A 40,644-nucleotide genomic window follows, 5' to 3' on the forward strand; every position below is an offset into this window, starting at 1 on the left:
GTTATCAAAAACCTATGAATATGTATCTTGAATTTATTAAAAATGTAGGGTAAGGTAACAATACAAGGTGGAAATTAATTAAGCTGAAAACTTGTCTTGATTTTTCAGGCCATTATACTCAAACTATGTACTAATTATATAACTGATTTCAAAAAATTCAATAGGTAGGGGTATTTTTAATCCTTGGGGTATACTCTTTTCGTATAACGACTCTTAGCAACGATTTCATGTTATGTAATATTAAAAAAAGAAATAGCTAATAGTTGGAATATTAATGGGTTATTGTAATAAATAAGTAGAAAAAGTTAATAATTTTTTAGTTGTATTTCTTTCCTATTATGGATTGCTTCTTTAAAAATTCCTTCTATCTCACTCCATGAATAACCTTTGTATATAAAATCAGTTATGCGGATAGCTGAAGAGCTAAATATTTCAATATATTTTACCCATTCATCTGTAACATCATTAGCAGTAGAAGTTTTAGTTATTTATTCCATAGAATGACTACGTCAATTAAAACTATACTAGGTCAAGGGAGTAATATGTAATGCTACAGAAACTATTAAACAATTTGAATTTAGAGAATAAATCGTATTTTACTACATACAATATATCGGATAATTTTCTAACAATGGAAGCTTCAAGTTACTTTTCTGATAGTGAGATAGCAGGTAAGATTTCTTATATACAAGATGGAATTAAAAAATATGAAAGTTATATTTAAAAAAACTACAGAAGATATTTGAATTTACGATGTTTTCAAAACTTTTGAATAGGTAACAGTTGAAAAATAAATAGATTGCATTGGTATGGCTAATATCTTTTATGTTAGAATTTTCTATAATAAAAATAAATATCAAAAGGTTTAATAAAAATATGCTGCATAATGAAGTAACAAAAGAAAATTTAAATAATTTAGTCATTAAGTTTTATACAAAAGTTATAAAAGATGATTTAATAGGGCCAATCTTTATAGATATATTAGGTAAAGATTTAAAAAGTGTTACATGGAAAGCACATATTCAATTATTAACTGATTTTTGGGCTTCTATCGCTTTGGGAGATTTTACATATAAAGGTAATCCCTTTGCTCCTCATGTTAAGTTACAAGACAAGTTAAGTATAAAAGCGTTTGAGCAATGGTTAAAGCTTTTTTTTGAAACTCTTAACACAATTTATGAACCGGAGATAGCACAACAATTTCTTGCAAGAAGTAAAAATATTGCAGGTAACTTTATACGAAACCTAAACATTACTTAGTGAATATCTTAACACACCCCTAAAAGGGGTATAGAACTTACTACTTAAAAAATAGATGAAATAAAATTAATTTTTCTCTAAAAAAAGTCTATATCCATTTGTCTCAGTTGAAGCAACAGCTTGAACTAGTCTCCAACCATCTTTATATAAAGCCGATAACGTGGTTTTTGAGTTTTGAATTTTAGATATAACATCTGTTACACCATGTTCAGTTGCTTCTCTTTTAATATCAGACACCTGAATTATCTCAGAGTCCTCGTTGTATAGTACAGCACAAAAATATATTCGAATTTCCATTGTATAAATCCTCACTTTAATTTATGTAAACAGTCAAGACTGTTTGATATAACCATTGTATCTAAGTTTATAAGATAGTGTCTTTAAGAGATTATGTATACAAGGCTAAGCTAAGTCATAATTAATGATAACATAGCCCTTTATACTATTGATTTATTTCAATAAATTGGGCCTTTGAGAAGTTTGGCACATCATCATACGAAAACACTGCATAGTATTTATGTATATTTTTATCTCCATAGTTGTCGTATGTATAGTTATCCATACCACCATACAGCTTTTGACCATCATATGGTGAACAAGGCACTCTAAAAGGATTTTTAATGACAATAGCACCTTGGTATCCATCATCATTTGGTATATCCCATTCAAGCTTTATAATACCATCTGAGATACTATGTCTAAGATTCTCAACACACTCGGGCGCCACTCTTCTTTTTTTAATATAATTTATAACTAAAGATGGTCTTTTCACTCTTTTAGTATCACACCAACTTACATCTTGAGACTTACAAAATGATTTTTGAGATGAAGCAGAAATGACAAAAACAGCTTTTGATGTTTGATCTGCATTTTTTAACATTTCCCCGATTGCATGTTTATCAAAAACAAACCGGTGTTTAGAACTATCTTTAATATCGGATACACTCACGTCATAACCTATACGTTCAATGATTTCTCTATCTTTAATCTTTTCATAAGATTTTTCACCTTCACAAGGAATTATCATCTCTATATGAAAACGAAGTTCATTTAAAGCATTTACTTTATTTGCTTCTATATCAATATATGCATCTGAGATTACTGTATTATCCATCTCGGGAAGGTTTGATAAATCAAACTCCATATATCCATATTCCTGATTACCATTATTATCGTAACCCACTTTTAACTTTGATTCATCAATGGCCTCTTTAGATACAGTAATTTCAGAAGAAGATTTCAAATCAATTTTAGCTTCATTAATAGTATATGATATATCTAACTTGGGTCTGTATGAAAGACCGCCGCTAAATTTTCCATATCCAATGTCCCATTGCATCATTTGTGAAGCTCGGCTCAGTGGTAAAGATGTAGGTCCTTCCATCCTAAAGCATGCTTCTCTTCTTTTTAAAGATTTTTGGAGTACTTCAATTTCTTGATTTGCAAACTTATACTTCCTCCATACACCTTGCGCTAATTGAGGTGAACTTGTTGGTCTATCTATATAACTTAAGATTTTAGCATTTTTAATTTCATCAAAACTATCGATTTTATCTATGCCACGTTCATCTATCTGACCAACTCTCCATTCACCAAAACTCTCAATTTGAACAGCAACTCTATTCATAGGGTAAAATGATATACAAGCACTTGTGATAACAGCATTCTCAGGTATTGTTGATAAGGAAAATCCACATACACCATAGCATTCACCTTTTTTCTCAGATATACCTACAAAAACAGAATTATTTCCAAAATGTTCAGTATTTTTCTTTGTTTTTTCACCAACATAACCTATTTTATCAGCTGCTGGGTACAAGATTTTAGAAAACATATTATCAGCTGGATTTGTTCTTACAGCACACATCTGTGCAAATGCTGATTTAATGTATCTTCTTTTACAAACAGCTCGTAAATAATAATAATAATTTGTAGACGCTGGTAAATTTTTATCTGTAAAAGTCTTTAGCTTTGTCATACCTATTCTATTTGAAGTCTGTGCATAACCCTTTTTTTTATCTGAACGATAAATTTCATAATATAAACTTTCATCATCTATATATTCCCAAGAGAGTTCAACTTCTCTTGAAGTTACACTTGTAGCTATAAAATTTCCAACTCTTGGAATTGAGTCGTCTTTTTCATAATTGTTTGCTTCACCCAAAGCAAACATAAGTGCCGGAATGTTTTCATCTATATTTTCACTCATGTGTTCTTTGTAGTCACTAATGTTTCTCGTTCCAACTTCTGCAACTAAGGAAAGTGCTCCTAGTGAGTAGTAAAATTCCCTACCGCTTCCTGAAATAAGGTGAACTGGTGGTTTACCCATATGAACACCATACTCACGACCAGATTCCTTTCTTACCTCTTCAGCCATATTTCCAGCTAGAAGGTTTAAGTCAATGGCATCTTCGGCATCTTCGTGAATGAAGTTATGTGCAGGGAAGAAAACATTACCCTGAGAATGATAATCCAATGCTATAGTAATATTCTTATGTTCTATAACGAAATCTCTTAGTGCTGCAGTCTCTGGTTCACTAAATGCAAATGGACCTGAGTATACATTTGATGTAGTATCTTTATTTGGAGTAAAACCAATTTCAAAATTTCTGTTTAAATCAACGCCAAAACTTCCATCAGCATTTTTTCTTCTATTTTTTCTCCAAAAAGAAAAATGCTTTCTAGAGTATTCAAATCCATCTGGATTTGCACATGGAACCATATATAAAGTTGTTCTATCTAAAATTGCATTTAGTTGAGGATCATAATCTATATGCTCAAGAATATACTTAGCAAAACTAAGTGAAAGTTCTATCCCAATCCACTCTCTTGCATGAATAGTTCCTGTATAAAAAAGTGCTGGTTTATCCTTATTTGTATCTACATCTTTTGTGATACTAACTGCTACAATATCTCTATCTTCCCATGTTTTACCAATGGTTTGTACTTTAAAAAGATTTGGTCTACTTTTTTGTGCTTCATTAAAAAATTCTACACATTCATTATATGAACTATACTGTTCTCTCAATATCTACCCTTACACTATTTTATTTTTTAAATGATTTTGCCCATAGTTCTATATGTTCTATCGAACTACTTATATGCTCTTTTAATTGCTCAAATGTAGTTATGCCTTTTTCTTCTATTAACTCTTTTATAGTAACTGCTACATCTTCTTCCATACCTTCTAAAGTCATTAACTCAGTTAAAGAAACTTCTTTTGTAGAATATAATTTTACTTCTGGTATTGGAGATGACATTACTTGATCTTCTCCTTTTAGCATCTCTGGAAGTTTATCTTCTGCAACTGGAGGTTCTATGGATGGAGGAACATCCGAAGGCTTTGACTCATCTGTTAATTCCATATCAATGTTACCTTTGTCTTCTAACCAGTATGTACCATCTACAGACGGTTCATATTTTGCGAAGTAAAGATGTCTAAGAGTTCTTAAAACTGATGGGTCCATTTTTCCTAGTTCTTCCCAAGAAAATAAAGGAACATGAGGAAGTCTAAATTTACCACCGCTTAAGTCCCACATAACATACTGACCAATCCAATCTCTAATGTATGGAAATGCTGCAAAAGCTGTTGCACATTCAATTATGTATGCTTTTTGTGTGTTTTCATCAATTCCTATATCACATGCCCAATATTCTGCCTTAGCTGCTTTAGAAGCTTGTACTGCAAGTTCTAGAGCAGCCATTGGTACATTCTCATAAGACATGTCTCCACCTTGAGAAGTATTTGTTATCCACTCTCCAGCACCTGAATATCTCCAAAATGCACACACGGGTTTATGACCAATGAGCATAACACGAATATCTCCACTATCTTTAAGAGGAATAGCATCTTGTGTATAAACTGGTTTATATTTTTTCTCTGCGAATAGCTGTGTTGCTTCTTTGTAGTTATCTACCTTATGAACAAAGTAGCCTCCATAGTTGGATGCACCATAGCTTCTTTTTACTATTTGAGGATAATGACAGTTCTTAAAATGCTCATCTGCCTCTTTATCATCATATGTAATAAGTGTTTTTGGAGCAGCAACATTATATTTTTCACAAAAAAGTGTTACATTTTCTTTAGACTTGTTACAAAATTGACTTTCTATAGAGGGAACAAACCTTACATGTGGAAGTTCTGCCGCAATTTCTTTAAAAGTTTCATATGCAGTTGCTGGAATATTTCCAACTAAAACATCAATATTTTTCTTCTTCACTTCATTTATAAATCTAGTTTTATCATTTTTCCAATGGTATGTAACTGCCTCTATTTTGTCTGGCCAGCCTTTGAAGTTACTGTAATCGAAAAATCTCATTACATAATCTAAGTATAAAAATCCTAATTTTGGAAGCTTCTGTTTTTTTGGCATACCTTATCCTTTTTTCTTTGTTTTTTTGTCTATTAAGTCAACAATTAAATCTATCTTTTTCTCATTAAAATTTAATCCCATCTTTTCTTGTTCCGGTGTTGCAAATGCTGGAATTCCATTTACTTCTAAAACCACATACTCTTCTTTTTCCAAATCATAAATAATATCTACACCGCCAATATCTACACCGGTTGCCTTACACGCTTTTTTTGCAATTTTAATAATTTCATCATTTGCTTCACGCATAAATACACTACCGCCTGCAGTAATATTTGTTCTCCAATCACTTCCATTGGCTTTTCTTCCATAACATGAAACAAATTTACCATCGACAATATCAATTCTAAAATCTGTATTATCATACTTAAGAAATTTTTCAACATAAAAATATCGTAAGTCCATTTGATTTAAAAATGGCATCAACATATCTAAAGTCGCTTCATTTTCTATCTTAGTTAGCCCAAGACCACCCCAACCATCAGTTGGTTTATAGACCATTTTATCCCATTTTTTGATTATTTTTTTAAGTTCATCAGCATCATCTCTATGACAAAGTTTGTAGTCAGGTGTTTGTATACCATGGTTTCTTAAAACAAATGATGTATGGAATTTATCTTCCGTTAATGCAAAAGAATCATACGAATTAATCATTGGAATAACGCGGTTTAATGCTTGGTATAAATAGGTTTGGTACTGTGTTTGTTCACCTGCATTATATGAAAAGAAAAGGTCAAGTTTATCAAGCTTTATATCATGGTATAAAATATGGCCATTTTTTGCTATTGCTTGTCTTAGACTTATGTTATCTAAAGTTTCGATATCTCTGTCTTGGAGTTTTTTAATTATCTTTTTAGCAATTTTATCTCCGCCACCATTTGAATAAAGCCACATTCCAATTTTTCTATTTGACATATTAAATTTTCCTTTTTAAAAATTTTTATTTTGAATAAAATGTTGAAATAACTGTTTACTCAAATCTATTCTATCTATAAAACTTTGCTTATTTGCTCTTTCATGAATAGTATGATCCCCGTCTCCAAATGGTCCAAAACCATCAAGGGTAATAACACCTTCTGAACTTACTACATTTGCATCACTAACACCACCACGTTCTTCTGATTTTAGCTCCTTAGATGTAATACCTTCTATTCTTTTGATGAGTTTAAGTGAAGATGATGAGGTTTGCATTACATCTCTTTGTATCCCGCCACTAAGTGTTGATACTGTTTCATTTACATAGGAAGTATTTACTATTTTTTTGATTGCGAGTAAAACTCTCTCTCTTTCTTCTTGGAATTTATATCGAAGTTCAAAAGTTAGTTTTGCATGTGGGCTTATTGTGTTGGCGCCAATTCCACCTTCGATTTTTCCCACATTGACAGTGGTGCCTTTTTTTAGATCTGTTAACTTCACCAATTCTTGGAGTTTATAAGAAGCTTCTAGATTTGCATCATTCCCATCTACATAATGATTCCCAGCATGTGCGGCTTTACCTTGGATATCTACAAAAAAAGTACCAACACCTTTTCTACCAGTTACAACTTCCATCTCTACGCCAGCAGCTTCGTATACAAAACAGTAATCATACATTGAAGCTAACTTTGCAGTTAAATACTTCGAATCATCACTTCCTGATTCTTCATCACTTACAAGTAAAAGATCTATATTTTGAATCTCGACTCCATCTGCTCTTATTTGGCGAAGTGCTTCTAGAGCAACAATATTTCCACCCTTCATATCACAAACACCAGGTCCATATATCCATTCTTCATCTTCGGAGTAGTTTTCAAATTTGCCCTCAGGAAACACAGTGTCAAGATGACCAAGTAATAATAGTCTCTTATTAGTGCTAACATAGGTAGATACATAGTGACGATGATGACCTATAGATGCTCGCTCATGGACTTCAGTGGTAAATCCAATTTCTTCCATCCAGCCATCAAAAATTTTACCTACTTTATCCACACCAGATTTATTTTTCGTATATGAATTGATATTTATGATTGATTGCAAGTCTTTTAAGTACTTCATGCCATAATTATACAACTATTTATTAAGAGTTTATATACTTCCTGCTGTAAATATCTAGATTTTAAACACATAACACTTTCTCGTGATTTTTTGATTACGTCAAAAATGCACATTTAAAGTAAACAAAGTATACTTTCTGTATTTAGTTTGATTAATGGAAATTTTAGAATATCTTGTAATAATTACATATTAAATAAAGAGAGGAATAATGCATACATTTCAAATTGCAAAGTCAGTACTAGATGGTTATAAAAATGAGAAACTCAATGAAGTAAGAATCAACTTTTTAATAACACAAGCCAATGAGCAGCTAGATGAAATATCTCAAAATAAAGAGATATACAATAGTTTTTTAAAGAAAGTTAATGCACCTCAAAAGATAGACAACATTATTCTTTGGATACTCCTTATGTCAAATGAAAGAATATGTGATGAATATATAGATGAATTTAATAAAGATTTTAGGGACATAATCCCAGTTAGTGATTTAGCTGATTTATTACTCTACGCTGTTCACTTAAAAAAAGTTAAAAACATTGAATTAGACGGATTTGACTTTTTATTGGAATATGAAGAAGCAGGTATAGAAGAGGTGGATCAATTTAGTTTTACTAATACCTTACTCTATATTCAAAAATCAAAAGAAGTAGTAATGGAGTTTTAACTGTTTAGTAAATACATTTAGTGTCTGCTAAATCTAGAAAAGTTCTAAGGTAACGTACATAAAGGGGTTTAATGTGAAGATAAGAGTCTGTTACGAATTAAGGGCTTCTTGATTTTCAACTTTCTTCAAAAATAGGAAAGAATGAAGCTGATCGTCAACAGTTTAATATTATGATGGACTTTGTTCGAGGAGGAGATGTCCTTTTGATTACAAAGAAGGTGTTCAGTTTGGAAGAAAAGCTATTCTGACTTCTAAAGAGAAAAATGTCATATATAAGCAGCACGAAAAAGGAAAGTCTGTCGCATGGCTGTCAAAATTCTTTCATCTCTCATGAATGAATATAATTGGAAAACTTAATTTGATGGAGATTAGTGTCAACAGGAGAATTGAAAATAGCATTCTTCTTTATTAAATAAGAACTTTATCTAACATTTCACTTAACATATTTTTATCAATAGGTTTAGTTAAATACTCATCCATACCAGCTTCTAAAAACTTCTCCCTATCTCCTTTAAGTGCATTAGCAGTCAATGCTATAATTGGGGTATGTTTTAGTCCTTGTTCTTTCTCTATACCAAGTATATTCTTTGTAGCTTCTACCCCATTCATATTTGGCATATTTTCATCCATTAGTATCACGTCATATTTATTATTTTTAAATGCTTCAATTGCTTCTAATCCATCATTAGCTATATTAAAGTTTATACTCATTTTTTTTAATATTACTTTCATAAAAAGTTGGTTTGGTTTATTATCTTCAACTAAAAGTAATTTACGATGTGTAAAGTCAATATCTTTTTTTGTACTTATTCTATTTTCAATTACTTTTCCAGTTTTTAGAGGCAAGCTAAAATAAAATTCACTACCACTATCCAGATTACTCCTAACTTTGAGTTCTCCACCCATTAGTTGTATAAGATTATATGAGATGCTCAATCCAAGACCAGTACCACCGTACTTTCTGGTTGTAGAATTGTCTGCTTGTGAAAATGATTCAAATATTTTTTCTTGATATTCTTCACTAATACCTATGCCTTCATCTTTTACGCTTACGAAAAGGTGATTATTATCATAAGATACATCCAATGTTATTTTTTTATTTGATTGAGTAAACTTAATTGCATTACTCAAAAGGTTATTTAGAACTTGTTTTAGTCTTAATATATCTCCATTGAGAAATATTGGTAGTTCTCTGAGCTTGATTGACAAATTGATACTCTTCTCTTCACATTTAACTTTAAAAAGGTCTTCTATAGATTTTAATTCAACTTGTGGGTTAAAATCTATATATTCAATAGCAAGTCTTCCACTTTCTATTTTAGTGAAATCTAAAATATCATTAATAATATTTGTTAAGCTTTTACTAGAGCTATCAATTGTTTCAAGATATTGCAGTTTTTTAGTATCTGTTTCTTCTTTTTTTAATATTCCAATAAATCCCATTATTGCATTCATTGGGGTTCTTATTTCATGAGACATATTTGCTAAAAACTCTGATTTAGCATTTGTTGAGAATTCTGCTTTTTCTTTTGCTTGTATAAGCTCAGATTCATATTTTTTTCTTTGTGTTATATCAGATCGTATCGCTATATAATTTTTTATATTTGAATTCTTATCAAGAATTGGAACAATAGTTGTATCTACCCAGTAAATAGAACCATCTTTTGCTTTGTTACAAACTTCACTATGCCATGTTTCTTTGTTCTTAATATTCTGAAACATATTTTTCCAAAAACTTTTATCATGAACCTTAGATTTCAATATCCTAGGATTTTCTCCAAGTAATTCTTCTCTAGAATAGCCACTAATACTAAGCATATTGTTATTTACATATATTATTTCTCCGTTGACATCTGTTATTAATACTATGGCATGTTCATCTAATGCTTTTTTATGCTCTTGGAGTTGTGTAAATATCTCTTCATGACCTGTTAATAACCTAGATGTATTTTGAATATTATCATTAACTATTTTTGAGATAGTATCAATTTCATCATTTCCAATATCATTAAGAACTGTAGTAGTGCTTTTTTCTTTGTTGAGATAAGAGAAAAAATCTAATAGACCATTTCTAAAATTAGTAAGTTTTCTATCTATCTTTCTTATCATGAATATTGAGATAAGTACTGTGATTATCGTTATTAGTATAAGTCCATTCCATAAAAATATTTTCAATGAACTCATAATATCATTTAAATTTATAATATCATTATTCATAAGTTGTTTTTGATTATCAATCATTAATGATAATATCTCTTTTATTTTACTCGCAGTTGGTGCTGCTTTAGTTTTTAAAAGTATATTGGCCATCTCTTTTTGATGTAAATTTTTTTCTACCTGTTCTTGGTATATACTAAAAGTTTCAAGGAGTAAAGTAATTTCTTGAAGTCTTTTTATATTTTCTGGGTTAGTCCAGTTTTTTGATAATTGCTTCATGTTTAAAAGTGTTGGGGCAATCTCCTCATCCCAAGATCTAACTCTATCTTTTTTAAATTTTTCATCATCTAAAATAATCCAAGCTCTTAATGCAGCAAGTGAACCATTTATTCCGTTCATCATAGCTGTACTGTGTAAAACTGTTGGTATTCGTAAGTTTTGCAATTTTATATCTATGCTCTCGACTTGTTTTACTTTTGAAATTGTAATGAATACTAACATAATGCTTAGTGTTAACACTAAAGATAAAGTAAGTAAGATTTGCGTTATGATTTTTAAGTTTTGGAACATAAGTACCTATTTAGATTTATAAGAATTTTAGATAATTGTATCTAAAATTATCTTCTACTACGATATTACTAAAGTATTTCTCTTTCTTTTATATAAGTCATTAAACCAGGCACTTGCTTTGTTATATTCTTGCATTTAGTTCTACTTTTTTACAAGATAAGGCTTCATAGCCGCAGATGTATATTTTATAACGTTTTGAACAGATACAGTATTTAACTCTTGCCCTATAGTGTGTAAAAATGAACTATAATACTGCCATGATAGAGAGATAGAATCGACAAGAAAGTCTATATCTTCTTCATCAGTAATAGCAAGCTCTTCATTGAGTATAAGGTTATGCATAACTTGTCGTATTCGTCTACGATGTGCTATGTTATCTTTTATGTAGGTGTCTTCTAGCTCAGAATCTCGTGCAAAAAGTGAAAGCATCTCTTTAAAGAAGAAGCGGTACTTCCACTGTATTTGTATAAGTAACTTTTCATGTTCATGTAAAGTAGCGATGCATTCTGGGAGTCCATCTACAGAGAGAGTCATTTCTTTACGCATCTTTATATAGAGTAATCGTACAATCTCTTCACGGTTTTTGTAATGATAGTGTAAATTACCTGGACTAATATCCATAGCTTTTGCAATATGGTTTGTAGTGGAAGGTTGTGTACCTACTTGGTTGAAAAGTTCACGAGCAGCCTCTAAAATATCTTCTTTTCTTGACATATTAATTCCTTATATTGAAATTATAGTGCAATTACTCTAGTTAGTCAATAAATTTTACAATTCCTTACATGCACCTATTTATCAATATTTCACAGTACTTTTAGTGTCATATATTTCTACTACTAGAGTAATTACTCTTGACATTATTTTCTAAGTAGCATATAATTTTAGAGTAATTACACTAAAATATAAGGAAAGAAAAATGAAATTAGTTCAAAGTTTAGCACTTAGTGCAGTATTAGGTATAAGTTTTTTAAATGCAGCAAGTTATAATGTTGATGCAAGCCATTCAGATGTAGCTTTTAAAGTAAAGCATATGATGATTAGTAACGTTAAAGGAAGCTTTGAGAAATTTAGTGGTACCTTTAGCATAGACGAAAAAACAAAACAGTTTTCTGCCATAAATGGAATAGTTGAAGCTGCTAGCTTAACTACAATGGAAGCTAAAAGAGATGGACATCTAAAGAGTGTGGATTTTTTCGATGTTGCAAAATATCCACAAATACACTTAAAGTTTCTTAAGCAGAATGATGACAAGGCAGAGTTTGAGCTTACTATAAAAGATATTACTAAAATAGTAACACTTGATGTTGAAGAGATTAGTGGCACGGTAAAAGATCCATGGGGATATACAAGATTGGCATTTGAGCTTCGTGGGAAGATAAATCGTAAAGATTTCAACATTAATTTTAATGAACTCCTGGAAACTGGTGGTCTGCTTGTTGGGGATACCGTTAAGTTCGATATAGTTATTGAAGGAATTCAAGCTAAGTAAAGTATAAATAGGAGAAAGAATCATGTTTAAGAAATTACCAAAAGAAAATATGGGTAGTTCAAACTTAGGTTGGCTAGAGAGTCGCTTTCACTTCTCTTTTGCAGAGTATAGAAACTATGAGAATATGAATTTTGGTGTTATGAGAGTTCTCAATGATGACATAATTCATCCTAGTAGTGGCTTTGATATGCACCCTCATAACGATATGGAGATTATATCCTACATTGTTGATGGAGAGATAACACATAAGGATTCTATGGGAAACAGTGAAGTACTCAAACGCGGAGAAGTTCAGTATATGAGTGCCGGGAGTGGTATAGTTCACGCGGAACATAATGAAAGTACAAGCAAAGATTTACGACTACTACAAATCTGGATAGTGCCACCGGAGAAAAATCTTCAAGTACTGTATGGCTCGCATATGTACACAAAAGATCAAAGAGATAACAAGCTATTAAATATTGTCTCTTCACAAGAGGGTAATGCTGAAGTAAAACTCTATCAAGACGTAAATATTTATGTAAGTGAACTTGAAAAAGGAAAAGATTTAGAGTTTCCTATCGAAGTAAGAAGACAAGTTTATTTTATTCAGGTTGAGGGAAGTTCAAGTGTTAATGGTGTTACTCTAGATGATGGTGATGCTATGGAAATTATACAGGAGCGAAGTTTAGATATTAAAGCTTTACAAAATAGTCATTTTCTTTTTATAGAGATGTTAGAGAGTTAAAAGAAAAACTTCTTTTATTTAGAAGAAGTCATTGAAGTGTAAAGTTTTATTATTTATTATTATTTTTGTTAAGCTAATATTTAAATTATAAAACTACTAAGGAATTTTGAAATGAAAAATACAATACAAGAAGTAGAAAATGGCCCACTAATTTTAGAAACTGATACTCCTGTTTTAGAAAAAAATGGAGAAATAATCAGCTCAGAGTCTCCTGCATACCTTTGTAGGTGTGGAACATCTAATAATAAGCCATTTTGTGATGGAGAACATGAAAAAAGTGGTTTCATAAGTAAGAGAGAAATAGATAAAGAGCTTGTTTATGAGTATGAAGGTAAAGAAATCACTATCAACTTCAACCGTTCTATCTGTGCCGGTACAGGTAGCTGTGTTAGAAGATTACCTTCAGTTTTTTTAGATGGAGAATCTAAAGACTGGATACATCCAGATAAAGATAGTGTAGATGAAATTATAAATACAATCAACACTTGTCCCTCCGGAGCACTATCTTATACATTCAAAAATAAAACATATCTAGATAATAGAGAAGTGTCTAAGGTAAGCATAGTAAAGGATGGTCCATATAGTGTTGAGGGAATCTCTTGTTCTAGTGGATGCAAACCTACAAGATTTTCAGAGACCAAATATACATTATGCCGTTGTGGGCATTCTAAAAACAAACCCTACTGTGATTATTCACATGCCAAGCAAAAATGGACTGACGAGTAATTTATAGTGTTTAGTACAGATATATTCTTTCAAAAGGCTAGCTTTTTTGTGTGCATGAAAGCATACTGGTAATGCACCTTATTGTGATGGCACACATGAACAATTTACTATAGGTAGTATTGGTAAGGAAGGACCAGGTGTCGCGGAGAAGACTTCTGAGTTACCCAAAGCTAAAGCAACTGTAGAGTTTATACATCTACTAGCACAAGAAGGACTCCCTCAACTCGGTTACCATGGACAAATGACATCTATGGGTGTCCCATGTAACGAGTTACCTCACTGGGATGATTTATAAATTATGACAGCACAAATGGCCACAAAAGCATTACTTGAAGATGTATCGGTCATCTTCCAGGAGCTAAAATATAGGTGAGATATCAGAAGTTAGAGGTATAGATGAAGGTCGGCCTGCTATATCACCACCTACCTTTAAGGATCTTGCTACATCTGAAATTTTAAACACTTTGCTAATCGTGTTAGAGAAATCACTGGTGGTATTCCTATTGGTTTTAAACTCAGCGCAAATCATATCGAAGAAGATATACAGTTTGCCCTCGATGCTAGTGCTGATTACATTATATTGGATGGTCGAGGTGGTGGAACAGGTGCTGCACATGAGATGTTTAGAAATCATATAAGTGTACCAACTATACCAGCCCTTGCAAGAGCTCGTAAATATCTAGATAAATAAGGTACTAGTGGTAGAGTTACACTTATTATTACAAGTGGCTTACGTGTTCCTATAGATTTTGTTAAAGCTATGGCACTTGGTACTGATAGTATTGCCATATCTAACAGTGCTATGCAAGTAATGGCTCGTACTTGTGGTTATAATGATTTAAGTAAATTTAATAACAAGGATTTAGCAACATAGCATCGGGAGATGGTATTACTTTCTGGTGTATCTTCTTCAGGTATTATGGATATAAAGTAAGGAATTTCTTATGAAAAATTCTATTAATATACAAAATACTTTTCTGGTTTGTTACTCAATATAATAATTGTAAAGCAAACTTTTTATATGTACTCTTAGAGAAGAATTATTCTCATGCTATCACAGATACCAGATTCTGTCTTTTTAACTACTTGTATAATATTTTTAGTACAATACGAAAAAATATAATCAAAATAGCTTTCAGTTTTAAACATTTTAGTAGCCGTTTAAGTGTCCGCTAAATTATAAAAAGCTGGTAAGTGACATATACAAAGGGGTTTAGCATGCAGATAAGGGTCTATTATGAAGATACAGACACAGGAGGCATAGTTTATCACTCAAATTATCTTAATTTTTGTGAACGGGCGAGAAGTGAATGTTTTTTTAAAATTGGCTTGACCCCTGAGCTTGAAAGTGGTCATTTTGTGGCTAGAAAGGTAGTGGCGAATTATTTTTCTGGAGCAAAACTTGGAGATGAGTTGGAAATTAAAACTGAGCTAGTACAAATGAAAGCAGCTTCATTTATTTTGAATCAAAGTATATTTAGAAATGAAAAGAGAATATTTGAATTAGATATAACGCTTGCCTATATAAACTTTCAAGGGAAGCCTCAAAAGTTAGATTCTCAAACGAAAGATCTAATCCTCAGTCTCTTCTAGTGCTACTTCTTCCGGAGTAGGAATATATTTAATAAATCTCGAAAGAGAAGGTTTGAGTAGCTCGATTGGATAACTCATTTGCTGATTAATGAGCTCTATATTGTACTCTCTTTGAGCATTTGTAATTAAGTGAAAAAAGTAATCCATTGCAACAGTTGTAGTATAGTTAATCCAATCATACTCTATATCATTACTCAATATTGCATTTGTTTCTATGAGAACATTATTATGTTCTGTAATTGAATTAGCTATAAGCATTTTTTCTCTATCAACATACTGGGTCATTGAAAGGATGAGAGGATCATAGTTTATCTGGGTTGAGAGAATATTTGTAGTATTGGCATCGTATAAAGTTAATTGAGACATAACCATACTTGTTTTAACAATTGGTGTATTAATAATACAAGTGGAACCATTGATATCTTCATTCTCTTTGAGGTAATGCTCTAGGTTTGTTGTTTTCCTTGATATAGAAAATTTTATGGCTTCTTTGTCCTCTTGCCTTATTTTACTAGCCGGAACAATATAGGGACCAAATTCATTTGTAGCGTTTGTCTCTGGAGTAATCTCATAGCAGAATGTATTTTCTTCATACCGTGCCAGTTTTTTACCAATAGATGAATTATCGTGAAAAATTATAAGTGGTGAAGCAGCTTCTTTTAGGAGTAAATCACTTTGTGCTCTATAGTCTATTCCTCCAAAATATAAGTATGGTGAAGTACTAGAAGAGTCTTTTTTATTTATAGTTGGAAAGAAGATGTTAATTTGAGGATTAAGCTCTGTAAGAACTTCTGCACCTTTCGTTGTTAATGGAGCAATAACATAAGAAAATCCATCTTCAATAATATTTGTTAAAGCCATATGAATATCTTCTTGACTCTCACTCTCAATTTTATAACTCTTCAACTCAAATGGTTGGTTTTTTGTAATTAAGTATGCAAATGAAGCATTTGTAGTTGAAGAAGAGTATTTACCTATTTTTTTATAAGGTAAAAGAATAGCAATTTTTAATTTAGTATTTATAATTGTCGAACCAAGGTTAAGTATACCTATATTTATATTTCTTACTTCATTTTGGATTTCATTTTCTAGCTTCGTATCAGCATATGCAAGAAATGAAAAAAACATTTCCCTATCTATAAATTCTTGTAAACATTCTTCACCACAGTCATATGGGTCAAGGTTTTGAATATACGTTTTTGGTAGAGGTATATTGGAGATTAAGAAGCTCTGTGCAAGAATCACAACAGGAAGGAAGATGGTAAATAGTATTTTTTTCATAAGTAGTTCTTTATTAGTTTAATTATATTCATTAGAATTACTTAAATTAAGTGATTGTATGGACTAATGTATGTAGGGATATTATAGCGGATTGAATTTAATACAGTCTTATTCTGATTGTTTCTTGATTCTAATTATTGTTATTTTTAGCTATAATACTTTAAAAATCAAGATGAAAAGGTATAGATAATGGAGTGCGAATTTCCGAGTGTAAATTCAACTAGTAAAGAAATGTTAGATATACTAGACAGCGTAAAAACAATAGCAATTTTAGGACTTTCTCCAGATGAGAGTAAAGCTAGTAATATGGTAGCAAAATATTTACAAAACCATGGTTATAAGATAGTCCCTGTATATCCTAAGGAAGATACTATTCTTGGTGAAAAAGTATATAGAAGTTTAACTGAGATACCTTTCGCAATTGATATGGTAGATATTTTTAGAAAACCTAAGGCTTTTGATGCTATCGCAGATGCTTGTATAGCTCGTGGTGATGTGAAAGTGTTTTGGGGTCAACTAGGACTAGTAAATAATGAAGCAGCAGAAAAAGCAAAAGCTGCCGGAATGAAAGTTGTTCAAAATCACTGTACAAAGATAGAACTACAAAATAGATAAGGACTCTTTTGCTTAATTTAGAAAAAGTTTATAAAGCGCAAGAACGCATCAAAAATATTGTTGTAAATACACCATTCGCGTATGCACCATATCTTAGTGAAATAAGTGAATGTGAGGTTTATCTCAAAAAAGAAAATCTTCAAGTTACTGGTGCTTTTAAAATTCGTGGTGCATATAATAAGATAGCTACACTGAGTGAAAGTCAAAGAGCATGCGGTGTAGTTGCGGCAAGTGCTGGAAACCATGCTCAGGGTGTAGCCCTTTCTGCTTCAAAGTTTGGAATTAAAGCTGTTATTATTATGCCGGATTCAACGCCTCTTACTAAAGTGAATGGTGTTAAAAATTTTGGTGCAGAAGTTATTCTTGCTGGAACAAATTATGATGAAGCGTATGCGTATGCAACAAAATATGGAAAAGAAAACTCTTTAACTTTTGTTCACCCATTTGAAGATGAAGAAGTGATTGCTGGTCAAGGTACTGTAGCTTTAGAGATTTTAGAGAGCGCTCAAGATCTAGATGCTGTTGTTATCCCTATCGGTGGTGGTGGACTTATCTCTGGTATGGCACTTACACTTAAATCACTTAACCAAAATATAGAAGTGATTGGAGTAGGGGCAAGTGGTGCACCTGCATTGAAAAACTCTTTTGATAAAAAACAGCCTATTGATTCACTCAGTGTTCGAACAATTGCCGATGGTATTGCTGTTCGTGATACATCTGCAATTACCTTGGGATATATGCTTAAGAATGTAGATAGATGTATTAGTGTAGATGATGAAGAGATTGCGAGTGCAATTTTATTTTTACTTGAGCGTCAAAAACTTGTAGTTGAGGGTGCTGGTGCTGTTGGAGTAGCTGCATTAATGCATAATAAGCTAGACTCTCTAAAGGGCAAAAAAGTAGCAGTAGTTTTAAGTGGTGGAAACATGGATGTTACATTACTTTCTGTCATCATTGAAAAAGGTCTTTTAAAGTCTGGAAGAAAAATGATGCTAACAGTTACGCTTATAGATAAGCCAGGATCACTTAAAAGATTTACTGAATTACTAGAAGAATTAAATGCAAACATAGTCCATATTGCTTACGATAGAACATCTATATCCCTTGAATATGGTGATGCTAATGTAACCGTTCATATGGAAACAAAAGGGGAAGAACATCAAGATAAAATACGAAAAGTATTAAAATCAGAGGGATATTTAAGAGGCTAATACGATGGAAGTGATAAGAAGTAAAAACTTTAAAGAGCCAATTATACAAACGCAAATTCTTGACGATGGTAGACTTTTAGTTATTAATTCTAAAACGACTATTCGATATTTGGATATCGATAGCTTAGAATTACTTGATGGTTTTAAAGCAAAGATTAGCCATCTTAGATATAAAAATAAAGTTGTTAGATTTTCAAGTGATGGTAAATATTTGGCAACTTTAAGTTCGGATTGTAAAGAATCTAGACTTTATAATGCTACAACAAAAAAACTAATTACCAAACTGGACAGACACCATGGTCCAGTTTCTTGTGTAGATATTGATCCAAGTAATAAATATATGTTTTCTTGCGGTGATGATGGTAAAACTTTTGTGTTAGATGTTTTTAGTGGTAAACTTGCTTTTACTCTTCCTCTTCACATAGATACTGTTAATGATATCGCATTTTCTCCAGATGGAAGATGGGTGGCAACTGCATCGTACGATAGAACAATATCACTTTTTAATATTACTATGATGACCTCAAAACATAAGTTAAAAGCACACTCAGACCCAGTGATGAAAATAGCTTTTTTAGGTAATAATAGACTTTTTAGTATTGATAAAAATTCTCAAGCAATTATTTGGAATATCAGTACTGGAAAAGTCTTGGCAAGACTTGATGGAATTCACGATGATGTGACACAAGTTACAAGTGCTCAAAATAATAGTTTCCTTTTTCTTGGAACTATCTTAGGTTATATTTTAGTCTATGATTTAAAAACGTATAAACAAATATCTCAAAAATATATAAAGCTTAGGGATCCAATTACTGCTCTAGTATTTAATGAAGTGAATAAAGAACTTATCGTATCTTGTGATAATGGAGATCTACTTTTTTATAATATTTATGAAGGTGAAGCACATATAACGACATTATTAAAAGAAAAAAAGTATGAGCAAATTCAAGCGCATATTGAAACGAATCCTATCTTGGAATATACAGAAATATATGCTCTTGTACAAAATCTTTGGGAAAATACTGTATCTAAAGCAAAGAAGTACTTGCAAAAGGGGGATAGAAAAACGGCAATAGCACTTTTTTCTTACTTTAAAAATATTCCTCTCAAAAACAAAATCATGCAAGAAATATTACTAGAATATGTAGATTACGCTAGGTTTGTTAGTATGGCAAAGCAAGGTAAATTAGTTCTTGCTTATAGCATTGTAAATCAACATCCAATGTATAAAGAAACACCTATTTATAAGGCTCTAGAAGAAAGGTGGCAAAAAACATTTGTATTGGCTCAAAAACATGCACTCGATCCAAAAGGAAGTGAAAAAGCACGTGAAATACTTGCTCCTTACCGTGGGATAAGTGATAAAACAAAATTAATGCAGGAACTTTTTACACAAGGGGAAGTATATAAAAGATTTAAAATAGCTATGGGGCAAAAAGATTTTAAAATTACTTTTGAACTTATTAAACTTCACCCATTCTTAATGGAGTTTCCTGAATATACTACTCTAATGAATTATGCGGACACTCTGTATATAAAGTCTCAAGAACTTATGAATGATGGAAATACACATGCAGCAATAAAAATGCTTTGGATTCTCATTGATTTTCCTGATTTTACAGTTGAGGTTAAAGAACTCATGACGGATATTGAATCTCAACAGAAATTCTTTAAAGCAGTTAAAGATGAAGATATTGTTTTAGCATACAACATGCTTGACAAATCAGATGTTTTACAAGCGACAGATGATGGAAAACGATTACAAGAGCAATGGAACAAAGATCTTACAAAGGCAAATGGATTTGCAGTAGAAGGAAATGTAGCTGGTATTGAAGATGCTCTAAAAGCATATATGAGCATACATTCAAAATATAGAGCTCTTGGTACTATCTTAGGTTGGTGCTATATGATTCAATTAGAACTTGCTATTGATAGAAAAAAAGATAAGTTCACCATAGAAGAAGGGATAAAGAATTATATTTTAAATTTTGGTTTACAAGATCAAATTTTAAGTTTTTACGGAATATTTATAAGTAAATTTCCGAATTCGAAATTAAATTTGGAATTACTAACTAATGGCTCTCTTAGTATGTGGAGACCTTCAATGATTGTACAATCAATCTTAGATTAGCATTCTTTATACACAATATCCTCTCTTTTAACCTAAAATATAGATTATTTTAGTATAATCAGAAAATTTTCAAATAATAATTTTTAAGAGGAGACTTTTCATGCAAATTAGTGGCGCGCAAATGGTCATTGAGGCTTTAATCGCAGAGGGTGTAAACACAGTTTTTGGTTACCCTGGTGGAGCAATTATGAATGTCTATGATGAGATATACAAACAAGATGGATTTAAACATATCCTAAATCGTCACGAGCAAGCATCTATTCATGCAGCCGAAGGGTATGCAAAGGCAAGTGGTAAAGTTGGTGTAGCTATGATTACATCAGGTCCAGGTTTTACGAATGCAGTAACAGGTTTAGCTGATGCCTATATGGATTCAGTTCCGTTGGTAGTCATTTCAGGTCAGGTACCTATGAGTCTTATCGGTACGGATGGATTTCAAGAAATCGATGCAATAGGCATTTCACGTCCTTGTACAAAACATAACTACCTTGTGACTGATGCGGCAGATTTACCTAGAGTACTTAAAGAAGCTTTTTATATTGCAGCCTCTGGTCGTCCAGGTCCTGTTCATATTGATATTCCAAAAGATGTTACAGCACAAATTGCAGAATATAACTATGATATTGAACTGGAATTAGAGACATATAAACCTCATACAAAAGGGAATCCTCGTCAAATTAAGAAAGCTATGGAGGCTATAGCAAAAGCTAAGCGTCCTCTTTTTTACCTTGGTGGTGGTATTATCAATTCAGGTGCAACAGCAGAGGTAAGAGAGTTTGTTCATACAACTGGAATTCCGGCAGTTGAAACATTAATGGCACGAGGTGTCTTATCATATGATGATGAGCTCCTTGCTGGAATGTTGGGTATGCATGGCTCATATGCTGCAAATATGGCTATGAGTGAAACGGATTTAGTTATTGGACTTGGCGTTAGATTTGATGACCGGGTAACTGGTAAGCTTTCAGAATTTGCTAAAAATGCAGGTGTTATTCATGTAGATATTGATCCTGCATCAATTTCAAAACTAGTACATGCTGATTATCCAATAGTTGGTGATGTAAAAAATGTTGTAAAGGATATGTTAGAACACGTATCTAAAATAAAACATGAAAAGTTCGAGAGTTGGAGACAAACGATTAGTGACTTTGCTGAACTTCACCCTTTAATATTTCACGAAGACTCTGAGAGAATTAAACCTCAGTGGGTTGTACAAAGAGTTGGTGAACTTCTAGGAGACTCTGCAAATATATCTACAGATGTTGGTCAGCATCAAATGTGGGCTGCACAATTTTATCCATTTTCACGTCCAAATCAGTGGATAACATCTGGTGGTCTTGGCACAATGGGCTTTGGTTTTCCCGCTGCTATTGGTGTGAAAGCTGCTTGTCCAGATAAAACGTCTATTAACTTTACCGGTGATGGCTCAATTCTCATGAATGTTCAAGAACTTATGACTGCAGTTGAAAAAAAGATACCGGTTATTAACGTAATTCTTAACAATAACTTTCTCGGTATGGTACGTCAATGGCAGACACTATTTTATGACAAGCGTCATAGTGAAACAGATCTTTCTGTGCAACCAGACTTTGTAAAACTATCAGAAGCATTTGGTGGAATAGGGTATAGAGTTACTACAAAAGAAGAATTTGATGCAGCACTTAAAGATGCTGTAGAAAAAAATGTTGTTGCTTTTATAGAAGTAATTGTAGAAAGATTTGAAAATGTTATGCCAATGGTTCCATCAGGTGGAAGCTTGTTTAACATGATGTTATTAGAGAAAAAGGAGACAAAATAATGACGACTGAAAGTAGCGAAAGAAGAGTAATCTCAGTTATTGTTGTGAATGAGTCAAGTGTTTTATCTCGCATCACAAACCTTTTCTCTGGTCGTGGATACAACATTACATCTTTAACAGTTGCGCCTATTCCTGATTCTAAGTACTCGAGATTAACTATTGTAACTTCAGGTTCTGTTCGTGTGATTGAGCAAATCACAAAACAACTTCATAAGCTGATTCCAGTTTTACGTGTGTATGAGCATGCAGATTTAGTGGAAAAAGAAATGGCTATGGTAAAGTTTCCTATTACTGAAAATCTTAGCGACATAAGTGCTTTATGTGAAGCATATAATGGAAAGATTGTAAATGTAGGTGAAAACGTCATCATAGCCATGGTAGCAGATGAGCCAAAACGTGTAAATCATTTTTTAACTGCAATCAAGAGATACAATCCAAAAGAGATTGTTCGAAGTGGTGCAGTAGCCTTAGAAAGATAATCTTATGAAACTTACAGAAATTGCAAAAATAATTGGTGCAAATTTTGATGGTGTAGATTTTGAAATAGATAGTATGAATACTTTAAAAGATGCACAAGGCAACGAGTTGTCTTTTGTAGCAAGCTCTAAATATGTAAAAGATATAGCTAGTTCTAATGCTGGCGCTATGATAGTGGATGTGAAGACACTAGAAGAAGTTCCCGAGGGTTGTGTTGCATTAGTTGTTCAAAACCCATATTGGGAGATGGCAGAACTCTCAAAATATTTTGCCCCTCCTATTGAAAATAATACACTTCCTTCACCTATTATTGGTTCGAATACTACTATTTCAGATAAAGCAGAAATTGCGAATGGTGCGATCATTGGCGAGAACTGTACTGTGATGGCTCATGTATATATTGGTACTGATGCAGTCGTTGGCAATAATACAGTGCTTCACCCGAGTGTTACAGTATATAGAGATTGTAAAATTGGTAATGATTGTATGATTCATGCAGGAACTGTTATAGGTAGTGATGGTTTTGGTTTTGCTACAAATAAGTTGGGTGAGCATAAAAAGATTTATCAAAATGGGAATGTAATTGTTGAAGATGATGTTGAAATAGGCTCTAATTGTACCTTTGATAGAGCAGTATTTGGCAGTACTCTTATTAAAAAAGGTGTTCGTATAGATAATCTTGTTCATATTGGACATAATTGTGAGATAGGTGAATACTCTGTTTTAGTTGGACAAAGTGGCTTTGCCGGATCGACGACAATGGGTAGAAATACTGTATTTGGTGCACAATCAGGTGCTGCTGGACATTTAGAGATAGCTCCCTTTAATACTTTTGCTGCACGAACAGGTGTAACGAAAAGCATTAAAGAAAGTGGCTTAACTTTTGCTGGTTTTCCTGTAATGGGACATCGTTCGTGGCTTAAACTTCAGGGAAAATTAGCTAGACTTATCAAATAAATTTAACTTATACTAAAAGGAATTAAACATGTCGAAAACAATTGCACTAAGTGGAACAAAGAAAGGCGTTATATCTGTAAGTAAGATAGATGAACCATACGGAAAAGATAGTCATTCTATTGCAAGTATTGGTATCTCTTTAGTTGGAAATGCAGAAGAACCTGAGTGGAAAGTTCACCTTCCAATGGATAATTTAGATGCAGTAATTGAAGCTTTACAGGCTCTAAAATCATAAAGTAGGTTTATACCTACTTTATACTTGCAACATAATCTGCAATTCTTTTAATACCTTCTCTAATAGTATTTATATCTGTCGCGAATGAAAGTCTAAAGTAACCTTCACTACCAAATGCAATACCAGGCACTACAGCTACTTGTTTCTTATCTAACAAATCCTTTGCAAATGCAAGTGAATCAGAACTTACTTCTTTGATATTTACAAAAAGATAAAATGCACCATCTGGTTTTATAACACTTAATCCATCTATCTCATTCATAAGTTTTACAGCTTCATTACGACGTTCAATGAACGCTTCTTTCATCATAGCTATATCTTCATCTGCACTTCCATCAAGTCCTGCAATTGCTGCCATCTGTGTAATAGAATTAATGTTAGATGTACTTTGAGACTGAAGCTTTTTAGTGGCTTTAATAAGCTCAGTGTTTGCTGCAGCCATATAACCAAATCTCCATCCGGTCATTGCAACTGATTTTGAAAGACCATTGATCGTTACAGTTCTTTGATACATATCTTTACTTACAGCTGCACATGAAGTAAAGGTACCTTCGTATGTAAGTTTTTCATACATTTCATCACTTGCTACAATAATATCTGTACCCTCTAAAACTTTTCCAATTGCTACAAGTTCTTCTTTTGTATAAATACAACCAGTTGGATTAGATGGAGTAGTTAATACAAGCATCTTTGTCTTACTTGTAATAGCATTTTGTAATTGTTGGGGAGTGATTTTAAAACCATCTGTATCGTGTGTTTCAATTTCAACAACTTTACCACCACAGTATTTTACTAATTCGGGATATGTTACCCAATACGGTGCAGGGATAATAACTTCAGCACCATCTTCGATAGTAGCAGCAAAAAGATTAAAAAGTGAGTGTTTCGCACCATTATTCGCAATAATTTGGTTTGGAGCATATGTTAAATTATTGTCTCTTTTTAGTTTAGTTGCAATAGCTTCTCTTAAAATTGGGTATCCATCAACTGGAGTATATTTAGTACATTCTGCATTGATGGCAGCAATTGCAGCATCTTTAATAACTTGAGGTGTTCCAAAATCTGGTTCCCCCGCTGAAAAACTAAGTATATCTTTACCTTGGGCTTTTAACTCTTGAGCAAGTGTTGTAATAGCAATAGTAATTGATTCTGAAAGTATGTTAACTCTTTTAGTTAGCATTGAAATCTCCTGTATAAAGTATATATTATTATACTAAAATAATAATATATACAAGTTTATAGAAGGTATTTTTGTAGATTTAGATTTTCTCTAAGTCTACATTACCTTCTGTTTCTTTAACAAGTTGATCCATAAGAGCAAAAAGGTCTTGAGAAGATGTTTCCGCTGTATCGAAGTTTTTGATAATTATTGATTTATTTTTTTGTAAAGAGTCTATACCTTCCTTTACAAAGCTTATATTTTGCGAGATTGATTTATGAAATAGTTCGTGGGAGTGAGACATTTTTTCTAAGGTTTTACTCCCTTTAAATAGTATAGAAGCTACATTGTCATACCATTGGCCAAATTTACATCCGTGATGATCTACCGAGAGAGTATCATCTTTATTTGTCCCATTTGTAACTGATGTATATGCTTCTGACTTGAAAATTATATGTTGTATTTTATAGATAGTCATCATCAAGTCTATTGTATTTATATTTGCACTAGCTGAGTTAATCTCTAGTTGCTGATTAAATCCATTAATAGTATGCAAAAATTCATCCATAGTTTCGTTAGATGAAACAGCAATATTATTCATTTTCTCAGAGTTTTCAGAAATATTACTAGACTCTTGTTGTAGAGTCGCAATTGTAATCGAAATTTCAGAAGTTGCCTTTTGAGTTCTCTCTGCTAGTTTCCTTACTTCATCTGCGACAACGGCAAATCCACGTCCATGTTCACCTGCGCGAGCAGCTTCTATAGCTGCATTTAAAGCTAGAAGATTTGTTTGGTCTGCAATATCTTTAATAAGCTCCACTACTGAACTAATATCATTTACATTAGAATTAAGAGATGTAATTGCATCAGAAGTATTCGTTATGAGTTCGTAAAGTTTATTCATTTCAGTACTTGTATTATCCACGGACTTATTTGTCTCATGTGAAAGCTCCGCTGTATGTTTTGTTGATATCGCTACATCTTTAATTTCATCTCCAATATGCACAATATTATTCATAATAAGATCTAGATTTCCTTTAACCCCACCATTACTTGAAGATAATTCTTTTGAAAACATACCTGAGAGTTGATATGTTGCATTTTCTTTCATGGCCTCTATTGTACTTGCAACCGCTTCTGCTGTTAGTTTAAATTCACCATGAAGGCCAGCGGAAAACATTGTTCTTGTTCTATCTCCATTTGTAACTGCTTCAATACTATTTCTTGACTCACGAAGAATCACTTCTACTTGATCTAGCATATCGTTAATAGAACCTGCAAGTATTCCGGCCTGTGAAGTTGAATTCTCATAGCTAATACGATTTGTTAATTTACCTTCTGAAACTTGATGTGTTATATCTAAAATTTTTTGAAATACTGCATCATCTTCATTAGAAGCTGTTACGGTATTTGGAATAAAAATAAATACTACACTCAAAACTAGTAAAATTACAGGTACTATAAGTATTTCATGCCCTACAAATAAATAAATAGCGATAGTAATATTGAGTCCCAAGTAAGCTAGGGTTTTATAGTTTTTTAGATTTTGCATTGTATCTCCTCTAGCCTTTTTGTAGATTTATAACGAGATCATTATATGTTGTTTTGTGTTGTGCTAAAAAATCTCCAAGTAATTTACCAGATGCTTCGATGCCACCTTTTTTCTCTGCATCAACTAAAAGGCCATACACTGGAATGATTGTATCAATCGCAGTTTGAGGTGGCTTACGTCTGAAAGATGAATATCCAATAATTTTTCCTTCTTGATCATAATCAGCTGTAATATATGCAAATACCCAATAGTAACCACCATCACGTTTAAGGTTTTTAACAAAACCAAAGAACTCTTTCCCAGATTTAATTAAATCCCATGCAAGCTTAAATGCCACTGCAGGCATATCTGGATGGCGAATAAGATTGTGGTTTGCACCTATAAGTTCTTTTTTTGTATAGCCGGACATATCGATAAAGATTTGATTACAGTAAGTTATATACCCTTTAGTATCGGTTTTTGATACAATAAAGTCATCTTGGTTCATTGTCTTTTCGTTTTGTGTAGTATGAGGGGCATCGCTTTTACTAAGTTTTTGCATAAGTGATAATCCTATAATTAATTTACTATTAGTTTTATTAATAACATGTATTTAGTATAGCATAATGCAACTTTTTCATTAGTAAGCTTTTAACTTATGTAGGAAAAACCTAAAAGCAGGTTGGATTTATTTATTTAATTTTAGAGTAAACTACTCGATGCATCAATAGCATTTAAACGTAATTCATCAGGTCCAGTTACACTATTATCAGGAATCCACTTCCCAATACAAGAACGATCTTTTAAGCATGCATCTGTTAATGTTTTAAGGAATGCTACTAGTTCATTGATTTGTACAGCACTTAAACTTACATTTTGATGTGGAGAAATACCTAATAACTTATTATTATTTAGTTGATTGAGCGCCTTGCTTGTATTTACTAAATAGTTAGTTGTTTTAACAGTAGTATCTAATAAGGTTGTATCATATTCAGCTATCGCAGTGTCAACATCTAGCATATGAGAGACTATTCCTTCTAGTGTAGTATATGCTCCATCATGTCCCCAAGGACCGGTTAGCTCAGTATTTAAAAGGGTAGGTGTTCTAAATGCATACCTATGTGATGTATTTAGGTCAATAACCTCTCGACCAAAATCATCATCTCCAGCTACTTTACCTTTTCCAACTTGTGGTATTGCCATTACATGATAGTTTTCATCTGTAAAAAAATCCCCACTATGACAAGCTACACAATTAACCCCACCATCTTGATAAGAACTGTAAAATAGTATAGCTCCACGTTGGGCTTGATTTGATATTGCACTTGCATTACCTTCAACAAATGACTTCCAAGGTGTATCTATAAAAAGTTGTGAGTTCTCATATTCACCAATAGCATCGAGTATATTGTTCATTGTAACTGAGTTAGCTCCATAAACAGAGTCGAATTCAGCTTGCCATGAGTTCGCTATATAATCTAGTTGAAGGTTGTCATTTAGTCGGAATTCTAAATGTGTACGTACTTGTGCATTTGTACTTCCAGCTTCAAAAGTAAATCCTCTCATTTCTTCGTGCGAAGTAATGGGGAAGAGAGCTTGTGCAGCAGCTAAATTTGCTCCTGCATTAGCATCAACTATTCCAAGCCCAGAATCTGGAGTACTAATACCACCAGGCACATTAGCAACTCGCCCATCCCAAAAAATTGCTTTATCCCATAAAGCTACATTGTAGGTTGAAGGTGCATTTCTAGGTACAGGAGCGTAGCCAGTATCATAGTTTACAGCAGCAGAGTTATGTGTTCTCCCATTACCTAGTAATTCTGGAATATCTGCAGCTACACCAATAGATAATGAAAGGTTATCTCCACCTCCAAGGCTTGGGTGATGACAGGTAACACAAGCTGCATCTTTATCTCCACCTAAGGCTTTGGAGAAAAAAAGTTTCATTCCTAACTGTGCTTTTGCACTACTGATTAAAGGTATTATTTTCCCAGTTGCTGGGTTTCCTGTAGAATTATGTTCTTCTATGAGAGTATAGACTCTATTACTTGTATTTGTCGTAGCAGAAGTACCATTGCCACCACTACATCCTAAAAATAATAATGTACTTAATGGAATGATGAATAGTTGAGTTTTTTGCTTTTTTAGAACCAAAAAAAGTCCTTTTATTAAATTAGTATGATTACAGTAGTTTAATTATATGATACTTTTTTAGTTTTTCATTGCTTTAATAAAAGATTCGTAGATATTTTCTAGTTCGAGATCTTCTTCTAAAACTGATTTGTTGTCCTCAACCAGAATATGTTCTAGTACTGCTACACGCTTAAGTAGGTACTCAAACATTTCTTTGTTAATATCTGGAAGCATATTATGCATAAATGGATCAGTACATCGTCCTTTTTCTATAACGTGTGCTGGAATACCAATGGCTGTAGAACAATCAGGTACTTCTTTAACAACAACAGAATTCGCACCGATTTTAGCATATTCACCAATAATAATATTTCCAAGTATTTTAGATCCAGCACCAAGAACAGCACCTTTACGAATAGTTGGATGACGTTTACCTTGTTGAAGTGAAACTCCACCAAGTGTGACACCTTGATAAATAACAACATCTTCTTCAATTATTGAAGTCTCGCCGATGACAACTCCAGTACCGTGATCTATAAAAACCCTTTGACCAATGCGCGCAGCTGGGTGAATATCTATATGTGTAAAGATTTGAGTAAGACCCATAATCATTCTAGCCAAACGCTTAAAACCTGCGTTATGAAGTCTACTTCCTACACGATACCAAGCAATAGCCCAAACACCAGGATAGTTAAAGAGAAAATCTAGTTTTGAGTTAAGTGCAGGATCATTTTTGTAAGCATTTGAAAAATCTTCTTTGATATCACTATAAATTCCCAAGTTGTACCTTTAGTTTGTAGTTCGCAGATAACCATTTTGTTCTAACAATGATTGTAATTGTAGAAGTGTATCTGTTTTTTCTTTTTCTGTGATAAAGTCACTGTTTAATAAACCAACTTCAAGCTTATTTAAAATTTCATCTTCTTTATAGCCAATAGAATTTAAAATTTCTAAAATACTTTTAGATTCAATATTATGTGAAATGCTGTAACTTTCATCGTTTATATCGATAGTATATTCGCTAGGTTTTGTAAATAAATTGTGATTCATACCTAAGGTTTCTTGATATGCTCCAATATTAAAAAAACCAAGAAAATATTCTTCATGATCTAAATCAACATCATGCAGATAGAGTGGTTTAAGAGGGTTGAAACCAATTTCACCATCACTATCACAAGTAATGTCCCATAATGCTGCTGCACGATGAGGAGCTGTATTTAAATGGTGAAGAGGCATTACTGGAAAATGTTGGTTAAGCCCCCAATAATCAGGAAGACTTTGGAAAATTGAAGCATTGATAAGATAGCGTTCTTGAGTTTTCATTTGGAGTTGTTCTAATTCTTCTGTTGGACTAGATGATTTTAAAAAGAGTGCTTTTTTGATAATATTATGTACAAGAATTTCACCATTGGATCTGTCTTGTAAGTCAATATATCCTAAATCAAAAAGTGTTAAAATTGATTCCATATGATCAAGTGCATCGTGAAGGTACTCTATTGCATTTGACTCCGTCAGTTGTTTATTAAGATATTGAAGTTCATCAATAAGGGGTGGATTTTTTTCTTTAAAGTTAAGGAGATTCTCTTTATAATCTTGAGAAAAAAGTTCTAAAACAGGGGTAATTAAAACTGCATGAGAAGCTACTATATATCTCCCAGATTCAGTAAAAATATTTGGATGTTTTACATTTTTAGCATCCATAATTTCACTTATTACAAATACAACACTATTTGAAAATTCCTCTATAGAATAGTTACGTGATTTGGCTGTTGAGTGTTGGTCGTATTCAACGGCCAAACCACCCCCAATATTTATATTTTCTAAATACTTAGCTCCCATACGTCTAAGTTCTGCATAAATATTTCCAGCCTCACGAAGTGCTTTTTTCATAGGGGATATATCATCCATTTGAGAACCAATATGAAAATGGATCATACTTAAACGATTAAGAAGTTTTGCATCTCGTAAAAGATTAACTGCTTCTATAATCTCTGTTGAAGTGAGACCAAATTTTGCATCCATTCCACCACTTTTTGCCCAAGTCCCGCTGCCACTACTATGAAGTCTAACTCTTATCCCAATATTTGGAACTTTTAGTGAACTTTCAGAGGCTACCTCTATAATTGTCTCAAGTTCATTTAAACCTTCAACTGTTAATGTAATGTCATGTCCACTTTGTGCTGCAATAAAACCTAGAGTAATCATCTCTTTGTCTTTAAAACCATTTACTGTGATATTTGTATTTTTTGTTACTTTAGCCATTGCTAGTACTAATTCAGCTTTACTTCCAGCTTCGAGTCCATAACCATACTCTTTTCCCTCCTTAACAATAGCATCAATTGCATTTGGAAACTGATTTACTTTAAGAGGAAAGACAGCATTAAATTTACCTTGGTAATTTATTGCTTCAATAGCGTTACCAAAGTTAGTATAAAGACTATGTATTTGTTTTTTTATAAGATGTGGAAATCTTAGTAAAATAGGACCACGTGTATTATTGTCTCTAATACTTTCTATAATATCCAATAGGGCAGGTTTACTCTTATAATTAACTTTTAAATTTCCATTATCAATTAAAAAATTATCATTTGCCCATATATCTAAACCAAATTCTTTCATTTTATTGCCTATAGGTGGAGTTTTTGACGAAAGTGTAAGTCTACATCAAAATATATTTCACCATTATTATTTTTATATGTAAGTAAGTTCTTATTTAAACTTTTAATATTTTTTATACCCATAACACATAAAACAACTTTCATACTTTTAATAAGGTTTTTATGATAATTTCCAATCTCTACACCCTTTTTAACGACGAGGTAGGAAGCTCTTTTTTTCGGGTCTTGTGTAGCCATTCCGATAGGACAAACATGAGAGCCAAAGCCTGAACACATTTTTGCACGTATACATCCCCCACTCATCATAAATCCACGAGCAATTCCTATTGCATCTGCTCCCATACACATTGTTATAATGGCATCATCTGGTGTTAACACTTTACCACTTGCTACAATCTTAACATCTTCACGAATATCATATGCTTTTAAAATCGTATCTAATACATATAGAGCATTATTTGTTGTAAGACCAACTGACTCCATGAGCTCAAGTGGAGCTGTAGCACTCCCACCTTCACCACTGTCAACTGTAATGAAGTCAGGTAAACTTCTACCTGCCTCTTTTCTTTTTGCCATCTCTTCAACCATCTCATCAATCGCTCCGGCATCTGAGATAACTATTTTAAATCCAACTGGTTTCTGAGAAAGCTTTTGAAGTCTTTCAACAAAATCAAGTAAGTGAGTTGTAGAGTCTGCAAAAGGGAACCTATTTGGTGAAAATACATTTTCTCCTTCTGGAACACCTCTATAATAAGCAATGTCAGCAGTAACTTTAGCACCAGCTAATTTACCACCAGTTTGTTTTGCACCTTGTGCAATTTTAATCTCTGTCATACAACAAAATTTCATAACTTTTTGGTATTTCACTTCATCAAACTTTCCATCTTCATCACGAACGCCATAAAGGCCAGAACTCATTTGAAAAATCATGTTGGGAAGACTCTGTGGAACTTGTTGTGGAAAGTCTTTGATATCAGCTTTCCAATTCACACGAAAAAGGACATGAGAAGCGGCATCGTAAAGATAGGTGTTTTGCGTTTTTTTATTAAGTAAAATAGTTCTATACCATTTGAGCGCAATTGCGCGATTAAAGAGTTTATCTCCAATTTTAAATGCAAACTCCGCTAATGGAGTACTTTTAATTATTTCAAGGTATTTAGAGTTCTCCAAATCAGGTTTTAATGTAAAGAGGTGGTTAGATGTAAGAGAACCTTCTCCCGTATTAATCGTTAAATTAGAATTTACTCCAGCTAGGGAGAAAGCTCGTACAGATTCGGGGGAAAGTGCACCATCACTCATAGCTGAACGAATAATTGGAGTATGAGACGTAAAAGGATTTTCTCTATCTTTACCAAAGACTACACTTGTATCTTCATCTACTTCATCTTCATTAAGAACATTTGTCGCATGTTTCATGATAAACCTAGAACCACCAAAAGGTTGTGTTACTGAAAATGATTGGTAGTTTTGCACATCTTTAGCAGCTTTGTAGACCCAATCAACTTTATCTTTAGAATCATAAAAACTTTCTTCTGCAAAGTACTGACGCATTGGTTCACGAAGAGCTTCAAGTAAGTATCTTCCCCTACCGATAACAGGATAGTTAATTAAAAGAGCATGCTTACGTTGGACATACTTATCGTGAATAAAAAGCATAAAGAGACCTATAACCCCTGCGACTATGAAAAATTCAAAAAAGTCTAAAAATAGACCCCATAGTTGGTGAAGTGTTTCCATATTAGAAATCCTTTATATTAATAGTGTTCTCTGATTTATCTTCTACATTTTTCACGACTATTTTACCACTTTCTATTTCATTTGAACCAATAAGTACAAAATATTTTGCATTTACTTTATCCGCACCTTTTATATGGTTCTTAAAGTTTTTAGCTTTATAATCAATGGTAACTTTATCTGTATGTCTTTTCTTATGTGCGAGTTGTACAACTAAGTCTACAGTCTCTTCATCCATCGCACCAATGTAGTAACCGCTCTTTATATCTTGTGGCATCTGTATGAGTTCCATAAGTCTCTCAATCCCCATAGCAAAACCAACAGCAGGAGTAGGGCGACCATCAAGAAATTCTACAAGTCTATCGTAGCGTCCACCACCAGCGATAGCACTTTGGCTTCCTATGTCATCACTGACAAATTCAAAGGCAGTTTTTGAGTAGTAATCAAGTCCGCGAACTAGATTTGTATCTATCTCATAGTTGATTTCATTGTCATCAAGGATTTTTTTGAGTTTAGTAAAATCAGTTTCACATGCCTCACAAAGATTGTTTATAAGTTTAGGAGCGTTTGTATAAAGAGTTTGACATTTTTCATTTTTACAATCAAGTACACGAATAGGGTTTATGTCTAGTCTGCGTATACAGTCTTCACATACTTCGTCTTTACACTCAGTTACAAACTTTACCAAGTTATCTCTGTATTCTGGCATACAGTTATTATCACCAAGAGAATTGATCTGAAGTCTGTACCCAATGCCACATTCACGTAGAATATCTGCAACCATCATAATCATGTTTGCATCTTCATACACGCTATCTATTCCAAAACTTTCAACTCCAAATTGGTGAAATTGTCTTAGACGACCTTTTTGTGGTCTTTCATAACGAAACATAGAACCATGGTAAAAGAAACGGTGAATTCCGCCTGCTTTATCAAGTTTCTTTTGAATAAAAGCACGAACAACACCTGCCGTTCCTTCGGGACGAAGACAAACATCATTTTTACCCTTGTCTATAAACTGATACATCTCTTTACCAACGATATCACTAGACTCGCCAACAGAACGTTTAAAAAGGGCAGTTTCTTCTAAAAGAGGAGTCTCTATAAAGTGAAAACCATATCTTTGTGCCACATCTGTAGCAGTATTTATGAAGTATGTAAATCTTTCATAATCCTCACTTAAAATATCATTCATTCCTCTTAGTGACTTAACCATCTTTATCCTTTGTGTATAGTGATGAAAGGATACCATTTTTAATCTTTATTTGATTTATAAATATAAGGATTTTTGGCGTATAATAGTTCTTAATAAACCCTAAGGAGTAAAAAATGAAATATATACAATTTTTTAATGAAATAGGTATCCAAGATATAGATAAAGTTGGCGGTAAAAATGCGAGTCTTGGTGAAATGTACAGTAATCTAAGTTCTCAAGGAATAAGTATCCCTAATGGTTTTGCAACAACAAGTGATGCTTATTGGTTACTTTTAGAAGAAAACAATATAAAAGATTCTATAAAAAATATACTTCAAGATCTTGATATATCGGATACTAAAAACCTTCAAAAGCGTGGTAAATATATTCGTGAACTTATTTTGGATTCGCAGTTACCAAAAATATTAGAAAAAGAAGTTCTAGAAGCATATACGATACTCTCACGTGGATATAACTCTAAAGGGGTTGATGTTGCGGTACGCTCATCAGGAACAGCAGAGGACTTACCAGATGCTTCATTCGCAGGACAGCAAGAAACTTTTTTAAATATTAATACTCCCCAGAAGCTACTACACAGTGTAAAAAAATGTTTTGCCTCACTGTTTACAGATAGGGCGATTAGTTATAGAGAAAGTCGTGGATTTGAGCATTTTAAAGTTGCTTTATCTGTTGGTATACAAAAGATGGTTCGAAGTGATAAATCTTCGAGTGGAATTATGTTTAGTATTGATACAGAGAGTGGCTCAGAGAATTTAATATTAATCAATTCGATTTATGGTTTAGGTGAAAATGTTGTGAGTGGAAGGGTAAATGCAGATGAATTTTTTGTATTTAAACCTACACTTAAAAAAGGTATAAACACTATTTTAAAGCGTGCTTTAGGAAGTAAAAAAGAGAAGATGTTATATAGTGATGATGGACAGAGCACTATAAATGTACAAACAAGTGATGCCCAACAAAATAGTTTTTCTATAAATGATGCAGATGTTATAGAGTTGGCAAAACAAGCTTTAATTATTGAACAACATTATAAAAAGCCCATGGATATAGAGTGGGCAAAAGATGTATATGATGATAAACTTTATATTGTTCAAGCAAGACCTGAAACAGTTCAAAGTAAACAAAATGAGCTCTTAAGTGTAGAGAAGTATTCTATAAAAGTTGCAGAAGATGCGAAAATATTAACATCTGGTAGAGCAGTTGGAGAAAAGATAGGTTTTGGAAAAGTTAACATTATAAACGACACATCAGAATTTTCTAACTTTAATGAAGGTGATGTTTTAGTAGCAGATACAACAAACCCTGACTGGGAGCCTATTATGAAAAAGGCATCTGCTGTTGTAACTAATCGTGGTAGCAGAACATGCCACGCAGCTATTGTGGCTCGAGAGATAGGTGTATGTGCAGTTGTTGGTTGTACTAATGCAACAAAGGTATTAAAAAGTGGGGCACTTATTACTGTTAGCTGCGCACAGGGAGATGAAGGCTTTATCTATGATGGTGAACTTGCCTTTGAGAAAAAAACAATAGATCTAAGCCAATTAAAATCTACAAAAACAAAATTGCTTGTGAATGTTGGAAACCCAGCACAAGCTTTTAACTTGGCTAAGATGCCAAATGATGGGGTAGGTCTTGCTCGAATGGAGTTTATAATAAACAATGCGATAAATGCGCATCCAATGGCATTAGTCAATATGAAAAAATCAAATCATGTAAGAGATGAAGATGAAATTCTCTCATTCATGCTTCCATACACAGATACTAAAGAGTTTTTTATAGAAAAACTAAGCGAGGGTATAGCTACTATTGCTGCAGCATTTTATCCAAGAAATGTCATTATCCGAACAAGTGATTTTAAGAGTAATGAATATAGAAACATGCTTGGTGGTTTAGAGTATGAAGCAAATGAAGAGAATCCTATGATAGGCTTTAGAGGAGCTTCAAGATATTATGATGAGAGCTATCGTGAAGCTTTTGAGTGGGAGTGTCAGGCACTTAAACGTGTAAGAGATGAGATGGGTTTAAAGAATGTCAAAATAATGCTCCCTTTTGTTAGAACCGTACTTGAGGGTAAAAAAGTTATAGAGATAATGAACACTCAAGGTTTAGTTCAAGGGAAAAATAATCTTGAAATATACGCTATGTGTGAGATTCCAGCAAATGTTATTTTAGCAGATGAGTTTTTGAAAGTATTTGATGGGTATTCTATCGGTTCAAATGACCTGACACAATTAACTCTTGGTGTTGATCGAGAGAGTGAAAAAATAGCGCATATTTTTGATGAGAGAGATGAATCTGTTAAAAGAATGATTAAAATGGCTATAGATGCATGCAAAAAAGCTGATAAATATATAGGTATTTGTGGGCAAGCACCTTCTGACTACCCTGAAATAACGCAGTTCTTAGTTGAAAATGGGATAGATTCTATCTCACTAAACCCAGATTCATTATATACAATGAACAAGGTAGTAAGTGAATTGGAAAATAAAAAGGGATAGAAGGAAAGGCGTTTTAACTATTGATATTGTTTAATATGTTTTGAGTAATTGTTTTTCTATTTTGTGTAGCATCTATCTCTACAAGCTCTAATCCAAGGAGCTTTGTAGCCTCAACTATTGCATCTTGAATGTTTAGAAGGTACTCGCTTCCTCGAAGTTCAATTCCATCTAGTTCTTTTTGGGAAAGTCGGTATTCAAGTTCTTTTTTTGTAAGACGAAGGAGAAATACTTTTTCAGGGTAGGTGTTATTAGTAGCAAAGTTGTTTAATGACACTAAATCTTCACAAGAAATTTCACCTTGTACTAAGGCATAAGCAACACCACTTACAGCACTTCTATCTGAGATAATCATTTTATCAAGATTTGGTTCCACAACTTCTTGCATATGTTCAGCACGATCCGCTAAAAAAAGTAAGAATTCTGCTTTTTTACTTTTAGTACGAGCCGATAAAACTATATCTCGTATCTCTTTACCAATTTCTGTAGCCCCTGGCTCTTTCGTGATAATAGCATCTTTAAAATGTTGGGCTAATTTTGAGATTTGTGTACTTTTTCCTGCCGTATCAATCCCTTCTATAGCAATATACATTAACGAATATTTCCTATGATTTCTTCTACTGATTTTGGGAGCAAGTGATCTATCTTCCCGTTGAATTTTAAAAGATTACGTATGAATGATGAACTAACAAAAGCATGTTGTAATTTTGGCATTAGGTATACAGTCTCTATACTATTATCTAAAGAGTTATTAAGATAGGCTAGTTGTAGCTCGTATTCAAAGTCACTTGCAGTACGAAGACCACGAATGAGTATGTTCGCATCATGAGCACGGGCTAGTTCAACGGTAAGGTTATCAAATCCGACTACACTCACATGATCTAAATTATGTGTAGCTTCTTTGATCATATGGATTCTTTCTTCAAGTGTAAACATTGGTTGTTTATCTTCAGAACTTGCAACAGCTATGATAATTTCATCAAAAAGTCCTAACGAACGTTCAATAATATCGAAATGACCATTAGTTATAGGGTCGAATGTTCCAGGGTAAAGTGCTGTTTTCTTTCTAGTCAAATTTTATTCCCATCTTTTATATAAATTATTTTCGATTCCAAGTAAATCAAACCATTTTCCAATGATAAAGTCTTCCATCTCATCAAGCGTTTGTTGCTCAGAATAGTATGCCATAACTGGTGGAGCTATTATGACTCCTAAAGTTGCGAGCTTGTGCATATTTTCCAATGCTATTGCAGAAAATGGCATTTCTCTAGGAGCTAAGATAAGCTTCTTCTGCTCTTTAATCATAACTGCAGCGCAACGCGTAACTAGGTTGTCACTTATCCCACAAGCTATCTTTGCCAATGTATTCATACTACACGGTGCAATAATCATAGCATCAACGCCAAAAGATCCAGATGCTATACTTGCAGATATATCTTCACCCTTGTGAACAACAGCACCTATCTCTTTAGCTAAGACTATTTTAGAACTCTTGGACATTATAAAGTGTTTTTCTATCGTTTTTGGCAACAGTTCGAGTGTTTTTAAACCCAAGTTAACACCACTCGCACCGCTTGTAGCAACAACAATTTTCTGCACTATTTTACCTCCACTCTATTTTTACCAATGACTCGTACTTTAAGTCTTTTTTTATTACGTTTTTCTATTGTAATTATATCGTTTAGTTTTCCATTTTGTAAGGCTTTTGCCGAAAAAGATATATTTATACTGTTGTCTTTAAAATTCACTGTTACGTGAGCCCCTCTTTTAACAAGGTTTAAAGTTTCTATATCTCTAGATGTGATGATAGAATCGACCTTTAGGTTTCTTTTACTTTGTGTAACATTGAGTTGATGCACATTGATTGGTATAGCTCTAAATTTGTCAAATTGAATACTTTTTTTGGTACTATTTAAAGCTGAAATTCTCTCATTTCTCTTTATGGACTTTTTAGATACATAAATATAAATTTTTGCATCAATTGTATAATTAAAAAACAATTTCTTCTTATCTAAGGTTTTAATACTTAGTGTTCCACTTCTAGAGAGATAAGACCTTTTTTGCATAATGATTTCAAATTGTTTTGGAAGGGACTTAATATACCCACGTGGCATAATAAAAATGGAATTTATTTTTATATCTGGATATTTTTCTTTATACAAGGTAGCAATGCTTGACTTGATTTTAGATGTGTCAATTGGGCTATTTTTTGTGAAGAGAATATAACTGCTAGATGCGAGAATATTTTTAAACCCATGTTCTTTGAGCAATTTTAGAACTTCTTTTGATTTAACTCTTTTTGTATATCTTTTTTGCTCAATTTTAAATAAAGTTACATCATACGAAGCACTTGGAAGAATATCTTGAAGTTTTATATTCCTAGAATCGATGTAATAAGTACTGTTGAGAGTTATGGCAAATGCTTTAAAAGAGAAAAGAAAAATTAGAAATATTTTTACTAGCATTCCATTGTTCCATCACTTTTGTAGGTATTAGTACCATTCTAGCATTATTTTATTTACACTTAGAATTGGTTATAATTGTTAAAATACTTTAAGAGAGAATAATGCTAAAAATAGATGAAGAAATTAGCTTAGAAATTGAGCATGAAACAAACAAATGTAGAATGGAATTAGTCAGCCTGCAGTCCCACTATTATATGTTGATAATTCAAAACTTATTTATAGAAAACTTAAAGAAGCATGAAAATATTGAACTCTATAGTAAAAATGAACTCCTGGATATGCTTAAAACTTTAGAAGATATAATTTATGAATTAGAAGCAGAATCAACGATTGAAGGTATGCAAAAATACAATATGAGTAACTCATTGCCTTTTATTGATGAATCGCTTAAAAGAATGATGAATAAACATGGTTTTAGTGGATGGAAAATTAATTAATTTTTAGTTGAGAGTTTATTGTCTATGGGTTATATGGAATTATTATATAATGAAATACAAATAAATAAAAATTATATTGAAGTGACAAAAGTAAAAGTATAAAGCTTTTGTCTTAAATTTTACAAAGGGTTGAAATGGTTAAATTGTTACTAGCATTAATTTTTTTAGTTTTCAGTCTATATGCTGAACCAATAACTCCCATTATTAATGTAGCTAACCTAGATGCGAAAAAAGTTGCATTAGGAAAACTACTTTTTTTTGATTCAATTTTATCAGCAGATGACACAATTTCTTGTGCAAGTTGTCATAAACTCGATGAAGGTGGTGATGATAATTTAAAATTTTCTTTAGGTATCAATGGGCAATTTGGTGATATTAATTCCCCAACTGTATATAACTCAGTATATAACTTTAGACAATTTTGGAATGGACGTTCAGAAAATTTAGCCGAACAAGCAAAAGGACCAATAGAAAACCCTATAGAGATGGGAAATAATTTTAAAAATGTGATTGATACACTCAATAAAACAGAGTACAAAGAGCATTTTAAGAAGATATATA

General features: G+C 32.6%; 37 protein-coding genes and 2 pseudogenes. 18 read left to right on the forward strand and 21 right to left on the reverse strand.

From position 1 onward, the window contains the following. Positions 1-547 precede the first annotated feature (547 nt). Together ACI9TV_RS07840 and ACI9TV_RS07845 are read left to right on the forward strand one after the other, a co-directional pair. Positions 548-724, forward strand: a complete 177-nt coding sequence (locus ACI9TV_RS07840; RefSeq protein WP_415250223.1) for a hypothetical protein — start codon at positions 548-550, stop codon at positions 722-724. A gap of 152 nt (positions 725-876) precedes the next feature. Beyond that, the gene (locus tag ACI9TV_RS07845) at positions 877-1,260 is read left to right on the forward strand and encodes a group III truncated hemoglobin (RefSeq protein WP_415250224.1); all 384 of its coding nucleotides are present in this window, start codon (positions 877-879) and stop codon (positions 1,258-1,260) included. Between the two features lie 66 nt (positions 1,261-1,326). Here the strand turns inward: ACI9TV_RS07845 and ACI9TV_RS07850 are convergent, their stop codons facing one another. The 5 genes from ACI9TV_RS07850 to ACI9TV_RS07870 all read right to left on the reverse strand — a co-directional run bounded on the left by ACI9TV_RS07850 (position 1,327) and on the right by ACI9TV_RS07870 (position 7,664). Continuing rightward, entirely contained in the window at positions 1,327-1,557 is a 231-nt protein-coding gene (locus ACI9TV_RS07850; protein WP_415250225.1) for a hypothetical protein, read from the reverse strand. 145 nt (positions 1,558-1,702) lie between these two features. Next, positions 1,703-4,288 (reverse strand): M14 family zinc carboxypeptidase, encoded by a 2,586-nt coding sequence (locus ACI9TV_RS07855; RefSeq protein ID WP_415250226.1) that lies wholly within the window; start codon positions 4,286-4,288, stop codon positions 1,703-1,705. Positions 4,289-4,307: 19 nt separating this feature from the next. Further along, positions 4,308-5,633, reverse strand: coding sequence for an ATP-grasp domain-containing protein (locus tag ACI9TV_RS07860; RefSeq protein ID WP_415250227.1), 1,326 nt, complete (start codon positions 5,631-5,633; stop codon positions 4,308-4,310). 3 nt (positions 5,634-5,636) lie between these two features. Beyond that, positions 5,637-6,545: an ATP-grasp domain-containing protein gene (locus tag ACI9TV_RS07865; RefSeq protein WP_415250228.1), complete on the reverse strand. Its 909-nt coding sequence runs from the start codon at positions 6,543-6,545 to the stop codon at positions 5,637-5,639. 15 nt (positions 6,546-6,560) lie between these two features. Further along, positions 6,561-7,664 carry a M20 family metallopeptidase gene (locus ACI9TV_RS07870; RefSeq protein ID WP_415250229.1) on the reverse strand — a complete coding sequence of 368 codons (1,104 nt, stop codon included), beginning with the start codon at positions 7,662-7,664 and terminating at the stop codon, positions 6,561-6,563. A gap of 208 nt (positions 7,665-7,872) precedes the next feature. On the opposite strand from ACI9TV_RS07870, the gene ACI9TV_RS07875 reads away from it, so the two are divergent. Further along, positions 7,873-8,328, forward strand: a complete 456-nt coding sequence (locus tag ACI9TV_RS07875; RefSeq protein ID WP_415250230.1) for a hypothetical protein — start codon at positions 7,873-7,875, stop codon at positions 8,326-8,328. 408 nt (positions 8,329-8,736) lie between these two features. Here the strand turns inward: ACI9TV_RS07875 and ACI9TV_RS07880 are convergent, their stop codons facing one another. Together ACI9TV_RS07880 and ACI9TV_RS07885 are read right to left on the reverse strand one after the other, a co-directional pair. Further along, entirely contained in the window at positions 8,737-10,986 is a 2,250-nt protein-coding gene (locus ACI9TV_RS07880) for an ATP-binding protein (protein WP_415250231.1), read from the reverse strand. Between the two features lie 210 nt (positions 10,987-11,196). Then, positions 11,197-11,769 carry a TetR/AcrR family transcriptional regulator gene (locus ACI9TV_RS07885; protein WP_415250232.1) on the reverse strand — a complete coding sequence of 191 codons (573 nt, stop codon included), beginning with the start codon at positions 11,767-11,769 and terminating at the stop codon, positions 11,197-11,199. A 202-nt stretch (positions 11,770-11,971) separates the two neighbouring features. On the opposite strand from ACI9TV_RS07885, the gene ACI9TV_RS07890 reads away from it, so the two are divergent. The 5 genes and pseudogenes from ACI9TV_RS07890 (at position 11,972) to ACI9TV_RS07910 (ending at position 15,590) form a co-directional block, all read left to right on the forward strand. Next, positions 11,972-12,544, forward strand: coding sequence for a YceI family protein (locus tag ACI9TV_RS07890; RefSeq protein WP_415250233.1), 573 nt, complete (start codon positions 11,972-11,974; stop codon positions 12,542-12,544). A gap of 22 nt (positions 12,545-12,566) precedes the next feature. Continuing rightward, positions 12,567-13,271 (forward strand): pirin family protein, encoded by a 705-nt coding sequence (locus tag ACI9TV_RS07895; RefSeq protein ID WP_415250234.1) that lies wholly within the window; start codon positions 12,567-12,569, stop codon positions 13,269-13,271. Between the two features lie 111 nt (positions 13,272-13,382). Continuing rightward, on the forward strand, positions 13,383-13,997 hold the full coding sequence (locus ACI9TV_RS07900; RefSeq protein ID WP_415250235.1) for a CDGSH iron-sulfur domain-containing protein: 615 nt from the start codon (positions 13,383-13,385) through the stop codon (positions 13,995-13,997). 502 nt (positions 13,998-14,499) lie between these two features. Beyond that, positions 14,500-14,751, forward strand: a pseudogene (locus ACI9TV_RS07905) (glutamate synthase-related protein); the annotation flags it as partial. Between the two features lie 464 nt (positions 14,752-15,215). Further along, complete coding sequence (locus ACI9TV_RS07910; protein ID WP_415250236.1) at positions 15,216-15,590, forward strand: YbgC/FadM family acyl-CoA thioesterase; 375 nt, start codon at positions 15,216-15,218, stop codon at positions 15,588-15,590. Here ACI9TV_RS07910 and ACI9TV_RS07915 read toward each other — a convergent pair. Beyond that, positions 15,570-16,871 (reverse strand): hypothetical protein, encoded by a 1,302-nt coding sequence (locus tag ACI9TV_RS07915; protein WP_415250237.1) that lies wholly within the window; start codon positions 16,869-16,871, stop codon positions 15,570-15,572. The two genes, ACI9TV_RS07910 and ACI9TV_RS07915, sit on opposite strands and share 21 nt — an antisense overlap. Positions 16,872-17,060: 189 nt before the next feature. Here ACI9TV_RS07915 and ACI9TV_RS07920 point away from each other — a divergent pair, with 189 nt between their 5' ends. The 7 genes from ACI9TV_RS07920 to ACI9TV_RS07950 all read left to right on the forward strand — a co-directional run bounded on the left by ACI9TV_RS07920 (position 17,061) and on the right by ACI9TV_RS07950 (position 24,295). Continuing rightward, a complete protein-coding gene (locus ACI9TV_RS07920; protein WP_415250238.1) occupies positions 17,061-17,486 on the forward strand; it encodes a CoA-binding protein in 426 nt (141 codons plus the stop codon). 8 nt (positions 17,487-17,494) lie between these two features. Beyond that, positions 17,495-18,697 (forward strand): threonine ammonia-lyase, encoded by a 1,203-nt coding sequence (gene ilvA, locus ACI9TV_RS07925; RefSeq protein WP_415250239.1) that lies wholly within the window; start codon positions 17,495-17,497, stop codon positions 18,695-18,697. 4 nt (positions 18,698-18,701) lie between these two features. Further along, entirely contained in the window at positions 18,702-20,828 is a 2,127-nt protein-coding gene (locus ACI9TV_RS07930; protein ID WP_415250240.1) for a WD40 repeat domain-containing protein, read from the forward strand. Between the two features lie 100 nt (positions 20,829-20,928). Further along, a complete protein-coding gene (locus ACI9TV_RS07935; protein WP_415250241.1) occupies positions 20,929-22,626 on the forward strand; it encodes an acetolactate synthase large subunit in 1,698 nt (565 codons plus the stop codon). Continuing rightward, complete coding sequence (ilvN, locus tag ACI9TV_RS07940; RefSeq protein WP_415250242.1) at positions 22,626-23,105, forward strand: acetolactate synthase small subunit; 480 nt, start codon at positions 22,626-22,628, stop codon at positions 23,103-23,105. The genes ACI9TV_RS07935 and ilvN overlap by 1 nt, the downstream gene beginning before the upstream one ends. Before the next feature lie 4 nt (positions 23,106-23,109). Continuing rightward, positions 23,110-24,060, forward strand: coding sequence for a UDP-3-O-(3-hydroxymyristoyl)glucosamine N-acyltransferase (lpxD, locus tag ACI9TV_RS07945; RefSeq protein ID WP_415250243.1), 951 nt, complete (start codon positions 23,110-23,112; stop codon positions 24,058-24,060). A 28-nt stretch (positions 24,061-24,088) separates the two neighbouring features. Beyond that, positions 24,089-24,295, forward strand: a complete 207-nt coding sequence (locus ACI9TV_RS07950; RefSeq protein WP_415250244.1) for a hypothetical protein — start codon at positions 24,089-24,091, stop codon at positions 24,293-24,295. A gap of 13 nt (positions 24,296-24,308) precedes the next feature. On the opposite strand, the gene ACI9TV_RS07955 is transcribed toward ACI9TV_RS07950, so the two are convergent. The 9 genes and pseudogenes from ACI9TV_RS07955 to hisS form a co-directional block, all read right to left on the reverse strand. Next, positions 24,309-25,475, reverse strand: a complete 1,167-nt coding sequence (locus ACI9TV_RS07955) for a pyridoxal phosphate-dependent aminotransferase (protein WP_415250245.1) — start codon at positions 25,473-25,475, stop codon at positions 24,309-24,311. A gap of 79 nt (positions 25,476-25,554) precedes the next feature. After that, the gene (locus tag ACI9TV_RS07960) at positions 25,555-26,055 is read right to left on the reverse strand and encodes a CZB domain-containing protein (RefSeq protein ID WP_415250259.1); all 501 of its coding nucleotides are present in this window, start codon (positions 26,053-26,055) and stop codon (positions 25,555-25,557) included. Beyond that, positions 26,044-27,006, reverse strand: a pseudogene (locus ACI9TV_RS07965) (methyl-accepting chemotaxis protein); the annotation flags it as partial. The gene ACI9TV_RS07960 and the pseudogene ACI9TV_RS07965, both read right to left, overlap by 12 nt. Positions 27,007-27,016: 10 nt before the next feature. Beyond that, positions 27,017-27,547, reverse strand: coding sequence for a PAS domain-containing protein (locus tag ACI9TV_RS07970; protein WP_415250246.1), 531 nt, complete (start codon positions 27,545-27,547; stop codon positions 27,017-27,019). A gap of 140 nt (positions 27,548-27,687) precedes the next feature. Further along, the gene (locus ACI9TV_RS07975; protein WP_415250247.1) at positions 27,688-29,139 is read right to left on the reverse strand and encodes a cytochrome-c peroxidase; all 1,452 of its coding nucleotides are present in this window, start codon (positions 29,137-29,139) and stop codon (positions 27,688-27,690) included. Between the two features lie 57 nt (positions 29,140-29,196). Beyond that, positions 29,197-29,898, reverse strand: a complete 702-nt coding sequence (gene cysE, locus ACI9TV_RS07980; RefSeq protein WP_415250248.1) for a serine O-acetyltransferase — start codon at positions 29,896-29,898, stop codon at positions 29,197-29,199. A gap of 9 nt (positions 29,899-29,907) precedes the next feature. Next, positions 29,908-31,737, reverse strand: a complete 1,830-nt coding sequence (gene speA / locus ACI9TV_RS07985; protein ID WP_415250249.1) for a biosynthetic arginine decarboxylase — start codon at positions 31,735-31,737, stop codon at positions 29,908-29,910. 8 nt (positions 31,738-31,745) lie between these two features. Then, positions 31,746-33,473, reverse strand: a complete 1,728-nt coding sequence (locus tag ACI9TV_RS07990) for a glutamate synthase-related protein (RefSeq protein ID WP_415250250.1) — start codon at positions 33,471-33,473, stop codon at positions 31,746-31,748. Between the two features lies 1 nt (position 33,474). Beyond that, on the reverse strand, positions 33,475-34,686 hold the full coding sequence (hisS, locus tag ACI9TV_RS07995) for a histidine--tRNA ligase (protein ID WP_415250251.1): 1,212 nt from the start codon (positions 34,684-34,686) through the stop codon (positions 33,475-33,477). Positions 34,687-34,799: 113 nt separating this feature from the next. Between hisS and ppsA the strand changes: the two genes are divergently transcribed. Further along, positions 34,800-37,184 carry a phosphoenolpyruvate synthase gene (gene ppsA / locus ACI9TV_RS08000; RefSeq protein WP_415250252.1) on the forward strand — a complete coding sequence of 795 codons (2,385 nt, stop codon included), beginning with the start codon at positions 34,800-34,802 and terminating at the stop codon, positions 37,182-37,184. Between the two features lie 13 nt (positions 37,185-37,197). Here the strand turns inward: ppsA and tmk are convergent, their stop codons facing one another. The 4 genes from tmk to flgA are packed head-to-tail and all read right to left on the reverse strand — an operon-like array spanning position 37,198 to position 39,646. Next, entirely contained in the window at positions 37,198-37,773 is a 576-nt protein-coding gene (gene tmk, locus ACI9TV_RS08005) for a dTMP kinase (protein ID WP_415250253.1), read from the reverse strand. After that, positions 37,773-38,255, reverse strand: coding sequence for a pantetheine-phosphate adenylyltransferase (coaD, locus tag ACI9TV_RS08010; RefSeq protein ID WP_415250254.1), 483 nt, complete (start codon positions 38,253-38,255; stop codon positions 37,773-37,775). Before coaD ends, tmk begins: the two co-directional genes overlap by 1 nt. A 3-nt stretch (positions 38,256-38,258) precedes the next feature. Next, a complete protein-coding gene (locus tag ACI9TV_RS08015) occupies positions 38,259-38,780 on the reverse strand; it encodes a UbiX family flavin prenyltransferase (protein ID WP_415250255.1) in 522 nt (173 codons plus the stop codon). Beyond that, positions 38,780-39,646 (reverse strand): flagellar basal body P-ring formation chaperone FlgA, encoded by an 867-nt coding sequence (gene flgA, locus ACI9TV_RS08020; protein WP_415250256.1) that lies wholly within the window; start codon positions 39,644-39,646, stop codon positions 38,780-38,782. Before flgA ends, ACI9TV_RS08015 begins: the two co-directional genes overlap by 1 nt. A 101-nt stretch (positions 39,647-39,747) precedes the next feature. Between flgA and ACI9TV_RS08025 the strand changes: the two genes are divergently transcribed. Together ACI9TV_RS08025 and ACI9TV_RS08030 are read left to right on the forward strand one after the other, a co-directional pair. After that, the gene (locus ACI9TV_RS08025) at positions 39,748-40,083 is read left to right on the forward strand and encodes a hypothetical protein (protein WP_415250257.1); all 336 of its coding nucleotides are present in this window, start codon (positions 39,748-39,750) and stop codon (positions 40,081-40,083) included. A gap of 134 nt (positions 40,084-40,217) precedes the next feature. Next, positions 40,218-40,644 (forward strand): cytochrome-c peroxidase (locus ACI9TV_RS08030; RefSeq protein WP_415250258.1); only part of this gene is annotated, 427 nt, incomplete at its 3' end.

This window comes from Sulfurimonas sp. (assembly GCF_047622445.1).
In the GTDB taxonomy this organism is placed as follows: Bacteria; Campylobacterota; Campylobacteria; order Campylobacterales; family Sulfurimonadaceae; genus Sulfurimonas.

Coding starts and splice junctions, on each gene's coding strand:
- ACI9TV_RS07890 (WP_415250233.1), top strand. CDS start 11,972: ATGAAATTAGTTCAAAGTTTAGCACTTAGTGCAGTATTAGGTATAAGT.
- ACI9TV_RS07875 (WP_415250230.1), top strand. CDS start 7,873: ATGCATACATTTCAAATTGCAAAGTCAGTACTAGATGGTTATAAAAAT.
- ACI9TV_RS07910 (WP_415250236.1), top strand. CDS start 15,216: ATGCAGATAAGGGTCTATTATGAAGATACAGACACAGGAGGCATAGTT.
- ACI9TV_RS07960 (WP_415250259.1), bottom strand. CDS start 26,055: ATGAATAATATTGCTGTTTCATCTAACGAAACTATGGATGAATTTTTG.
- ACI9TV_RS07850 (WP_415250225.1), bottom strand. CDS start 1,557: ATGGAAATTCGAATATATTTTTGTGCTGTACTATACAACGAGGACTCT.
- ACI9TV_RS07915 (WP_415250237.1), bottom strand. CDS start 16,871: ATGAAAAAAATACTATTTACCATCTTCCTTCCTGTTGTGATTCTTGCA.
- hisS (WP_415250251.1), bottom strand. CDS start 34,686: ATGGTTAAGTCACTAAGAGGAATGAATGATATTTTAAGTGAGGATTAT.
- ACI9TV_RS07860 (WP_415250227.1), bottom strand. CDS start 5,633: ATGCCAAAAAAACAGAAGCTTCCAAAATTAGGATTTTTATACTTAGAT.
- ACI9TV_RS07880 (WP_415250231.1), bottom strand. CDS start 10,986: ATGTTAGTATTCATTACAATTTCAAAAGTAAAACAAGTCGAGAGCATA.
- ACI9TV_RS07935 (WP_415250241.1), top strand. CDS start 20,929: ATGCAAATTAGTGGCGCGCAAATGGTCATTGAGGCTTTAATCGCAGAG.
- lpxD (WP_415250243.1), top strand. CDS start 23,110: ATGAAACTTACAGAAATTGCAAAAATAATTGGTGCAAATTTTGATGGT.
- ACI9TV_RS07870 (WP_415250229.1), bottom strand. CDS start 7,664: ATGAAGTACTTAAAAGACTTGCAATCAATCATAAATATCAATTCATAT.
- flgA (WP_415250256.1), bottom strand. CDS start 39,646: ATGCTAGTAAAAATATTTCTAATTTTTCTTTTCTCTTTTAAAGCATTT.
- ACI9TV_RS07865 (WP_415250228.1), bottom strand. CDS start 6,545: ATGTCAAATAGAAAAATTGGAATGTGGCTTTATTCAAATGGTGGCGGA.
- ACI9TV_RS07845 (WP_415250224.1), top strand. CDS start 877: ATGCTGCATAATGAAGTAACAAAAGAAAATTTAAATAATTTAGTCATT.
- ilvN (WP_415250242.1), top strand. CDS start 22,626: ATGACGACTGAAAGTAGCGAAAGAAGAGTAATCTCAGTTATTGTTGTG.
- ACI9TV_RS07970 (WP_415250246.1), bottom strand. CDS start 27,547: ATGCAAAAACTTAGTAAAAGCGATGCCCCTCATACTACACAAAACGAA.
- ACI9TV_RS08025 (WP_415250257.1), top strand. CDS start 39,748: ATGCTAAAAATAGATGAAGAAATTAGCTTAGAAATTGAGCATGAAACA.
- ACI9TV_RS07895 (WP_415250234.1), top strand. CDS start 12,567: ATGTTTAAGAAATTACCAAAAGAAAATATGGGTAGTTCAAACTTAGGT.
- ACI9TV_RS07920 (WP_415250238.1), top strand. CDS start 17,061: ATGGAGTGCGAATTTCCGAGTGTAAATTCAACTAGTAAAGAAATGTTA.
- ACI9TV_RS07840 (WP_415250223.1), top strand. CDS start 548: ATGCTACAGAAACTATTAAACAATTTGAATTTAGAGAATAAATCGTAT.
- ACI9TV_RS07900 (WP_415250235.1), top strand. CDS start 13,383: ATGAAAAATACAATACAAGAAGTAGAAAATGGCCCACTAATTTTAGAA.
- ppsA (WP_415250252.1), top strand. CDS start 34,800: ATGAAATATATACAATTTTTTAATGAAATAGGTATCCAAGATATAGAT.
- ACI9TV_RS07955 (WP_415250245.1), bottom strand. CDS start 25,475: ATGCTAACTAAAAGAGTTAACATACTTTCAGAATCAATTACTATTGCT.
- ACI9TV_RS07990 (WP_415250250.1), bottom strand. CDS start 33,473: ATGGAAACACTTCACCAACTATGGGGTCTATTTTTAGACTTTTTTGAA.
- ACI9TV_RS07885 (WP_415250232.1), bottom strand. CDS start 11,769: ATGTCAAGAAAAGAAGATATTTTAGAGGCTGCTCGTGAACTTTTCAAC.
- tmk (WP_415250253.1), bottom strand. CDS start 37,773: ATGTATATTGCTATAGAAGGGATTGATACGGCAGGAAAAAGTACACAA.
- ACI9TV_RS07950 (WP_415250244.1), top strand. CDS start 24,089: ATGTCGAAAACAATTGCACTAAGTGGAACAAAGAAAGGCGTTATATCT.
- ACI9TV_RS07930 (WP_415250240.1), top strand. CDS start 18,702: ATGGAAGTGATAAGAAGTAAAAACTTTAAAGAGCCAATTATACAAACG.
- speA (WP_415250249.1), bottom strand. CDS start 31,737: ATGAAAGAATTTGGTTTAGATATATGGGCAAATGATAATTTTTTAATT.